This is a genomic window from Janthinobacterium sp. LS2A (genome assembly GCF_036543145.1).
GTDB classification, from domain to species: domain Bacteria; phylum Pseudomonadota; class Gammaproteobacteria; order Burkholderiales; family Burkholderiaceae_D; genus Janthinobacterium; species Janthinobacterium aestuarii.
This window is the reverse complement of sequence record NZ_JAZHPB010000006.1, coordinates 168,945-225,372: the sequence shown is the minus strand read 5'-3', so window position 1 is coordinate 225,372 and position 56,428 is coordinate 168,945. Positions and strand designations below refer to the sequence as shown.

Sequence of the window (56,428 nt, the reverse complement as noted above, 5' to 3'; positions counted from 1 at the left end):
CCCGTGCTCGACGACATCCGCAAGAAACTCTACGCGTCCGGCAAGGGCAACCTGTCCGACCAGTCGCGCATCGGCTCCGTCTACCACATGCGCGGCGTGACGGCCGGCATCCTGTGGGTGGAAGCGATCCGCGTGGCGCAGGAAAAATTCGGCAAGGGCAAACCGATCACGGGCGAGCAGATGCGCTGGGGCCTGGAAAACCTGAACGTCGACGATGCGCGCCAGAAGGCCGTCGGTGCGCTGGGCATGTTCCCGACCGTGAAAACCAGCTGCGACGACCATGAAGGTTCGGGCGCCGTCAAAGTGCAGCAGTGGGATGGCAAGAAGTGGACCGCCATCACGCCGAAATGGATCGTCGGCGACAAGGCCCTGGTGCGCAAGCTGGTCGAGGAATCGTCGGGCAAGTACGCCGAAGAGAAAAAGATCACGCCGGCGTGCATGAAGTAAGCGGCTTTCGGGGTGGTGTCGGATTACGGCCTGCGGCCTAATCCGACCTACGCCGCATCCACGTAGGTCGGATTAGCGTAGCGTAATCCGACAAGCACCAACATCACATGAAAACGAAGCAGCCATGACACCCACTGCCACGCAAACACCAGACACCGCGCCGCCCTACCTGTCGGTGAACAACATCGAAGTCATCTACGACCACGTGATCCTGGTCCTGAAGGGCGTGTCGCTGCAAGTCCCGCAGGGCAAGATCGTGGCGCTGCTGGGCGCCAACGGCGCCGGCAAGTCGACCACCCTGAAAACCATCTCGACCCTGCTGCGCGGCGAACGCGGCGACGTCACCAAGGGCGAAGTCCAGTTCAAGGGCGAGCGCGTGGACCAATTGACGCCGAATGAACTGGTCAAGCGGGGCCTGTCGCAAGTGATGGAAGGGCGCCACTGTTTCGGCCACCTGACTATCGAGGAAAACCTCTTGACCGGCGCCTACACGCGCAGCCTGTCGCGCGGCGAACTGAAAGACGCGCTGGACAAGGTCTACCACTACTTCCCGCGCCTGAAAACGCGGCGCAGCAGCCAGGCCGGCTACACCTCGGGTGGCGAGCAGCAGATGTGCGCCATCGGCCGCGCGCTGATGGCCAAGCCGTCGATGATTTTATTGGACGAGCCCTCGATGGGCATCGCACCGCAGATCGTCGAAGAGATCTTCGGCATCGTCAAGGATTTGAACCACAAGGAAAACGTCTCTTTCCTGCTGGCCGAACAGAACACCAACGTGGCGCTGCGCTACGCCGACTTCGGCTACATCCTGGAAAACGGCAGAGTCGTGATGGAAGGGCAAGCGCAGGAACTGGCCAGCAACGAAGACGTCAAGGAGTTTTACCTGGGCGTGTCCAGCGCCGGGCGCAAGAGCTTCCGCGACATGAAGTTCTACCGCCGCCGCAAGCGCTGGCTGGCCTGATATCGGAGCTGCCGTCATGGACTTGGAACGGGCGAAGCAAGTGTGCCGCGGCTTTCCCGGCGCGACAGAAGACATCAAATGGAGCAACGTGCTGGCGTTTTCTGTCGGTGGCCGCCTGTTCGCGCTATGCGGCGCGGAAGCGCACAGCACGCGCGGCATGAGCTTCAAGGTCGATGCGGAGCGCTTCCTGGAATTGACGGACCGTCCCGGTTTTCGCCCGGCGCCCTATCTGGCGCGGGCCAAATGGGTGCTCGTCGCCAGCCCCGACGCCCTCAATGACGACGAAATGGCCGCCCTGCTGCACCGCTCATACAGCCTGATTTTTGCGGGGCTGACGAAAAAAATGCAACGTGACATTGGAGAATCCGCAACATGACCGATACGCTCGACAGTCTGGAAGCACGCGCCCCCGAAGCGCGCGAACGCGAATTGATGGCCGGCCTGCCGCAGTTGATCGCGCGCGCGCAACAGGCGCCGGGCTGGGCCCGCATCCTCGATGGCGTCAACGCGGCCGACATCACCAGCCGCGCCGCGCTGGCGCAGCTGCCCGTCACGCGCAAGTCCGATCTCAAGCAATTGCAGCACGGCGCGCTGCCGTTCGGCGGCTTGAACACGACGCCGAAGAACGCCCTGTCGCGCGTCTTCGTCTCGCCCGGTCCCATCTTCGATCCGGAAGGCCGCGGCCCCGACTGGTGGCGCTTTGCGCGGCCCATGTATGCGGCCGGCGTGCGCGCCGGCGGCTTGTTGCAGAACTGCTTTTCGTATCACTTCACGCCGGCCGCCTTCATGGTCGAAGGCGGCGCCGCGCGCATCGGCTGCACCGTCATCCCGGCCGGCATCGGCCAGACGGAAATGCAGGTGCAGGCGATGGTCGACCTGAAACCGGATACGTATATCGGCACGCCGTCGTTCCTGAAACTGATCATCGAGAAGGCGCGCGAAATGGGCGCCGACATCAGCAGCGTCACCAAGGCCGTGATGGGCGCCGAAGCCTTGCCCGAATCCCTGCGCAGCTGGTTTGCCGCGAACGGCGTGCCGCACGTATTCCAGACCTATGCCTCGGCCGATATCGGCAGCATCGCCTATGAGACGGCCAGCAATGGCAAACTCAATCCGGGCATGGTCGTTGATGAAAACATACTGCTGGAAATCGTCCATCCGGGCAGCGGCATTCCCGTGGCGCCGGGTGAAGTGGGCGAAGTCGTCGTCACCGTCTTCAATGCCGACTACCCGCTGATCCGCTTTGCCACGGGCGATCTGTCGGCCGTGCTGGTCGATACGCCGGAGTCGCCGTGCGGACGCACGAATACGCGCATCAAGGGTTGGATGGGGCGCGCCGATCAAACCACCAAGGTGCGCGCCATGTTCGTGCATCCGTCGCAAGTGCATGAAATCGCGCGCCGCCACCCGCAAATCAAGAAGGCGCGGCTGGTGGTATCGGGACGCATGGCCAACGACGAGATGGCTTTGCATTGCGAAGTCGACAATCCCCATGACGCCAGCGGCACCGAGGCCATCATCGGCTCGATCCGCGAACTGACCAAGCTGCGCGGCGACGTGGTGCTGGTGGCCGTGGGCAGCCTGGCGCAGGATGGGAAAATAATCGACGACGTGCGCGATTACAGCTAGGCGTAGCGCACGGATGGCGTTTGCGGGATAATACCCGCATTCATCATCAGCCCCATTCATCGCCATGCAAGAGTCCATGCAAGAATTTCATCACAATCGTGCCCGTGACCTGATCAAGAACGCGGAACTGCTGTTCGACCAAGACGCCGTGCAGGCGTCGATCACGCGCATGGCCGATGTGCTCAACACGCGCTTCAACGCCGAGGACTCGAAAGAGTTCCCGCTGGTGCTGGGCGTGATGGGCGGCGCCGTCGTATTTACGGGCAACCTGCTGCCGCAACTGAGCTTTCCGCTCGAATTCGACTACATCCACGTGAGCCGCTACGGCGACGACGACAAAGGCGGCGAAGTGGTGTGGAAAGTCATCCCTCGCTCGAACGTGGCGGGCCGCACCGTCATCGTGCTCGACGATATTCTCGACGAAGGCGAAACCCTGGCGCACGTCAAGCAGCGCTTGCTGGACATGGGTGCTTCGGAAGTGATCCTGGCCGTGTTCGCCGACAAGGCCATCGGCAAGAAAAAGCCCGTGCAAGCCGACATCGTCGGCCTGGTGATACCGAACCGCTTCGTCGTCGGCTTCGGCATGGATGCGTATGGCTACTGGCGCAACCTGCCGGGCCTGTGGGCCATCAAGCCTGAGGATTTGAAGCAGGAGTGATGGAGGTGTTGTCGGATTACGCGCTGCGCGCTAATCCGACCTACCACTGCCCGGTGGCGTAATCCGACACCGCCATCATAGGTCGTAGGTCGGATTAGCGGCGGCACGCCGCGTAATCCGACACCACCACCATCGCAACAACGATTACAGCTTCAACCGCGCGCGCGCCGCATCGTATTCGGCTTTCAGGCGCGCCACCATCTCTTCCACGCTCGGCACGTCATCCATCAAGCCCACGCCCTGGCCCGCGCCCCAGATGTCGCGCCAGGCCTTGGCGCTGCCCGAGCCGAAATTCATCGCGCTCTTGTCCGCTTCGGGCAGGGCTTCCGGATCGAGTCCGGCCGCTTCGATCGATTTTTTCAGGTAATTGCCGTGCACGCCAGTAAACAGGTTCGTGTAGACGATGTCGGCCGCGCTGGAATCGACGATGGCGTCGCGGTAGCCATCGCTGACGTTCGATTCCTTGGTTGCCAGCCAGCGCGAGCCGATGTAGGCAAAGTCCGCGCCCATCGCTTGCGCGGCCAGCACGGCGTCGCCCGTGGCGATGGAGCCGGACAGCGCCAGCGGACCGTCGAAGAATTTGCGCACTTCGCCCACCAGCGCGAATGGCGACAGGGTGCCCGCGTGGCCGCCGGCGCCACTGGCCACCAGGATCAAGCCATCGACACCGGCTTCCAGCGCCTTTTTCGCGTGACGGATCGAGATCACGTCATGCAGCACGATGCCGCCATAGCTGTGGATGGCGTCGAGCATTTCCTTGGGCGGCGCGCGCAGCGAGGAAATGATGATGGGGATCTGGTGTTTGACGCACACTTCCACGTCATGCGCGAGGCGGTCGTTCGACTGGTGCACGATCTGGTTGACGGCGATCGGCCCGACTTTCTTGTCCGGATTGGCGGCCTGGAAGGCGGCCAATTCGGCCTGCAGCTCCGTGAGCCAGGTGTCGAGCAATTCAGCGGGACGCGCGTTCAGGGCCGGGAAGGAACCGACGATGCCGGCCTTGCACTGCGCCGCGACGAGGGCCGGGCCGCTGGCGATGAACATCGGCGAAGCGATAACGGGTAAGGAGAGGTTTTGCAACGCAACAGGCAATGCCATGGCGGACTCGCTGGAAAGTTGATCGGGATGAGAAACACACTGAGCTTGATTATAGTGCAGAAAAAGTACGATCGTGCTGAATTTATCGCACTTACGCCTCAACCCTCATTAAGCAAGTACTCACCCTCGACGCGCGCCGCCGTGGCCCGCATCAACTGGGAAACGGCCCACTCGGCCAGCGCGGCCGCCTCCTGGCGCAGGAAGCGCCGGTTCGCCTCTTCGAAGACGGGCATGCCGCGCAGCAGGGCCGGTATCTCGGCGAGGGCGATGCGCTGGCGTTCCAGCAGCAGGAATTTGAGCAGCACTTTCACGGCGTTCTGCGCATTGCGCACGGGGTCGGACACCAGGTAATCGAGGCGCGAATAGGCGCGCTGCAGGGCGCCGGCCGTATCCTGGAACGGCCGCCCGTGGCCGGGGATCACCACGCGCACGTCCAGGCCGGCGATCAGATCCAGGGTGGCGCGCGCTTCCAGAAAGCCGGAGCCGCCATCGAGTTCGGGGAAGATCACGCCAAAGCCGTTTTCCCACAGCGCGTCGGCGGAGATCAGGATGCCCTCGTCGGCGCAGTAAAAAATCAGCGAGTGCGGATCATGGCCCGGCGCGCCCAGCGCTTGCCAGTGCATGTCGGCCAAGGTCAACGTGTCGCCGGGCGAGACGGTGGCGTCAAAGCCGAAGCGCGGGCATTGCTGGCCCGTGGCCTGAAAACTCAGGGCGTCGACATCCCACGCGCGCACCTTGTCCGCTTCCGACACGGGAATGGCCGTATGGCAGCCGTATTCCTCTTGCAGCAGCGCGTTGCCGCCGCAATGGTCGGAATGCAGATGGGTGTTGAACAGGCGGTCCAGCGGACGGCCGGCAAGGCTATGGCGCAGCAGGGCCAGGGTTTGCGGCGCATGTGTGACATAGCCGCTGTCGATCAGGGCCGTGTCGTCCCGGCCCAGTAACAGGATGTTGTTCGACGAGAGCCAGCCGCGTTCGAACACCTGCATGGCATCGGGGAACAGCGCTGGCGATCGCGGCATGGCTTCCTCAGTAGTCGGGCTCGAAATCGAGCAGTGATTCGCGTCCTGGCAATTCGGCCCACACGGCGCGCTTGAAGTCGTCGTCGGCCTTGCTCCAGGCAATGATCTCGTCGAGCGTGCGCAAACAGCCTTCGCACAAGCCGCTGTTGCGGTTCATCTTGCACAGGCTGACGCAGGGCGACGGTACCGGCGACGGCAAGGGAAGCGGAACGGCTGGCGGAGGTGGGGTAGCGACCATCATGGAGCGGCATCGGTAAACGTGGAGGCTTCATTATGCCGCGAAACGGCGCCGGCGAGTCGGCGGCGTCGGCATGCAATATTTCTGTGGATATATTTTCTAGAGTAAAAATGATCAAAAACGCATCTTCGGGAAATTTATTTTGCGGTGCATTCTCACTCTGCGGGTACCCGTCCTACAACACGAGCAGGCCAGATCCTGCTTGACTTGAGATATTACACAACTATACTACCATCCATACAGATGGCAATTGGATGCCACGTGGAGTTTTTGGAGAGATATGGCCAAGCAAGACAGCAAGCCCAAAATTGGGGAATCCGAGAAAATCACGATCAACCTCGGCTTGATCGACCTGGGGCAGATCGATCTGCTGGTCCAGGAGGGATTTTATTCCAACCGTACGGATCTGATCCGTACGGCCATACGCAACCAGCTGGGTACGCACGCCGACGTGGTGAAACAAACCGTCGCCCGTAAAAGCCTGGTATTGGGCATGCAGCATTACTCGCGCGCCGACCTGGAGGCGATCCAGGCAGCCGGCCAGCGCCTGCAGATACAGGTGCTGGGACTGGCCAGCATCGCCAGCGACGTCTCCGTGGAACTGGCACTGGCCACCATCGAGTCGATTTTCGTATTAGGTGCCCTGCACGCCAGCACCGTCGTCAAGACGGCGCTCGCAGGGCGAATTCACTAGCGTATTGGTTCGCGGCGATGACCCGGCCGATGCGCTGCACCGTTAAGGATGGTCATGAAACTACCTCTCAACATGCTGGCGCAGATGCGCGCCGCAACCCGCAACCTGATGGGCAGCGGTCCCGCCGCCGCCACCGAGGCGATCCAGCAGGCGCTGTCCGCCGCCGGCCTGGCGCCGCAAGCGGCAGCCACGCAAACGCCGCCACCACAGCCGATGCGCGACATTAATCCACCACCTGCGCCGCCACCTGCGCAAGCCCGAGCCGAGCAGCCGCAAGCCGCCGCCGCACCAGAAACGCCTGCCGCCCCTCCCACGCCCGCACAGGCGGCGCAGGACTTCGCGCAGGATTTCATGTCGCGCCTGGGCGTGCCCGCCGGCCTGGGCCAGCACAGCTTCGACATGCCCAGCTTCGAGCTGCCGAACTTCCACCCGCCCGGTTTCAATGCGCCAGCCGCCACGCCGGTGGAGATCCCCGCTGGCGCGCAATTCATCGACGGCGTGTACCGCAACCATGCTGGCACGCGCTCGTACAAACTGTATATCCCCAGCAGCTATCACGGCCAGGCCATGCCGCTGATCGTGATGCTGCACGGCTGTACGCAAAATCCCGACGACTTCGCCGCCGGCACGCAGATGAATGCGCTGGCCGAAGAGAAGGAGTGCTTTGTCGTCTACCCAGCACAGACGCAGGGCGCCAACAGTTCGCGCTGCTGGAACTGGTTCAACGCCATCGACCAGCAGCGCGACCAGGGCGAACCGTCGCTGATCGCCGGCATCGCGCAGCAAGTGATCGACGAATACCCGGTCAATGAACGTGAAGTGTTCGTTGCCGGCCTGTCGGCGGGCGGCGCCATGGCCGTCATCGTCGGCACCTTGTACCCGGATTTGTTTGCCGCCGTCGGCGTGCATTCGGGCTTGCCCTTCGCTTCGGCGCAGGACTTGCCGTCGGCGCTGGCAGCCATGAAGGGCGGCGCCATGCCCAATGCCCAGCGCAAGGCGCCTGCCGGCGGCGTGCCCATCATCGTCTTCCACGGCGACCGCGACACCACCGTCAACCCGCGCAATGGCGATGAACTGATTGCCCAGGGCGTGCGCAGCCAGGCGGGCGGCAAGGCGGCGAAAGCCGCTTCCATCGACGGCAGCGTGCCCAATGGCCACCGCTACACGCGCACCACGCACAGCCAGGCCGATGGCTCGCCGCTGGGCGAGCACTGGGTCATCCACGGCGCCGGCCATGCCTGGTCCGGCGGCAGCGATAACGGCAGCTATACGGATGGAAAAGGGCCGGACGCCAGCCGCGAGATGCTGCGCTTCTTCAAGACCGTCAGCTGATGTTGTCGGTGTAGGGCGCGATCTGCCGCTGCTTGTCGGCGATCTCGCATACACCGTCGGCATAGCGGTGGGAGATGGCGATGAACTGGTCCTGGATCTGCAAAAAGGCATCGACGATCTCGGCGTCGAAATGCGAACCGCGTCCCTCGACGATGATACGCACGGCCTGCGCATGGTCCATGCCCTGCTTGTAGATGCGCCGGCTGATCAGGGCATCGTACACATCGGCCAGCGCCATCAGGCGCGCTGAAATCGGGATGTCTTCGCCAGCCAGCCCTTGCGGGTAGCCGCTGCCATCCCATTTTTCATGGTGGCTGTAGGCGATCTCTTTCGCGTACTTGAGAAAATCGACTTCGATGCCCAGCTCGTGCTCGGCCGCCAGGATGGCGTCGCGCCCCAGGGTGGTGTGCGTCTTCATGATGGCCATTTCGTGCGGCTCGAAACGTCCCGGCTTGAGCAGGATATGGTCGGGGATGCCCACCTTGCCGATGTCGTGCAGCGGCGCCGTCTTGAACAGCAGTTCGATATTCTTGTCCGTCAAAAAATCGCGGAAACGCGGCAAGCCGCGCACCTTCTCGGCCAGCGCCTTCAGGTAGTGCGAGGTGCGGCGGATATGGTTGCCCGTCTCGCTGTCGCGCGTCTCGGCCAGCGAGGCCATGGCGTGGATGGTGACGTCCTGCAGCGCCGCCACTTCCTGCACGCGGCGCTCCACTTCCGTTTCCAGGTACTGGTTCTGGTCGCGCAGGAAATCCTGCATCTGCTTCATCGCCAGCTGCGTCCTGATGCGCGCCAGCACGATGGGCGCCGAGATCGGCTTGGTGATGTAGTCGACGGCGCCCAGGGCCAGGCCCAGCTGCTCGTCCGCCACTTCGCTCATGGCCGTGACGAAAATCACGGGGATGCCGGCCGTGGCGGGATCGGCCTTCAGCGCGCGGCACACGTCGTAGCCGCTCATGCCCGGCATCATGATGTCGAGCAGGATCAGGTCGGGCTGGTCGCTGCCGGCGGCGATCTTCAGGGCGCGCTCGCCATTGACGGCGATCTTGGTGCGGTAGTCGTCTTCCAGCACCGCGCGCAGCAGGTCGATATTGTCTGGCGTGTCGTCGACCACCAGGATGGTTGGCTTGCTTGCCGGCACTCTCATGCCCGTCCTTCGTTCTGCATCATTATCCTTCTCACAGTGTCAGCTCCAGCGCATCGGCCACTTCGCCCAGCTGCGCCAGCGCACCTTCGAAATCGTATTGTCCCAGCATGCGCTTCAACTGGCGCGCGTGTTCCGCCTGCCCCGCCGCGACCAGCGCGGGGCCGATGCCGTCGAGGTGCTTGACGGCCTGCGCATCGTCCTGCTGCAGCAGCTGCGACAGTTCGCGCAAGCCCGCTTCCAGGCGCGCCCGGTCCACCGGCGCCACGTGCGCCAGCGCCGCGCCGCCCGGCTCGGCCGCATGGCCGCGCGACTGCATGGCCAGCACGATCTTCGGCACCAGCTCGTCGAGCGCCAGGGTGCAGGCGGCCAGCGCCTGCGGCAAGCCGTCGTGCGAGCCCAGGCTGAGCAAGTGCTCGACCCGCGCGGCGCTGTCGGCCAGGCCGCCGGCGCCGATATTGCCGGCCAGGCCTTTCAGGGTATGCGCTTCGCGGATGGCCGTTTCCAGCTGGTTGTTCTCGATGGCGGCAACGATGCGCTGCATGGCGTCGAACTGGGTTTCCACGAAGCGGTCCAGCAATTTTCGCATCAAAGCGGCATTGCCGCCCACGCGGCGCATGGCTTCCGCCATTTTCAGGCCCGCGATCACGGGCAGCTCCGCTTCCGGCTGCGCCACTACCGCCGCCATTTCCTGCGGCGTGGCCGGCGCAATCCAGCGTGCCAGGGTGCCGAACAGCTGCGCCACGTCGATCGGCTTGGCGATGAAATCGTTCATGCCGGCGTCCAGGCATTTTTCCTTGTCGCCCACCATGGCGTTGGCCGTCATGGCGATCACGGGCAAATTCGAATAGCGGGGATCCTGGCGCAGCTTGCGCGTCGCCTGGTAGCCATCCATCACCGGCATCTGGCAATCCATCAGCACGCCGTCATAGGCGTTTTCCGCGATCTTCGCCAGCGCGATGGCGCCATTGCCCGCGATGTCGACGCGGATGCCGGCATCGTTCAGGATATGCTGCGCCACTTCCTGGTTCACTTCATTATCCTCGACCAGCAGCAGCCAGGCGCCGCGCAGGGCGCGCTCGTCGTCGCGGTAGCTGCTCTGGCGCTGCGTCTTGCGGCTCTGCCCAGTCACGCCGCCAAACACGAACGCAATCTGGTCGAGCAGGGTCGAGGCGCTGATCGGCTTGTTCAATACGCCGTCGAGCGGCAAGTCGCGCTGGCGCGCCGCCTCCAGCAGCGCTTCGCGATGGAAGGCCGTGACCATGATGCAGGCCGGCGTCGCATCGATGCCGGCGGCATCGGCGCGGATACCGGCCAGGGTATCGAGGCCGTTCATGCCCGGCATTTTCCAGTCCATCAGCACCAGCCCGTACGGCCGCCCCTCGGCGCGCGCCTGCGCCACGGCGCCGATGGCCAGCGCGCCGCCAAGCACGGCACGCGCCTCAAAGCCCAGCGCCGTGAGCATGCTGACGAAGATTTCACGCGCGCTGGGGTTGTCGTCGACCACCAGCACGCGCAGGCCATGGAATTGCTGTGGCAATAGCAAATTATCGCGCGGCACGGCGGCCAGGCCGAAGCGGGCCGTGAAGAAAAAGGTGCTGCCCACACCCGCTTCGCTGACCAGGTCGATCTCACCTTCCATCATTTCCACCAGCCGCTTGCTGATGGTCAGCCCCAGGCCCGTGCCGCCATGGTGGCGCGTGGTGGACGTGTCGGCCTGCGTAAAAGCCTGGAACAATTTGCTGCGCTGGGGCGGCGTGAGGCCGATGCCCGTGTCGCGCACGTCCACGCGCAAGACAGCCGCATGTTCCTCCAGCTGCTGCAGGCGGATAGTGACGACGATCTCGCCCTTGTCCGTAAATTTGATGGCGTTGTTGGTCAGGTTGATCAGCACCTGGCCCAGGCGCAGCGGATCGCCCTGCAGGGCGTTCGGCACGTCGGGGGCGACGTCGAACAGCAGTTCGAGTCCCTTGTCCTGCGCGCGCATCACGGACAGGTCGGCGATCTGCGCCAGCACGTCCTCGAGGAAGAAATCGACTTTTTCAAAGGCCATCTTGCCCGCCTCGATCTTCGAGAAATCAAGGATATCGTCGATGATGGCCAGCAGGTTCTTCGAAGCCGATTCCACCTTTTCCAGGTAGTTGCGCTGGGTCGACGTCAGTTCCGTCTGCAGCGCCAAATGGGTCATGCCGATGATGCCGTTCATCGGCGTACGGATTTCGTGCGACATATTGGCGAGGAAATCCGACTTCATCTTGGTCGCATCCTCGGCCACTTCGACGGCGTGGCGCAGGTCCTGCTCGACGGCCAGGCTGGTGCTCATGTCCTTGAGCGCCTGCAGCAATTCGCCCGTCTCGTCGCGCGACGTCACTTCGATGACGGAACTGAGGTCGCCATTGGCCACGCGCGTGGCGATCGCCACCGCCTCGCCCAGCGGACGCGTGATCGAGCGCGCCGACCAGGCAAAGGCAAGACCCGTCAGCAAGGCCGCCAGGCCGATGCCGCCCATCAGCAGCAGCGAGGTGTCGATGTCGTTGCGTATCCTGGCGGCGCTGTCGCGGATCAGCTGCTGCTGCAGGTCGTCGAGCTGGCCCACGTACAGCAGCACTTTTTCCAGCACCGGCAAGGTCTGCGTCTGCATGGCCTGCTCGGCGCGGGCATGCTCGCCGCGCTCGACCAGCTCGAACATCGCCTTGAGCGACACATAGTAGTCGGCGCGTGCCAGGTGCATCTGTTCCAGCAGACGCCGTTCCTCGGGCCGCGCATCGAGGCCGTCGAGAATGCGCACCTGCTCGTCGATGCCTTGCTTGATCGCTTCCAGGCGCGCCTGGTTCGCCTGGCGCAGCGCCAGCTCGTGCTGGTTCGGCAGGTTGCCGATGCGCGTGGCCGCCTCGCGCGCCAGCCCGTGGATCTTGCTGGTGGCCTTGGCGGCGACCCAGTCGCGCTGCAGGATATCGTCGGTCTCGGCGCGGATGGCATAGATGCGGCTGCCGGAAAGGACGATGACGACCAGCATCAGCACGATCAACATGGCATAACCGGCATTGATGCGCACGCCGATACTGATATCCCTGAAGCGCATAACTTTCCTATAAGAAATTCTTGAAAGTCGAAGTCTGAGCGTATTCCCCTACAAAATGCAAGGTCTTTTGCAAAGGAAAAAGTATGCCGATGCGCTTATTTGGCCGCTGTCAGGACTTTTGCAGGCGGCGTCAGGGTGGCGATATGGGCTTGCAGGCACGCGGGGCACCAGCATCCCGCAGCGCCACCGGGCACGGGAACGGCCGGCGGCAGGGCCACGCACCAGCAGGGCTCGTTGGCGTCCGGGTCAAGCTGGCCGCACTGGAAGGCGGCGCCGCACAGGCTGCACTGGCTCATGGCTGTGTGTGAATTGGCAAGTGTGTGTCATGCCGCGCCGGGATGGGACGCAGATGTAACGGGCAGTAAAAGGGCTGGCTGGGGGACATATCGGGCCAGACTATAGGATCATCAGGGAAAATACAACAAGATCGCCCTATAATGCCTCCAAGATTTTCTTCTTCCCTGTAAAATCGCACAAATCTATTTTCCGGACTCGCCATGAATCAACTAGCTAACTTGAACCTGGACATGAATGACGACTTGACGGCGGTGTCGCCGCAAATCAAGGCGCAGATTCTGGCCGAGGCCCTCCCCTACATCCGCAATTTCCACGGCAAGACCATCGTCATCAAATACGGTGGCAATGCCATGACGGACGAACGCCTGAAGCACGGCTTCGCGCGCGACGTCATCCTGCTCAAGCTGGTCGGCATGAACCCGGTCGTGGTGCACGGCGGCGGACCGCAGATCGACAACGCGCTGAAAAAAATCGGCAAGCAAGGCACCTTCGTGCAAGGCATGCGCATCACCGATGAAGAAACCATGGAAGTGGTGGAGTGGGTGCTGGGCGGCGAAGTGCAGCAGGATATCGTCATGCTGATCAACCATTACGGCGGCCAGGCCGTGGGCCTGACGGGCAAGGATGGCGGCTTGATCCGCGCACGCAAGATGCAGATGCCGGACCGCGAACATCCGGGCGAATTCCTCGACATCGGTTTTGTGGGCGAGATCGACGCGATCAACCCGGCCGTCGTCAAGGCGCTGCAGGACGACGCCTTCATTCCCATCATTTCGCCGATCGGTTTCGGCCAGGACGGCCAGGCCTACAACATCAACGCCGATGTCGTGGCGGGCAAGATCGCGGAAATCCTGAAAGCGGAAAAGCTGATCATGATGACCAACATCGCCGGCGTCCAGGACAAGCAGGGCAACCTGGTGACCGACCTGTCGGCGCGTGAAATCGACGAGATGTTCGCCGACGGCACGATCTCGGGCGGCATGCTGCCGAAGATCTCGTCCGCGCTCGACGCCGCCAAGTCCGGCGTGAACACGGTGCACATCATCGACGGCCGCATCGAACACTCATTATTGCTGGAAGTGTTGACCGAGCAGGCTTTTGGTACTATGATCCGTTCGCACTAAAAAAAATCGCAATGCATCACAGCGAGTAGTTTGGCGGCGCAGATCACCTGGCGCCGCTTTTAATTTGCCCTTGTAGCTCAGTGGTAGAGCACTCCCTTGGTAAGGGAGAGGCCACGTGTTCGATCCACGTCAAGGGCACCATCGACTTATCCCCGTATCTGAAAAATGTCCATGGCTGCGTTGCCTCGCCTCGCCGTACATGCGTACTGTCTTCGTCTCGGCGCCTTGCCCTGAACACTTTTCATCTACTCTGCCGTCATCTCCCCATAGTAAAAATGTCCATGGCGGCGTTGTCCTTCCTCGCCGTACATTCGTACTGTCTTCGGCAGTCCGCCTTGCCCTGAACACTTTTCCATCTGCTCTGCCGCGTGTCTTGCGCGGCTGAGCTAGCGCTATCTCTTCTGCCTTCTGTCGTCAAAACTCAATACACCCGCTCGACCTTCAATCCGCGTTTACGCAGTAAATCCGGCACGCTCTTGTCGCCCACCAGGTGCAGCACGCCGATGGCGGCCAGGCTGGACTTTTCGCGCGCAAGCAAGTTGGCAATGCCGTCGGCCAGGGCCGGGTTGCGGCCGTCCAGCAGCACCTTTTGCACGAACTGCGCGGCGAACGAGGGGTCTGTTGCGGCCTTTGCCGCCAGCTTGTCGAACGCTGCCGCGTCGGCGTTGCGCCACGCATCGGCGATCTCGCGCGCTTCCTGGCTTTGTTCCTGGTCCTCGATCGACGCCACGCCGTCTTCGAGGAAGCGGCACTGGTCGAGCGGCGACATGGCGCCGAACAGCGCCATCTGGCCTTCCATCGATTCGAGTTCCACCACGGGGATCTTGCGCGCCTTGGCTTGCTGCGACAGATAACTGTCGACGGCCAGGTCGGAGCGGTAGCCAAGCGTGGAAAATTCGCCGATGGCCAGCACGCTGGCCAGCATCCACGGCTTCATGGGCGCCACCGCTGCGGGCGCGATGCCGTATTTTTGCAACAGCGGCGCCAGACGCGGCGCCAGGGTCTGGCGGCAGTCAGCAGGCACTTTGCTGCCTGGCGCCTCCATGCCGTATTTCAGCACGGCGCTGACGGCCTTGCGCGGATCGGCGCCGGGATCGATCTCCAGCGCCAGCGCGCCGGCGCCGTTCAATGCCTGCGTCACGGTCGGCTCGAGCGGATAAAAGTCGGGCGCGCCGACGTGGATGGTACCAAACAAAAACAGAGTGTGGCTGGCGTCCTGCACCTTGAACAGCGCGCCCCGTTTTTGCGCCACGGAAGGCGCTTCGGCCAAGGCCGACTGCAACGGCAGCAAGAATAATCCGCAAAACATCACTATAATCTGGCGTCGCATGGTTTTCCTGATTGTTGAATTTTTCATCTTCTCTCGCTAGCAAAGACTCCTGTGCCTGTGTCCCATCTTAACCGCTCGTCGCCGGTCTGGCTGTTTGACCTCGACAACACGCTGCACAATGCCTCGCACGCCATCTTCCCCACCATCACGGCCAATATGAACACGTATATTGCCCGCGTACTGGGCGACGGCGTGACGCCGGCCGACGACGCCATCGTCAATGCGGCGCGCGCGGCCTACTGGCGCCGCTATGGCGCCACCTTGCTGGGCATGGTCAAGCACCACCAGGTGCAGGCCGCGCATTTTCTGCACGAGACGCATGCGTTCGACGATTTGCGCGCGATGATACGCGCCGAGCGGGGCCTGGGGGCTTTACTCAAACGCCTGCCTGGCCGTAAAATTTTACTCACCAACGCGCCGCTGCGCTATTCGAGCGACGTGATGCGCCACCTGGGCTTGCGCCGGCACTTTTCACACCACGTCGCCATCGAGGCGATGCATGTGCACCGCCAGTTGCGGCCCAAGCCATCGACCCTGATGCTGCGCAAACTGATGCGCAAGCACCACATCCGCCCCGGCCGCTGCATTCTGGTGGAAGACACCCTGGCCAACCTCAAGGGTGCGAAAAAACTGGGCCTGCGCACGGCCTGGATCACGCAATACCTGAAAATGGCCGATCCGATCGGCGTGGCGAAGCTGCCCATGGCGTTAAATCGCCCCGCTTACGTCGATGTCAAAGTAAAATCTGTCCGGCATTTGGCACGCCGCCTTCACCGTCTGCGTTGAAGGGGATTCCTGGGCTTCCGGTTGACACTGGAAGCCGCACCGCTAGCGGCGGTGACGGACCTCCCCATCAAGGCAGCATTTTTTTTAACGACAAGAGAAAATATGGCAAGCACACCGCCGGGCCAACGCAGGCTACAAATTCTTCAGGCCCTCGCCGCAATGCTGGAGCAGCCGAAAGGCGAAAAGATCACCACCGCCGCACTGGCGGCCAGACTGACCGTATCGGAAGCGGCCCTGTACCGCCATTTCGCCAGCAAGGCGCAAATGTTCGAAGGGCTGATCGAATTCATCGAGTCGAGCGTCTTCGGCCTGATCAACCAGATCGCGGAAAAACACAGCGATGGCATGACGCAGACGCGCGACATCATCGGCATGCTGCTCAATTTCGCCATCAGCAATCCGGGCATGACGCGCGTGCTGATCGGCGATGCGCTGGTCAATGAGGACGAGCGTCTGCAAGTGCGCATGAACCAGTTCTACGACCGCGTGGAACTGGCGCTCAAGCAGGCCTTGCGCGTGGCCGCCGCCGAAGGCCATGGCAAGGAAAGCGAAGTGGCGGCGCGCGCCACCCTGATCGTCAGCTTCGTCATCGGACGCTGGCACCGCTACGCCAAGAGCGGCTTCAAGATCAATCCATCCCAGGAAGCGGCGCTGCAAATCGCCATGCTGCTGGGGTAAGTCACCGCCGCAGCTGTCCCCATGCATACCGACTGCTTCGCCCTGCTCGACGACGCCAGCACACCCGGCGCCGGTTCGCGCCTGTACACGGGCCTGGCGGCGGTCTTGCAGTGCACCGAGGGACAACAGTGGCCGGCCCTGCTCGAAGGGCTGCAAGAGGCCTTGCAACACGGCCAGTACGCCGTCAGCGTGTGCAGCTACGAACTGGGCGCGCACTTGCTGGCCATGCCGCCGCGCGCGGCCGGCCTTGACGCGCCGCCGCTGGCGCAAGTGCTCGTCTTCGAGCACTGCACGCAGCTGTCGCAGGACGAGGTGGCGCAGTGGCTGGACTCTCGCGTCGACGCGGACGCCGCGCCGGCCGGCGTGGCCGGTATCCGCGCGAACGTGGATCAAGCCGAATTCACGCGCGCGCTGCACCGCATCCACGACTACATCGTGGCCGGCGACACCTATCAGGTCAACTACACGTACCGTTTGCGCTTCGACGCCTTCGGCTCGCCCCTGGCCTTGTATGCGCGGCTGCGCGCGCGCCAGCCCGTGCCCTACGGCGCGCTGGTGATGCTGCCCGATGGCGGCGCCCTGCTGTCGCTGTCGCCGGAGCTGTTCGTGCGCCATGCACAAGGCGAGCTGACGGCGCGTCCCATGAAAGGCACGGCGCCAGCCGCCCCGCCTGAGCAAATGGCAGAAAACGCGCGCCGCGCCGCCGCCCTGGCCAGCGACCCAAAAAACCGCGCGGAAAACCTGATGATCGTCGACCTGCTGCGCAACGACATCGGCCGCATCGCCGTCACGGGCTCCGTCAAGGTGCCGGCCCTGTTCGAGGTGACGCGCTACAGCAGCGTGCTGCAGATGACCTCCACCGTGCAGGCGCGCCTGCGCGCCGACGCAACGCTAAGCGACATCTTCCAGGCCTTGTACCCGTGCGGCTCGATCACGGGCGCGCCGAAACGCCGCACCATGGAAATCATCGCCGAACTGGAACCCGCGCCGCGCGGCATCTACACGGGCGCCATCGGCTGGTTCGATCCGCCAGCCGCCGGTGCTGCCCACGCGGTGAGCGACTTCTGCATGTCCGTGCCGATCCGCACCCTGGCCTTGCAGCCGGCGGGCACTGACGGCATCCGGCGCGGCGAAATGGGCGTGGGCGCCGGCATCGTCCTGGATAGCGACCCGCACGAGGAATTTGCGGAATGCCAGCTCAAGGCCCGCTTCCTGACGGGCCTTAGCAACGACTTCGAACTGTTCGAGACCTTGCACGCGAGCCGCGACCATGGCTGCCGCCTTCAGGAGCGCCACTTGGCGCGCCTGGCCGCCTCCAGCGCCTACTTCGGTTTTGCCTGGGATGCCAACGCTGCCCGCGCCGCGCTGCAGGCGGCTTGCGCGGCGCGCCCCGACAATGCCCCTTTCCGCCTGCGCCTGGCGCTGCGCCAGGATGGGCAGTTCACGGCGCAAAGCGGCGCGCTCAGCGCCTTGCCGGAAACGGTCAACGTCATGCTGGCACTCGATACAACGACTGCCGGCGACCTGTTCCTGCGCCACAAGAGCAGCGTGCGCGCGCGCTATGACGCGGCCTGGCGCGCAGCCGAGGCGCAAGGCGGCTTCGACATGCTGTTCTTTAACGAGCGTGGCGAACTGACGGAGGGCGGGCGCAGCAACGTCTTCGTGCAGCTGGACGGCCGCTGGCACACGCCGCCCCTGTCCTGCGGCCTGCTGCCCGGCGTGCAGCGCGCGGCCATGCTGGCTGATCCTGCCTGGAACGCGCAGGAAACCATCATCACGCGCGCCATGCTGGCGCGGGCCGAAGCGATCGTCGTGTGCAATGCGCTGCGCGGGGCGATCCCCGCAAAGCTGGTTATTTGATATCCACCTGCATTTCATAGCCGCCGTAGATCATCCGCTTGCCATCGAACGGCAATTTTTCCGGGTCCATCATCTCGGCCAGGCGCGAGTCTTTCATGACCTTGTCGTTGATTTCATCGCGCTTGGCGCGCGATTCATACACGATCCAGGAAAACACCACCACTTCGCCATCCTGCAAGTCCACCGCCTGCGGGAACGAGGTCAGCTTGCCCGGCTTGACATCGTCGCCCACGCATTCGCGAAATTCCAGCGCGCCGTACTCGCGCCAAACGGCGCCGCAACTGCGCGACATGGCCAGGTAGGCATCGAGCTTGGCTTTCGGTACGGGCACGACAAATCCATCGACATACGCCATGATGTTCTCCTTTGTTGTGACAAACGCGAACAACCAGCTTAGGACAATGATGGCAAGACGACAAGCGCGGCATTAAAAAAAAGCAGGCGTTCAAGCCTGCTTGGGTATCAGCAACTTACAGCGCCAGCGCTTTTTCCACCGCGCCAACGAGTTTCTTGTCGTCCGGCGTCACCTTGCTGGGGAAGCTTTCCACCACTTTGCCGTGGCGGTCGATCAGGTATTTGTGGAAATTCCAGGCCGGGGTCTTGCCCGTCTGCTTGATCAGGTCCACGTACAGCGGATTCGGCGCAGGGCCGGAGACGACCGACTTCGAAAACATGGGGAACTTCACGCCATAGGTGTTGTAGCAGAAATCGGCGATTTCCTTGCTGTTACCGGGCTCCTGCTTGCCAAAATCGTTCGACGGGAAGCCCAGCACCACCAGGCCCTTGCTGCCGTACTTGGCGTACAGCGCCTCGAGCCCTTCATATTGATTGGTAAAACCGCAATAACTGGCCGTATTGACCACCAGCACGACCTTGCCCGCGTACTGGCACAGGTTTTGCGGCGCTTCATCCTGCAGGCGGTTGAAAGTCTGCTTGAGGATGGCCGGGCAGGCGGCTGGCGCGGCAGCAGCTGGCGCGGTGTCGGCCGCATGGGCCGGCATGGCCAGGCTGGCGCCGGCGGCAAGGGTGGTCAATGCAAACAGCTGGGCAAGGGTCTTGGACATGAAGGGCACCATGGTTGAACGGAAAAAAACCATTCTATGTCAAACGCCGCGCGCGCGTACAAGACGGACAACAACAGCGATGACTTGAGCGACATCAACGACCGTGCAGTACTTGCCCAGCGCACAGTTTTTTTACCTATGCTCGGCCTTCCTGTCCCTTTCCCTGCCTTGTGGAGTCGCCATGCCCTTCCCGCACCTGACCGCGCACCTGACCACACTAACCACCGCCCTGCTGGCCGCCAGCCTGCTCATCCTGGCGCCAGCCAGCGCGCACGCCGCCACGACGGCCAAGCCCGCCAAGCCCGCCGCGACCAAGGACGCGCCCGCCCTGCCCGCCTACCAGGCTGACCTGAGCCAGACCACGGTGTCCGGCCTGTCCTCGGGCGGCTTCATGGCGGCGCAGTTTGCCGTCGCCTACTCGGCCACGGTGGCGGGCGCCGGCATCATCGCGGGCGGCCCGTATTTCTGCTCGGGCCAGCCGGGCCGCTTCCCCTACATTCCCTACCTGACGAATGCCTTGAGCACCTGCATGAATCCGGGCAGCGCGCAGGTGGCACCGCCCGTCGCCAGCGAATTGCTGCGCGCGGCGAACGATTTTGCGCGCGAGCGTCTCATCGACGACACGGCCAACCTGAAACGCCAGCGCGTATATCTGTTCAGCGGAACGAAAGACCAGACCGTGACGCGGCCGGTGGTGGAGCAGGTGGGGAAATTCTATCAACTGGCCGGTACGCCGGCGGCGCAGATCCGCTTCATCGACACGCTAGGCGCGGGCCACGCCATCCTCACCGACAGCAACGCCGACAAGCCTTGCGCCGTGACGGAGTCGCCGTTCATCAACGACTGCGATTACGTGCAGGCGCGCGACATCCTGCAGCACCTGTACCCGAATCTGCAGCCGTCGTCGACTACCCTGACGGGCAAGCTGATCGCCTTCAACCAGCGCAGCTTCATCCAGAACGCCTACTCGAGCATGAACAATACGGGCTACGCCTACATCCCGAAAGCCTGCAACAGCGAGAGCTGCCGCGTGCACGTGGTATTCCACGGCTGCCTGCAAACGACGCAGGCCATCGGCGACCGTTTCTATACGAGCACCGGCTACAACCAAGTGGCGGACGCCAACAAGATCATCGTGCTGTATCCGCAGGCAGAACCGAGCCCCGTCTACCCGTACAACCCGAAGGGCTGCTGGGATTTCTGGGGCTACACCAGCATCAATCCGATCGACCCAGATTTCTACCGCAAGAGCGGCACGCAGATGGAAGCGGTCAAGGGCATGCTGGACCGCCTCGCCGCGCGCCGCAGCTCGCGTTAAGCGGCTTTAGATACCGCCCATGCAGATGTATTTGATTACCAAGTAATCTTCGATACCGTAGGTCGACCCTTCACGGCCCAGGCCCGACTGCTTGACGCCGCCGAAGGGCGCGATCTCGTTCGAGATCAGGCCCGTGTTGACGCCGACCATGCCCGTTTCCAGGCCTTCGGCCACACGCCAGATGCGGCCGATGTCGCGCGAATAGAAGTAGGCGGCCAGGCCGAATTCCGTGTTGTTCGCCAGGGCGATCACTTCATCGTCCGTCTTGAAACGGAACAAAGGCGCCAGCGGGCCGAAGGTTTCCTCGGTGGCCACGCGCATGTCGTTTGTCACGTCGGCGATGATGGTCGGTTCGAAGAAGCCATTGCCCAGCGCATGACGCTTGCCGCCAGCGAGCAGGCGCCCACCCTTGCCCAGCGCGTCGGCCACGTGTTCTTCCACCTTGGCCACGGCCTTGGCGTCGATCAGCGGGCCTTGCGTGACACCGGCCTCGATGCCATTGCCCACCTTCAGCTTGGCCACTGCCGCCACCAGCTTTTCGGCAAACGCTTCATACACGCTGTCCTGCACGTACAGGCGGTTGGCGCAGACGCAGGTCTGGCCCGCGTTGCGGTATTTCGAGGCGATGGCGCCTTCCACTGCCGCATCCAGGTCGGCGTCGTCGAAGACGATGAACGGCGCATTGCCGCCCAGTTCCAGCGACAGTTTCTTGATCGTCGGCGCGCACTGCTCGGCCAGCAAGCGGCCCACCTGGGTCGAGCCCGTAAACGTCAGCTTGCGCACGATGGGGTTCGACGTCATTTCGCCGCCGATGTCTTTCGGCGCACCCGTGACGATGCTGAACACGCCGGCAGGCACGCCCGCGCGCTCGGCCAGCACGGCCAGCGCCAGCGCGGAAAACGGCGTCGCTTCCGCCGGTTTCAATACCATCGGGCAGCCTGCGGCCAGGGCCGGGCCGACCTTGCGCGTGATCATGGCGGCGGGGAAATTCCACGGCGTGATGGCAGCGCACACGCCGATCGGCTCCTTGGTGACGACCAGGCGGCGGTCCGGCCATGGCGATTGCAGGGTGTCGCCCGCAACGCGCTTGCCTTCTTCGGCAAACCACTCGATGAACGAGGCGCCGAACTGCACTTCGCCCTTCGCTTCCGGCAGTGGCTTGCCCTGCTCGGTGGTCATGATCAGCGCCAGGTCATCGGCGTTTTCCAGGATCAGGTCATGCCAGCGGCGCAGCACGGCCGCGCGTTCCTTGGCCGTCTTCTTGCGCCAGGCGGGCCAGGCGGCATTGGCCGCCTCGATGGCGCGGCGCGTCTCGGCTGCGCCCATCAGAGGCACCGTACCGATATGCTCGCCCGTGGCGGGATTGTTCACGTTAATCGTCTGGCCACCATCGGCATCGACCCAGGCTCCATTCACGTAAGCCTGGTGACACAACAAGGTAGGATCTTTCAACTGCAGCATATGGATCTCCGGTCTGGTTTGAATTATCGACGAGGGATACTATGCCACAGCGCGGCCGATTCCGCAGGCGCATGCGCGGAACTGGCTCAAGCTCTACTCGACCTTGAAAGACGACAGTTTCGGGTCCGGCGCCGGGTATTCCAGCTTCATGCCCTGCAGGGTTTCCAGCAACAGGGACGCGACCACGAGGTTGCGCTGCGTCTTGGAGTTCGATGGCACCACATACCACGGCGCGTGATCGGCATCCGTCTCGCGGATCGCCGTTTCATAGGCGCGCTGGTAGCTATCCCACTTCTTGCGCTGGGCGATATCGTTGGGGTCGAACTTCCACTGGCGGTCGGGATCATCGAGCCGCTCCTGCAGCCGTCCCCGTTGCTCATCCTTCGAGATGTGCAGGAAGATTTTCAGGATGACGGTGCCCGTTTCGCTCAGCATGCGCTCGAAATCGCGGATCTGCGCGTAGCGGCGCTGGCATTCGGCCTTGTCGATCATGTCCTGCACGCGCGTGATCAGCACATCTTCGTAATGGCTGCGGTTGAAGATGGCGATCTCACCCTTCACGGGCACGTGCTGGTGCACGCGCCACAGGTAATCGTGCGCCAGTTCGATATCGGTGGGGCCCTTGAACGCGACGGCGCGGATGCCCATCGGGTTGATGTTGCTGAAAATGGCCTTGACCGTGCCATCCTTGCCCGACGTATCCATGCCCTGCAGGACCAGCAGCACCTTCTTTTTGTGCTGCGCATACAGCATGCTCTGGCATTCGGCGATCTGCGCCGTCAGGGCCACGGTTTCCTCGCGGTCCATGGCCTTGCACTGGGCCGGCGTCAGCTTCTTGTTCGCCGCCTTGGTGGCGGCGCCCAGCAGGCGCTTGCCGGCGAAGTCCTCGTCCAGCTCGAAGCCCTTGCCGGCGCGAAATTGCGTACGCGCCTTCATGCCGCCACCGCCAGCTTGCGGTGCTCGATTTTTGTGCAGTGATCCATCACCACGTCCAGGCCCGCCGCCCGCGCCAGCTGCGCCGCCTGCTCGTTGACGATGTCGAGCTGCAGCCACAGGCAGCCGGCCTTGACGGCGATGGCTTCCTCGGCGATGGGCAGGATATCTTCTGACTTGCGGAAGCAGTCGACGATGTCGATGCGCGCCGGTGCGACGGCAGCGGCCGCCTCCGTCAGATTGGCGTAGGCGCGCTGTCCCAGCACGTCGCGCCCGGCGAGGGTCGGATTGACGGGCAGCACGCGGTAGCCATGGCGCAGCAGGTAGTCGGCCACTTCATGGCTGGCGCGTTCGGGCTTGTCGGACATGCCGACGATGGCGATGATGCGGCTGTCTTGCAGGATACGGGCGATGTTGGACATGGTTTCTATAGTCAGGCGTGCGACATTGCCCGCCTAGCGTAGCAGATTCCCGTCTTGCCGGGAGCTAGCCAGAAGACTTAGCCTTGCGCACGGCCGCCATCTTCGCCACGAAAGCCTGCGCGCGCGCCGTCACGGCCGCGTAATCGCCCGTGGCGCCCGGGCCACTGAGGCTGCTGCCGATGCCCACGGCCACGGCGCCGCTGGCAAACCATTCATTGAGGTTCTCTACCGTCACGCCGCCCGTCGGCATCAATGGCGCTTGTGGCAGGGGCGCGCGCAGGGCCTTGATGTAGGCGGGGCCGAACATCTCGGCGGGGAAGACCTTGACGATGTCGGCACCCGCCTGCAGGGCCGTGACGATTTCCGTCGGCGTCATCGCGCCCGGCATGGACAGCACCTGGTAGCGCTGGCACAGCGCGATGGTGTCCACGTTGACGCTGGGCGAAATGATGAACTGGGCGCCGGCCAGGATGGCGGCGCGCGCCGTCTCCGTATCGAGCACCGTACCGGCGCCCAGCAGCACGTCAGGGCCATGGCGTTCGCGCAGCGTACGCAGCACGCCCAGGGTATCGGGCGTGGTGAACGCCACTTCCAGCGCCGTGATGCCGCCGGCGATGCACGCCTCGGCGATCCGCAGCGCCGCATCGGGCGTATCGGCGCGCACGATGCCGACCATGCCCCGTTCGAGGATGCCATTGAAAACCGTGTGTTTTTGCATATGCTCTCTCTCCTGTCAGGCCGGCAGGGCGCCAAAGCGCACTTCCGGCAAACCGCGCACGCCCACCTGGCGCGCATGAAACAATCCGCCGGCCAGCGGTTCGCCCGCCAGCTGGGCCGGGGTCAAGTTCTCCTGCGCCGTCGTGACGAACAATTCGTCGTAGCGCGGGCCGCCCAGGCTCACGCAGCTGGGCTGCGAGACGGGCAGGCTGACCTTGCGCTCGACGCTGCCGTCCGGTGCGAAGCGCAAGACCCTGCCGGCGCCCCACTGCGCGCTCCACAGGTAGTCATCCGCATCGATGGTGGCGCCATCGGCGGCGCCCGGTCCCGGGTCGAGCACGGCAAACACGCGCACCCGGCTCGCGTCGCCGCCCAGGTAATCGTCCCAGCGGTAGATCGCCCTCTTCATCGAATCGCAGAAATACATGGCCGTGCCATCGACGCTGAAGCAGATGCTGTTCGAGATGGCGATCTGCGGCAGCGGCAAGCGCTCCAGGGTCAAGTCCAGGTTGAGGCGGTAAAAGCTGCCGATCGCATCGCGGCACGGGCGCTCATCGAGCGTGCCGAAGACAAAGCGTCCCTGGCGGTCGCAGCGGCCATCGTTCAGGCGCGTCATGGGCAAGTCGCCCTCCACCGTGTGCAAGCGCGTGACGGCCCCGCTGCGCGCGTCAAACCAGGCCAGTCCGGAGGCCAGGCCCAGCAGCAGCACGTCGTCGCTGTCCGTCAGCGCGAAACACGCCAGGCGCTCGGGCATGTCCCAGCTCTGGCGCTCGCCCGTGGCCAGCACCAGCGCATGCAGCTGGCAGCCTTCGATATTCGTCCAGATAACGCGGCCGCTGCGTTCGCACCAGCGCACGCCCTCGCCCAGGAAGTTTTGCGCATCGACCAGTAATTGCGCCTGTGTCCCCATCATTTTTATTCCTTCCCTTCAGTGTGACTCGCGCGGAACGGCCGAACCGCGGCAACCGACGAGGAAGTCCAGATCCGCGCCTTCGTCGGCCTGCGTCACGTGCTTGATATACATCGACTGATAACCGCCCTTCATGGCCGGCGGCGGGGCGCTCCACTCGGCGCGCCGGCGCGCCAGCTCCGCTTCGTCGACGTCCAGGTGCAAACGGCGTCCCGCCACGTCCAGTTCGATCATGTCGCCATCGCGCACCAGGGCCAGCGGCCCGCCCACGGCCGCTTCCGGCGCCACGTGCAGCACCACCGTGCCGTAGGCCGTGCCGCTCATGCGCGCGTCCGAGATGCGCACCATGTCGCGCACGCCCTGCTCCAGCAGTTTTTTCGGCAGTCCCATATTGCCCACTTCGGCCATGCCCGGATAGCCCTGCGGGCCGCAATTTTGCAGCACCATCACGCAGCTGGCATCGATATCGAGCGCGGGATCGTCGACGCGCTTTTTGTAGTGCTCGATGCTGTTGAAGACGACGGCGCGGCCCCGGTGCTGCATCAGCTCGGGCGAGGCCGCCGATGGCTTGATGACGGCGCCGCGCGGGGCCAGGTTGCCATGCAGGACGGCGATGCCGCCTTCGTCCTTGAATGGCTGCGCCAGCGGCGTGATCACCTCGGGATTGAAATTTTCCGCTTCGGCCACGTTGACGGCCATGGTCGCGCCCGTGACGGTGAGCGCCTCGCCATGCAATTTGCCCAGCAGGTCGCGGATGATCACGGGCAGGCCGCCCGCGTAGTAAAAATCTTCCATCAGGTACTGGCCCGACGGCATCAGGTTCAGCAGGCAGGGAATGTCGCGGCCCAGGCGATCCCAGTCGCCCAGGCGCATATCCACGCCGATGCGCCCGGCGATGGCCAGCAAATGGATCACGGCATTGGTCGAGCCGCCGATGGCGCCGTTGACCATGATGGCGTTTTCAAACGCTTCGCGCGTGAGGATCTGCGACAGTTTCAGGTCTTCATGCACCATGTCGACGATACGCCGGCCCGTCAGCTGCGCCTGCAGCTTGCGGCGCGCATCGACGGCGGGAATGGCCGCGTTGCCAGGCAAGGTCACGCCCAGCGCTTCGACCATGCTGGCCATGGTCGAGGCCGTGCCCATGGTCATGCAGTGGCCGGCGGAACGCGACATGCACGATTCGGCCTGCTTGAATTCGGCTGACGTCATGCGCCCGGCGCGCACATCCTCGGAAAACTTCCACACGTCCGTGCCCGAACCGATCGGCTTGCCGCGGTAATTCCCGTTCAACATGGGGCCGCCCGACAGCACGATGGTGGGCAAGTCCACGCTGGCCGCGCCCATCAGCAGGGCCGGAGTGGTCTTGTCGCAGCCCGTCAGCAGCACCACGCCGTCGATCGGGTTGGCGCGGATCGATTCCTCGACATCCATGCTGGCCAGGTTACGGAACAGCATGGCCGTCGGGCGCAGATTCGTCTCGCCCAGCGACATGACGGGAAATTCGACGGGGAAGCCGCCCGCCTCGAGCACGCCGCGCTTGACCATCTCGGCCAGGTCGCGGAAATGGCCATTGCAGGGCGTCAGCTCGGACCAGGTATTGCAGATGCCGATGACGGGACGGCCATCGAAGGCGTCGCTGGGATAGCCCTGGTTCTTCATCCAGCTGCGGTGAATAAAACTGTCCTTGTCGTCGCCACCAAACCACGATTGCGAACGCAAGGGACGCTTGTTCTTGTTGCTGCTCATACTGTCTCCTGCGGGGAAATCAAGCCGCGCGCGGCGGCGATCAGCAGCGCACCGTGACCGGCCAGATTAGCTTGCTGCTGGTCGTCGACGATGATGCGCTTGCCATAAAAAAATCCGTGTTCTTCGATCAGCAAGCCAAGCGCCTGGCGCAGCATGGGCTTGCCGGTAATGACGAGCGGGGTATCGGGCCGCATCTGGATGGCGGTGCTGTTGCGCAGCGCCAGCAGGTCGCCGCTGAGGACGGCGCCCATCAGGAAATTGGCCCGCTCATTGCATTCGATGGCGCTGAACTGGCCCAGGGTGCGCACGCTGAAGCAGGCGCGCGCCAGCCCCGTTTTTTGCGCCGCGGCCGCGCCGGCCAGCAGCATCTTCGGCACCAGGGTCTGCGCAAAACCGCCATCGACCGATTGCTTGATCAGGGTGTGCTGCGTGATCGCCTGCAGCAGCTCGCCCGCAATGGTGGTGCTGCAGCCGAGGATGCGACGCTGCTCGTCCACGCTGATCAATTTGGTATGCGAACCGGGCATGATCAGGGTCGCCGCGCCCCGCAATTGCAGGCGCTCGAGCAGCGCGACGACTTCCGTCTCTTCGCCGCGCATCATGTCCATCGCTTCGACGTTATGCAGGCCGACGGCGCCATGCTGGTTGCGCACGCCGGGAATCAGCCACAGGGGCTGGGGCAGCACGTCGGGCAAGTCCACCGCCTGCATGCCTTGCGCCAGCTGGGCCAGGCCCGCGGGCGCCGGCAGATGCGGCACTTCCCGCACGCCCATGGGCGAGGTGATCATGCCCGAGGCCAGCGCCAGGTCCACGTCGGACGGCGCGATGCCGGCGCTGGCCAGCACGCTGGCGATGGTGTCGCGCAGCGCCTGTTTCAGCGCGCCGTTATGGCCATCGATGGCGGTATTGCGCACGCCCGTTTCCAGCTGCGCCTGGGCGACGACGGCGCCTGCGCGCCACAGCAAGGTACGCGTATTGGTGGTGCCGGCATCGATGGTGAGTATGTTCATGGACAGGTTCGCAGCGTCGGTCAGGACAAAAATGAATGAGGGAAAAACTACCCCATGGTAGAACTGCCCCGCATATCTGACCAATCACTTATTTGACATCATTGATACCGGTTCGGATATGTCAAACGTATCGATATCCTGCACGCCCAAACGGTAGGCAAGATTGAAGCGCCTCACTTGTCCCGGTTGCAATTGCACACCCTGCGCCAGCAGGGAAAAACAGCGCGCATCGGAATATAAATGGCAACTGTCCTGGGTGCTGTAAAAACGCAGGACCCGTCCCGAAGCGGGGTCGGCAACCCGCGCCGCCTCGCGCAGCTGGCCGCTGCCCGTCCAGTAAAAGTCATGCCGGAATCCCGGCAAGTGCACGAGCGCGGGCCAGGCCAGGCGTGTAGCGAGCGGCGCCGGCTGGCGGAAGTCGAACGCGCTGCCCGCCACGTCGAGCGGAGCGCTGCACGCATGCCCGCCGGGCCAGTAGCGGTCGGCGGCCAGGCGCAGCACATGGTCACCCACGGCCGCGCGGCCGCCCTGCAGATTGAACAGGGGCGCGGCCAGCGCAAAACGGGAAACCGTCTCGGCCGTGGCGGCGCAGTCGAGGTGCAAACAGCCATCCTCGTCGAGCCGGTAGGCCAGGCGCACCGACAGGCCGTCATGCGCCAGGTGTAGCAGCAAGTGGCCGTCGTCCGGCGGCGCGCACTGCCAGACGGTGGACGAGCGTGCCGCAGGGGGCGCGGCGCCCAGCACGTCGGCCAGGCGGCCATAGCGGTCGGGCGCCCACCAGGCCCGCACGCTGGCATCGTGCGCATCGATGGCCACGCGCATGCCGCGCGCGTTGCGCAGCAGATGCATCATGGCGCCTGCCCGGGGGCTGGCGGCGGCCGGCTGCGCTGCTGGAATTCGCGCGGCGTGCAACCGAGTTCGCGCTTGAAGACGGCATGCATGTACTGCACCGTGGTAAAGCCGCAACGCACGGCCACCTCGGCCACCTGCCCCGGTCCGCGCGCCAGCAGGGTCTTGGCCGCATCGAGCTTGAAATGCAGGATCTCGTCGTGCACGCTGCGCCCCAGCTCATGGCGGAAGTGCGCTTCGAGCGAGGAGCGCGACACGCCCACGTAATCGGCCACCTGCTCCGTCTTGATGCCTTGGCAAGCGTACTGGCGAATAAAATGGCGCGCCTGCATCACCTGCGGATGCTGGAAAGGCTGGTGGCGCGTGGAAGCGAGCACGTTCAGGCCGGCCGGCGGCACGAGGATGCGCGTGCCGGACAGGCGCGCGCCATTCAACATCTGATGCAGCAGATGCGCGGCCGTGCGGCCCATTTCCTCCGTGCCCTGGATCACGGAACTCAAGGGAATGCGCGTGAGCATGCGCGCCAGCGGATCGTTGTCGATGCCGATCAAAGCCACCTGCTCCGGCACGGCGATCCCCGCGTGCATGCACGCTTGCAGCAGCTGGCGCGCGCGCGCGTCGCTGACGGCGATGATGCCGACGGGTTTTTCCAGGCTGTTGAGCCAGGCGATCTGCTGCTCCACCGCCTCGTCCCACGACGGTGCGCTGGTGGCGACACCCCGGTACACGTCGGCGCGCATGTGGTCGCGCTCCATCAAGGCGCAAAACGCCGTTTCGCGCTCCTGCGCCCAGCGGTTGACATCGGCCTCGGGCAGGCTGAAACAGGCGAAACGCGTCAGGCCCGCTTCCACCAGGTGTTCATAGGCCAGCTTGACGATCTTGAAATTATCGGTCGCCACGTACGGGATGCCGGCCGGGTAATCCTCGGCGCGCGCATACGAGCCGCCCACGGCCACCACGGGCAGGCGGCTGTGCGCCAGCGCCTCGCAGACGGCGGGATCGTCGAAATCGGCGATGATGCCGTCGCCCTGCCAGCGCTCGATGCCGGGCAGGCGGCAGCGAAAGTCCTCTTCCAGGAACAGGTCCCACGACACGCGCGTCGTGTTCAGGTAGGCGGCGATACCCGCGATGATGTCGCGGTCGTAGATTTTATTCCCGTTAAACAGCAGCGCGATCCGGTGCGCGGTCGGCATCTTCATGGTGTCTCCTCCCGTGCCAGATCGTTTCACGGCTATCTACGCCCCGCTCGCGTGCTGACATCGACCCACACGGCGAGGGTGAGGATACTGCCTTTCACGATCATCTGCCAGTAGGTGTCCACGTCCAGCATGGACATGCCGTTATCGAGGCTGGCCATGACCAGCGCGCCGATCAGGGCGCCGTACACGGTGCCCGAGCCGCCGCGCATCGAGGTGCCGCCGATGAAGCAGGCGGCGATCGCGTCGAGTTCGCTGAAGGTACCGGCCGATGGCGAACCGGCCGCCAGTCGGCCCGTATTGATCAGGCCCGCCAGCGCGCACATCAGGCCCATGATGCCGAAGATCCACAGCTTGACGGCTTTCACGTTGATGCCGGACAGGCGCGTCGCCTCCATATTGCTGCCGACGGCATAGATGCGCCGGCCGAACACGGTCTGGCTCGTGATGTAGCTGAACAGTCCCAGCAAGGCCAGCAGCAACAGCACGGGCAGCGGGATGCCTTCATAGCCGTTCAGGGTTTGCACGAAGGCATACAGCACGGCGCCGATGACGGCCAGGCGCAAGCCGTCGGCCCAGGGCGCCGTCTGCGGCAAGCCATGCTGGGCACGGCTGGCGCGCGCGCGCCACGTCAGGAAGGCGGCCAGCAGGAACAGGCCGATGCCCAGCACGATGCCGGGCACCGCGGGCAGGTAGCCCTGCCCCAGGTAGACCATCGGCTCGGAGACGGGCGCGATCGTGATGCCGCCCGTGATGCCCAGCAGGATGCCGCGGTACGCCAGCATGCCGCCCAGCCCGACGATGAAGGACGGGATGCCCCGGTACGCCGTCAGATAGCCATTCAAGAGGCCGATCACCAGGCCGCAGCCGAGTACGGCCGCCAGGTTCAGCGCCAGCGGCCAGTGCTGCGTGACGTCCAGCACGGCGGCGATGCCGCCGAGCAGCCCCAGCAGGGAGCCGATCGACAGGTCGATCTCGCCGGCGATAATCACCAGCACCATGCCGCAGGCGAGGATGCCGGTAACGGACATCTGGCGCAGCAGGTTAGACAGGTTGCGCGGCGTGAGGAAACTGCCCTCCGTCTTCCACGAAAAGAAGGCCCAGATCAGCGCCACGGCGATCAGGAGGGCCAGCATTTTGTATTGGGTGAACAGCTGTTTGATACTGTGCGGTTTCATGCTGCGGTTTCCTTGTTTGCGGTGTTGGCGGCGGGCGCCGGGCGCTGGTCGAGCGCTGCCGCCAGCACGGTTTCCTGGCTCAGGCCATCGTTGATAAAGTCGCCGCGCAGGCGGCCTTCGCCCATCACCAGCACGCGGTCGGACACGCCCAGCACTTCGGCCAGTTCCGACGAGACCATGATGATGGCCACGCCCTGGTCGGCCAGCGCCAGCATCAGTTTGTAGATTTCATATTTGGCGCCCACGTCGACACCGCGCGTGGGCTCGTCGAGGATCAGCACGCGCGGGCGCGTCAGCAGCATCTTGGCCAGCACGGCCTTTTGCTGGTTGCCGCCCGACAGGCTCGTAATGGACAGCGACGGGCTGGCCGCCTTCAGTTCCAGCTTCGCGATCTCGCCGCGCACGGCCGTCAATTCCGCCTCGCCGTCGATGCGCGTGGCGCGCGTGAATTCCTCCAGCACGGCCAGGGTGATGTTCTGCCCCACGTCGAGATCCGGTACGATGCCGTGATGCTTGCGGTCTTCCGGCACCATGGCCAGGCCCATGGCGATGGCCTTTTGCGGCGAGCGGGTATCGATCTTGCGGCCATCGAGCCACACTTCGGCCTGGCACGGCCCCTGGTAGGCGCCGAACAGGGCCGAGACGAGCTCCGTGCGCCCCGCCCCCACCAGGCCGGCGATGCCGAGGATCTCGCCCTTGCGCAGGGTGAACGACACATCGTCGACCCGCTTGCGCTGCGGGTTGTCGACGTCGATGCAGGTCACGTGGCGTGCCTCGAACAGCACTTCGCCGATAGGTGCCGGCTGCGCACGCTGCGGGTACAGCTGGCTCATTTCACGGCCCACCATTTGCGCGATGATGCTCTCGACGTTCATCTGCGCCATCGGCGTGGTGGCGATATGCTTGCCGTCCCGGATGACGACGATGGTGTCGCAGATGGCCGCCACTTCATCGAGCTTGTGCGAAATGTAGATGCAGGTGACGCCCTTGGCCTTCAACGCGCGCAGGATATCGAGCAGCACGGCGATTTCCGACGCCGTCAGCGACGACGACGGCTCGTCGAGGATCAGCAGGCGCGCATTCTTGTTGAGCGCCTTGGCGATTTCCACCAGCTGCTGGTGGCCGCCGCCGTAATTCATCACGGGCTGCGCCACGTTCAGTTCGGGAATTTTCAGTTCGCGCAGCAGCTCGTCGGCGCGCTTGTACATGGCCGCGTAGTGCATGCGCCCGCCGGGCAGGGTCAGCTCGCGGCCCATGAAGATATTCTCGGCCACGGACAGCTGCGGCACCAGCATCAGTTCCTGGTGGATGATGATGATGCCCGCGTCTTCCGTGTCGCGGATCGATTGCGCGCGCAGGGGCTGGCCATCCCACAGGATCTCGCCATCCCAGGTGCCGTGCGGGTACACCCCGGACAACACCTTCATCAGGGTCGACTTGCCGGCGCCATTCTCGCCGCACAAGCCGATGCACTCGCCGGCCCGCACCTGCAGGTCGATGCCGTCAAGCGCGCGGACACCGCCAAACTGTTTGACGATGCCTTTCATTTCAAGCAGATAGTCGGACATGCTCACTCTCGTTGCGGATACGGGGGAAATGTCGGATTACGCGGCGCCCATGGCGCCGCTCATCCGACCTACGGCCGGTGCGGACGGCCGACACCACCACCGGCGTTTCCGGAGCCGGCGATTGTCGGATAACGGCCGATGCGGGCAATCGTAGGTCGGCTTAGCGCGCAGCGCGTAAGCCGACATCAAGCGGGTAATCAATTACCCAGCTGCGCCTTGGTATAGAAACCGTCATCGACGAGAATGTTCACATTCGCCTTGGTCAGCGGCGTTGGTTTCAGCAGCACCGTGCTGACCTTTTTCAGGCCGTTGTCATAGCTGGAGTTGTAAGCCGGCTTTTCATTGCGCGCCAGTTGCACGGCCAGCTTGGCCGCTTCCGCAGCGATGGTTTTCAACGGTTTGTAGACGGTCATCGACTGCGTGCCGGCGATGACGCGTTTCACGGCCGCCAGATCGGCGTCCTGGCCCGAGACCGGCACCTTGCCGGCCAGTTTTTGCGCAGCCAGGGCCTGGATGGCGCCGCCTGCCGTGCCGTCGTTCGAGGCGACGATGGCGTCGATCTTGTTGCCGTTGGCCGTCAGCGCGTTTTCCACGATGGACAACGCTTCGGTGGCGCTCCAGTCCTTCACCCACTGCTGGCCGACGATCTTGATGTCGCCCTTGTCGATGAACGGTTTCAATACCTTCATCTGGCCTTCGCGCAGCATCTTGGCGTTGTTGTCGGTCGGCGAGCCGCCCAGCAGGTAGTAATTGCCCTTCGGCTGCAGCTTGGTCACGCCTTCGGCCTGCATCTCGCCCACTTTCTCGTTGTCGAACGAGATGTACGCGTCGATATCGGCGTTCAGGATCAGGCGGTCATACGACAGCACCTTGATGCCGGCCTTTTTCGCTTCCTTGACGGTGTTGTTGAGGACAGTGGCGTTGAACGGCACGATCACCAGCACGTCCACGCCGCGCGAGATCAGGTTTTCGATCTGCGAAATCTGGCGCTGCTCGCTGGCGTCGGCCGATTGCACGAAGACCTTGGCGCCCTGCTTCTCGGCGGCGGCGATGAAGAAATCGCGGTCGCGCGTCCAGCGTTCCACGCGCAAATCGTCGATGGAAAAGCCGATTTTCGGGTTTTTCGCATCGGCCAGGGCGGCGCTGCTGCTCAATGCCAGCATGGCGGTCATGATGGCTGCACTGATGATCTTGTTCATTGTGTGTCTCCTTGTGGATTTTATTAACAACGTTTTTTAACTGCGGGTACTGCTGAAAAATTTTATGTCTGTGGTGGTGTCGGCTTACGCGCGGAGCGCTAAGCCGACCTACCCCGACCTGCCTGCTAATGGTTGTGACGTGGCAGGGTCTGGCCCACGGCGCGGTATTTCAGGGCCAGCTCCATGCAGGCGCCCGTTTCCAGCTGGCCCACGCTGGCGCGGTAGATTTCCTGCCACGGCGTGGCGCTGTCGTTGACGGGCGGCGGCAGCTCCTGCGCGCGGCGCGCCAATTCAGCCGCATCGACCAGCATGTCGCACTGGCCCCCGTTCAAGTCCACGCGGATGATGTCGCCTGTACGCAGCAGCGCCAGGCCGCCGCCCACGGCGCTTTCCGGCGACGCGTTCAGGATCGACGGGCTGTCCGACGTGCCGGACTGGCGCCCGTCGCCCAGGGTCGGCAAGTTCAAAATGCCTGCCTTGAGCAAGGCGTCGGGCGGTTGCATGTTGACCACTTCGGCCGAACCGGGCCAGCCCACGGGACCGGCACCGCGCATGACCAGCATGCAGCTGTCGTCGATGTTGAGCGCCGGGTCGTTGATGCGCGCGTGATAGTCGCTTGAACCATCGAAGACGATGGCGCGCGCCTCGAACACGCCCTCGCTGCCGGGACGCGACAGGTAGCGCTCGCGGAAAGCGGGCGAGATCACGCTGGTCTTCATGATGGCGAAGTCGAACAGGTTGCCCTGCAAGGCCATGAAACCGGCCTTTTCCTTCAGCGGCGCGGCAAACGGGCGGATCATCTCGCGATCAGTACTTTCGCGCCCCGCCAGGTTCGCCGCCATGCTCTGGCCCGTGACCGTCAACCGGTCCGCATGCAGCAAGCCCGCCTGCTGCAGCTCCCACATCACGGCCGGCACGCCGCCGGCGCGGTGGAAGCGCTCGCCCAGATACTTCCCGGCCGGCTGCATGTTCAACAGCAGCGGCACGTCGTAGCCGTGTTCCATCCAGTCGCTCGAGTGCAATTCCACGCCCGCATGGCGCGCCATGGCCATCAGGTGCGGCTGGGCGTTGGTGGAGCCGCCGATGGCCGCGTTGACAATGATGGCGTCCAGGAACGCCTCGCGCGTGAGAATGCTCGACGGGCGCACGTCGTCATGCGCCATGGCGACGATGCGGCGCCCCGTTTCATAGGCGATCTGGCCCCGTTCGCGGTATGGCGCGGGGATGGCCGAGCAGCCCGTCAGCGACATGCCCAGCGCCTCGGCCAGCGCGTTCATGGTCGATGCCGTGCCCATGGTGTTGCAATGGCCGGCCGACGGCGCGGAAGCGGCGGCGATCTGCAGGAATTTGTCGTTGTCGATCAAGCCGGCGGACAGCTGGCGGCGGCCCTTCCAGATGGCGGCGCCGGAACCCACCAGTTCACCGTCCATCCAGCCGTCGAGCATGGGGCCGCCCGACAGCACGATGGCGGGAATGTCGACCGTGGCGGCGGCCATCAGCTGGGCCGGCGTCGTCTTGTCGCAGCCCGTCGTCAGCACCACGGCGTCGATCGGGTAGCCATGCAAAATCTCCACCAGGCCCAGATACGCAAGGTTGCGGTCCAGCGCGGCCGTGGGACGGCGGCAGTTCTCGAAGATCGGGTGCAGCGGGAATTCCATCGGGATGCCGCCCGCGTCGCGGATGCCGTCGCGCACGCGCTGCGCCAGCTCCAGATGGATGCGGTTGCAGGGACTGATATCGCTGCCGCTTTGCGCGATGCCGATAATGGGCCGGCCCGAACGCAATTCCTCGGCCGTGATGCCGTAGTTCATGAAGCGCTCGAGGTACAGCGCCGTCATGTCGATGTGGTCGGGATTGTCGAACCAGTCCTGCGAACGGAAGCGCCGCGCCGGGTGTTTGCCTGCGGTGCTCATGCGCCGTACCAGCCTGCGTCGACGTAGTATTCGCGTCCCGCGCACTTGGCCGCGTTGTCCGACGCGAGGAACAGCGCCAGCGCCGCCACGTCTTCCGGCTCCACGCGCAACTGCAGGCATTGGCCCTGCAGGATGACGGCTTCCGCTTCCGGCGTATGCCACAGCTTTTCCTGGCGCGGCGTGCGCACGGCGCCGGGAATGATGCAGTTGACGCGGATGCCGTCGACGCCCAGGTCGCGCGCCAGGCCTCTCGTCAAGCCCTCGATGCCGGCCTTGGCCGTCATGTAGATCGACAACCTAGCTTGCGCCAAATGCCAGGAAATCGACCCCAGGTTGAGAATCACGCCGCTGCCCTTGGCGCGCATGGCCGGCGCCACTGCCTGGGCGCAGAAATACTGGTGGCGCAGGTTGACGGCCACGCGCTCGTCCCAGTAGGCGGGCGTGACGTCCTGCAGTTCGTGGCGGTCGTCATTGGCCGCATTGTTGATGAGGATATCCGTGGCGCCGGCGCTGTGTGCGATCTCGGCGAAGGTGGCGGCCAGGGCGCCCAGGTCCGTCAGGTCGCAATAGCGGAAAACGGGCGGCTGCGGCAGGTGGGCCAGCTTTTCCTGCAGCGCCAGCGACGCCTCGCGGGCGATGTCGAGAAAGGTGACGTGGGCGCCCTGGCGCGCGAACGCCTCGACGATGGCCACGCCGATACCGGTGCCGCCGCCCGTGATGACGACGCGCTTGCCGGCCAGGCTGGAATAAATTGCATGTTGCATGGTATCTCTCTTTTTAGAAACGCATAACCAAACCTACTGCGCGTCGAGATTTGCGGCCTCCGATGCTCACTGTGCATGCGCACAGCTCCGCTTCTCAGCCACAACTCTCATCCGCTCGCTACGGTTTTGTTAAGCGTTCCAAGTTAATAAATAATCAAAGCAAGCCGCGCTGGGCCAGGTTCTGGTACAGCGCGCGCACGCCAAACGTCCAGGGGGCAATCGCGTCGCAGCGCTGCACTTCGTTGACCAGCGCGCCCAGCGCAGCGCTGGCAATCGTCACGCGGTCGCCCAGGTGGTGCGTAAAGCCGCCGCCCTGCGCGCCGCGGTCCTTTACGGGCGAGAACATGGTCCCGAGGAACAGCATGAAGCCGTCCGGATACTGGTGGTACTGGCCTGCCGTCTGGCGCACCAGGTCGAGCGGGTCGCGGCTGATTTCGCGCATGAAGCTGGCGCCTTCGAGCACAAAGCCGTCGTCAGTGCCTTCGATCAGCAGCGACACTTCCGCCTCGCGCACGGTGTCGAGCGTGAAGTGCTCGTCGAACAGGCGGATGAAGGGGCCGATGGCGCAGGAGCCGTTGTTATCCTTGGCCTTGCCCAGCAAGAGGGCGCTGCGCCCTTCGATGTCGCGCAGGTTGACGTCGTTGCCCAGGGTCGCCCCCAGCACCTCGCCACGGCTGTTGACGGCCAGGACGATCTCGGGCTCCGGGTTGTTCCAGGCGGACGATGGCAGCAAGCCCACCTGCGCGCCGCAGCCGACCGACGACATCGGCTGCGCCTTGGTAAACACTTCCGCATCGGGGCCGATGCCCACTTCCATGTATTGCGACCAGGCGCCGCGCTGCTGCAGCTGCTGTTTCAAACGCTGCGCCGCGTCCGAGCCAGGCTTCAATGCCGACAGGTCGCCGCCCAATGTCATTTGCAGGGCGGTGCGCAGGCTCGCCGCGCGCGCCGCGTCGCCGCCCGCCTGTTCCTCGATGACCCGTTCGAGCAGGCTGACGGCGAAAGTCACGCCGCATGCCTTGACGGCCTGCAGATCGCACGGCGCCAGCAGCAGCGGCTCGCCGGCCGGCGCGGCCAGCGCCTGCTTCAGCAGCGACTGCACGGGTCCGAGCGCGATGCCGGGCGCATGGCGGACGATATCGAGCGCATCGCTGCGTTCGAACAGCTCGGCCACCGTCGCCACCGTCTGCGTGATGTCGACCACTTCGCCGCCGCGCACGGCGACGACGCAGGGGCCGTCACGCCAGATGCGGCCGACAAGGAGGGCCTGCGCCAGGTCGGCGGGCAACAAAGAGGCGGGGGAAATCGGCTGCATGGCAAGCTTTCAAAAGGTCGTGACGGGATGGCCGGTGTTCAAGTTCGGACCGATTCTGCGCGCCGCCCTGTGTCGCCGCAATTACGAAAATCACCAAATTGAATGATGATTATTGGTATTGCAGTGCACCAAAAAAAGCCGCCGCGCGGCCCCGGTTTCCGCCCTGTGCGCAGGCGGGAAGGCGCGCCATGGCGCATTGCATCAATTGACCCATCGATATCGTTTTGGATATCACCAATGCGAAAAAAGTGATTGGTGAGGGATGGATGGACAAACTAGTATCAGCCGTGGCCTGCAATCGGCCATTCGCACGGAGCCCGCCCACTGGACGACGGCCCTGGCACATTCAACTATCGAAGACGGTGGAGACCTGAAATGAAAACAACAATGAAAATGCTGACCGCGAGCCTGGCGCTGGCCATCTCCGGCATGGCGGTAATGCCCGTGGCAAGCGCCGCAGACAAGGGCGCAATCGGCATCTCGATGCCAACCAAATCGTCCATGCGCTGGATCGCCGACGGCGACAACATGGTCAAGGTATTCAAGGAGCGCGGCTACAAGACGGACTTGCAGTTTGCCGACGACGATATCCCGAACCAGCTGGCGCAGGTGGAAAACATGATCACCAAGGGCGCCAAGGTGCTGGTGATCGCCGCCATCGACGGCACCACCCTGTCGAACGTGCTGCAAAAAGCGGCCGACAAGGGCATCAAGGTCATCTCGTATGACCGTTTGATCCGCGGCACGAAAAACATCGATTACTACGCCACCTTCGACAACTTCCAGGTCGGCGTGCTGCAAGCGGGCTACATCGAATCGGCGCTGAAACTCAAGGAAGGCAAGGGCCCGTTCAATATCGAACTGTTCGGCGGCTCGGCCGACGACAACAACGCGCACTTCTTCTACAACGGAGCACTGTCGGTGCTCAAACCCTACATCGACAGCGGCAAGCTGGTGGTGCGCTCGAAGCAGATGGGCATGGAAAAGGTCGCCACCCTGCGCTGGGATGGCGCCGTGGCGCAAGCCCGCATGGACAACCTGCTCAGCGCCTACTACGGCAATGCGCGCGTCGACGCCGTGCTGTCGCCATATGACGGCTTGAGCATCGGCATCCTGTCCTCGCTCAAGGGCGTCGGCTACGGCACGCCGAAGCAGCCGTTCCCCGTCGTGACGGGCCAGGATGCGGAAATCCCGTCGGTGAAATCGATCATCCGCGGCGAACAGGCATCGACCGTGTTCAAGGACACGCGCGAACTGGCCAAGGTCACGGCCAACATGGTCGACGCGATGATGAGCGGCAAGACGCCGACCGTCAATGATACGAAGACCTATAACAACGGCGTGAAAGTCGTGCCGTCCTACCTGTTGAAACCGGTCACCGTCGACAAGGCGAACTGGAAGCAGGTGCTCGTCACCGGCAGCGGCTACTACACGGAAGCGCAAGTGAAATAAGCATCCAAGGTACTGAAGGCCCGGCCCTGCCGGGCCTTTCGCTTCACGCACTATCAAGAACAAGACTGCAGCACGACCGATGCCGACCAGCGCGGCCGTGCCAGAGAGGTTATATGACGAACACTATCCTGGAAATGCGCGGGATACGCAAAACATTCCCGGGCGTCGTTGCGCTCGACAATGTCAACCTGCGGGTACGCAGCGGCGAGATCCACGCCATCGTCGGCGAAAACGGCGCCGGCAAATCGACCCTGATGAAAGTGCTCAGTGGCGTCTACGGCCATGGCAGCTATACGGGCGACATCGATTACCTGGGCCAGACGCGGCACTTTCGCGGCATCAAGGACAGCGAAGAAATCGGCATCATCATCATCCACCAGGAACTGGCGCTGGTGCCCCAGTTGTCGATCGCCGAGAATATCTTCCTCGGCAACGAACCGTCCAGCATGGGCGTCATCGACTGGGAATACGCGCAAAGCAAGACGCGCGAACTGCTGCACAAAGTCGGCTTGAAAGAGTCCCCGGACACCCTGATCACCAACCTGGGCGTGGGCAAGCAGCAGCTGATCGAGATCGCCAAGGCGCTGTGCAAGGACGTCAAGCTGCTGATCCTCGACGAGCCGACGGCCAGCCTGAACGAAAGCGACAGCGCGGCCCTGCTCGACCTGCTGCTGGGCCTGAAAGCCCAGGGCATCGCCTCGATCCTGATCTCGCACAAGCTCAATGAAATTTCAAGGGTCGCCGATGCCATCACGGTGCTGCGCGACGGGAACACGGTCGACAGTTTCGACTGCCGCATCGAACCCGTCAGCGAAGACCGCATCATCGAAAAAATGGTCGGACGCGAAATGGCCGACCGCTATCCGCCGCGCACGCCGACGATAGGCGAGACCATTTTCGAAGTGCGCGACTGGCGCGTCTTCCACCCCGAGCATGCCGACCGCCCCGTCATCAAGGGCATCAACATGCATGCGAAAAAGGGAGAGATCATCGGCATCGCCGGCCTGATGGGCTCCGGGCGCACGGAACTGGCGATGAGCATCTTCGGCCGCGCCTACGGCCAGCGCATCAGCGGCACGGTGCTCAAGAATGGCCAGGAAATCGATGTCAGCACCATCGGCAAGGCGATCGCGCACGGCCTCGCGTATGTGACGGAAGACCGCAAGGGCCTGGGCCTGATCCTCGAGGAAGACATCCAGAAGAACACCAGCCTGGCCAACCTCGATGCGATTTCGCAGCACATGGTGATCGACGAGCAGCGTGAATTCAGCGTGGCCGAGGAGTTCCGCCGCAAGCTCAAGACCCGCTGCTCGAGCGTGGCGCAGAAGGTGGTCAATCTGTCCGGCGGCAACCAGCAGAAAGTGGTGCTGGCGAAGTGGCTGTTTTCGCGCCCCGACGTGCTGATCCTCGATGAACCGAGCCGCGGCATCGACGTGGGCGCCAAGTACGAGATCTACAGCATCATCAGCGACCTGGCCGCGGAAGGCAAATGCATCATCATGATCTCGTCGGAAATGCCGGAATTGCTGGGCATGTGCGACCGGATCTATGTCATGAACGAAGGCCGCTTTGCGGCGGAATTGAGCGCGGCAGAAGCATCGCAGGAGCGAATCATGCGCGCGATCGTTACACACGGAGAAAACAATGGACAATAAATTGACAGCAGGCGCGTCGGCAGCAGCAGCGCCAGCGGCCGCGCCGCAAGCGAAAAGCTATGCCGGCTTTTTGAAGAACAATATGCGCGACTACGGCATGCTGCTCTCGCTGATCGTCATCATGGGCTTTTTCCAGTACATGACCGACGGCACCCTGATGCAGCCGCTGAACCTGACCAACCTGGTGCTGCAAAACAGCTACATCGTCATCATGGCGCTGGGCATGCTGATGGTCATCGTGGCTGGCCATATCGATTTGTCCGTCGGCTCGGTGGTCGGCTTCGTCGGCGCGCTGGCGGCCGTCCTGATCGTCAACTACAACATGAATTTTGTCGCCGCCAGCATCCTCTGCCTGCTGGCCGGCGCCGTCATCGGCGGCGCGCAAGGCTATTTTGTCGCCTTCTTCAAGATTCCTTCCTTCATCGTCACCCTGGCCGGCATGCTGGTGTTCAAGGGCCTGACCCTGGCGCTGCTCGCTGGCCAGTCGGTCGGCCCCTTCCCGGAAGGCTTCCAGATGCTCAGCTCCGGCTTTCTGCCCGACCCGTTCGGCGGCGAAAACCTGCGCGGCTTTTCGCTGCTGCTGGGCGTGATCGCCGCCGCGGCGCTGATCATCACCTCGCTGCGCAGCCGCGCCAAGCAACTGAAACACGGCATGGAAAACGAGCCGCGCGCTTTCTTCCTGCTGAAAAATGCGGTCTTCGCCGCCGTGATGGTGTATTTCAGCTATCTGCTGGCGTCGTACCGCGGCTTCCCCAACGTGCTGGCCGTGATGTCGCTGCTCATCGTCGCCTACACCTTCATTACCAACCGCACCGTGCTGGGCCGCCGCGTGTATGCCGTGGGCGGCAACGAAAAGGCGGCGCGACTGTCCGGCATCAAGACGGAACGGGTCAGCTTCTACACCTTCGTCAACATGGGCATGCTGGCCGCGCTGGCCGGTCTGATCTTCGCGGCGCGCCTGAATACGGCCACACCGAAGGCCGGTACGGGTTTCGAGCTGGACGTGATCGCCGCCTGCTTCATCGGCGGCGCCTCGGCCTCGGGCGGCGTAGGCAAGGTGATGGGCGCCGTCATCGGCGCCTTCATCATGGGTGTGATGAACAACGGCATGTCCATCATGGGCATCGGCATCGATTACCAGCAAGTAATCAAGGGCCTGGTGCTGCTGGCGGCCGTCTTCATCGACGTCATTAATAAAAATAAATGAGAAGAACAAGGAAGTACAGGTTCGAGCCTTAGGGGGCTCTGGCCGGCGCTTGCGCCGGCCTTTTTCATTTATGTGATCGCCAGCCGCGCCGCACGGTCGCCCCACCACGCCGCTTCCTCGAACACGGAAAAGCCCGACAGATCGGCATGCGCGAACAGGATGGCGCCATCGTGTTCGCGCAGCGCTTTCAGCCCCGCATTGCTGCGAAAACCGGGCAACGGTGCGGCCATGGCGTGGCCGCGCACGGTGATGTCGACGCGTTCGACGCAATTGGCAAAATCGCGTCCATACGCCGTCTTCAAATCGACGCTGGCCAGCGCCAGCAATTCTTCGGGCGTGGCCGTATCGAGCCATTTGCGCGCTTGCTGCGGCGTGCGGTCAGATAAGGCCACGTAGGCGCTGAAGACGGTTTTCTCGGGCGGGCGCACGCGGATGTCCTGGTGCGTGGAGACGACATAGCCGAGGCCCGGCTCCTGGTACACCACGTTGTCCCAGCACAGCGGTGCATGCGGCAGTTCGTCGGGAAAGCGTTTAAGTAAAAAATTCGCCACCATCCACGGCGCATACGCGGGCGTGTGGCGCTTCGCGTCGAAGCCATAGGCGGCGATGTTCTCCACCACGCGCGCCGCGACATACAGCGGCATGGCGCAGATGGCCTTGCGCGCCTTGACCAGGTAGGTGCGCGGCTGGCCATCGACCAGCTCCAGGCACAGCGCCTCCACGCCGCTGGCCGTCGTCGTGAGGGAAACCACCGTACCCGCATGGCGTTGAACACCCGAGGCCTGCTCCATGGCCGTGGCGACCGGCTGCATGCCGCCCGGCCAGGTCAGCCAGGCGCCATTGCCCGCGTTGGCCGCCTGGCCCCAGCGGCTGCAGTAGTAATGCAGGCCGGCCCAGGCCGAGACCTGGTCGTAGCGCGTGCCATAGTCGTCGCGGCAGCAGTAATTCAAATACCAGTGCAAGGTGGGCGAGGTATAGCCTTCGCGTTCCATCCACTGTTTCAAGGTGATGGTATCGAGCGCCTGCCAGGCCGGGTCTTGCGACGATTCCACGGTAGGGAAAACGAAGACGCGCTTGCCATCGTTGCCATGCGCCTGGCGCAAACGCCGCACCTCGGCAAAGAAGCGCTCGTGCTGCGCCAGTTCATCGGCGGAGATACCTTCGGTGGGAATGAAGCCATCCTGCCACTGGCCGTTGAACAGCAAGCGCTCTTCCGGCGCATGCAGGATGTAGCGCTCGTCGTAAGTGGGCTTTTCCGCCTGCGGATCGCGCTCGATGATGCCCAGGTCGAACAATATCTCTCGCACATGCGTCGATTCGGGCGAAGGCAGCGGCAGGTAGTGGCCACCCGTGGGATAAGCGAGGTCGCCGAAATGGCCGCCGGCCGCGTTGCCGTAGGGCTGCGGGCCATCGACCATGAGGAAATCCTTGTGCCCCAGTTTATTCAGCCGCCAGGCGGCCGTCAGGCCGGCGATGCCCGAGCCGAGGATGGCCACGTCGGTGCGCAAGGTGCGTGACGGTGGCGGCAGCGCCTTGCGCTCGCGCAGCAGCTCACGCAAATAGTGACCCTCGCTGCGGCCCGGGTACAGCACCCTGGGCGTGATTTCCTGCCAGCGCAGATAGGCGGCGATGCTGCCGATGCCGGCGGCGGCCGCCGCTGCCGTGCCGCCGGCGGCCCACAGCATGAAGGAACGGCGCTGCATCAGCGGATCACCCGGTTCCAGTCCTGCTCGAATTCATGCACGAGCGACTGGGTATTCAGGCGATTCGGTGCCATCGGCAGCGGCTGCATGTCGGGCGGGAAGATGAACATTTCGCGCGTGGTGTCCGCATTCAGGTAGCGCATGGGCAGGCGGTATTTCGTCGGCGGTGTGTAGTCGAGCTGGGGCGAGGCGAGGATAAAACCCCATTCGCCGAACGAGGGCACGTAGGTGTGGTAGGGCCAGGTGCGCATGCCCACTTCGCGCAGGGTCGAATTGATGGTCCAGTAGGCGTGCGGGGCAAAGAACGGCGACGTCGATTGCACCACCATCAAGCCCTTGGCCGCCAGGTGCTTTTTCACCAGGTCGTAGAACGGCACCGAATACAGTTTGCCGAGCGCGAAGCTGGACGGATCGGGGAAATCGACGATGGCCGCGTCGAACATGTCGCCGTTGTTGCGCAGCCAGACGGCGGCATCGGCATTGACGACGGTGACGCGCTTGTCCGAGAACGAGCCGTTATTCAGCTTGGCCAGTTCCGGGCGCGTGGTAAACGCGGCCGTCATGGCAGGGTCGAGGTCGACCACGGTGACGTGTTCGATGTGGGGATAACGGAGGATTTCGCGCAGGGCCAGACCATCGCCGCCGCCCAGCACCAGCACGCGGCGCGCCCACGGCAGCGCTTCCAGCACGGGATGCACGAGCGCCTCGTGGTAGCGGTACTCGTCGCGCGAGGAAAACTGCAAATTGCCGTTGATGTACAGCCGCGTATCGTCCTTCCAGCGCGTGATCACCAGGCGCTGGTAGGGCGTGGTGGTGGAATACACGATCTGGTCGCCGAACAGGCCATGTTCTCCCCAGGCCACCATGCGGTCGGACATGGCAAAGCCGGCGATCAGCAGCAGCATCACGGCGCAGGCGCGCAGCAAACGCCCCGTGAGGTTCTTCAACTCCGCGCGGAACACATAAATGCTCCACAGGCCCACGCCCACGTTGAGCATGCCGAACAAAAAGCCCGTGCGCACGAGGCCCAGATACGGCGACAGCACCAGCGGGAACAGCAGGGAAACGGCCAGCGCACCCAGGTAATCGAAGGTGAGCACGCGGCTGACCAGCTCGGAAAATTCCGTCTGGCGCGTGTTCAGGGCGCGCATCACCAGCGGCACTTCCATGCCGACCAGTGCGCCGATCAGGAACACCATCACATACAATAAGGTGCGAAATGGCGCCGCCATCCACGAAAACGTCATGAACAGGATGGCGGCCGACAGGCCACCGATCAGGCCCACGGCCAGTTCGATGTCGACGAAGCGCGAGAGCACGTCGTCGTCCTTTACGTACTTTGAAAAGTGAGCACCTACGCCCATGGCAAACAGGTAGCAGCCGATGATGGTGGAAAACTGCAGGATGGAGTCGCCAAGCAGGTAGCTGGACATGGCGCCAGCGATCAGTTCATACGCGAGGCCGCAGGAGGCGACCACGAAGACGGACAAAATCAGAATCTTTTTGTTCATTGGACTTTTTTTTGTTCTAATATGCGTTGACGTTATCAAATGCTCATTGCGAGGAAAGCCGTGCCCGCCATCCTAAACTATCTGATCCATCTTATACTGGCCGCCGCGCTGCTGATTGCCTTTTTTATCATCTACACGCGCGTCACGCCGTATAACGAGGTGCTGCTGATCCGCCAGGGCAACCAGGCGGCGGCCCTGTCGCTGGGCGGCGCGCTGCTGGGCTTTTCCGCCACCATCGCCTCGTCCCTGATGCACACGGCCGACTACCAGCAATTCTTCGCCTGGGCCTTCGGCGCCATGGTGGTGCAATTGCTCGCCTATGTGGTGACCACGCGTTTGCTGCGCATGTCGAAGGACCAGATCGAATCGAACAACAGCGCTTTCGGCGGCCTGCTGGGCGCCATTGCCGTGTCGATCGGCGCCATCAACGCCGCCTGCATTTCCTGACCCCGCTTTATCTTTTCAAGGACATTCATCATGAGCCTCGGCAGCTTTATCAAGAAGCAGTTTATCGACGTACTGCAGTGGAACGAAGAGACGGAAGGCGTGCTGGCCTGGCGCTTCCCCATGCAGGATTTCGAGATCCAGAACGGCGCCATCCTGAATGTGCGTGAATCGCAGGTCGCCGTCTTCGTCAATGAAGGCAAGATCGCCGACGTCTTCGGTCCCGGCACGCACAAGCTGACGACGCAAACCTTGCCGCTGCTGACCAACCTGAAAAACTGGGACAAGCTGTTCGATTCACCGTTCAAGTCGGACGTGTATTACTTCAGCACGCGCGTGCAGACTGGCCGCAAGTGGGGCACGCCGCAGCCGATCACCATCCGCGACAAGGATTTCGACATGATCCGCGTGCGCGCGTTCGGCATGTACTCGTACCGCATTGCCGACGCCCGCACCTTCTTCACCGAGATCAGCGGCACGCGCGAAGTCTATACGCGCGACGAGGTGGAAGATCAATTGCGCGGCATTCTGATGTCGAGCATGGCCAGCTCGCTGGGCGGCGCGAACGTCCCCTTCCTCGACATGGCGGCCAACCAGGCGTTGATGGCGCAGGAAGTCAAGGATGGCCTGGCGCAGGCGTTTGCCCGCTATGGCGTGGGCCTCGATGAATTCAACGTGGCCAGCATCAGCCTGCCCGAGGAATTGCAGGCGGCGCTCGACGAACGCATCTCGGCCGGCATGAAGGGCGGCCTGGGTGCCGACAAGATGAGCGGCTACACGAAATTCCAAGTGGCCAATGCGATCCCGCTGGCGGCGCAGAACGAAGGCGGCATGGCCGGCATCGGCGCGGGACTGGGCGCCGGGCTGTCGATCGGCCAGGTGATGGCGCAAAGCATGGGCGGTGCGCTGCAGCAGCCGGCACCGGCGCCGGCGGCGCCGCCTGCCCCCGCGGAAGAACCGATCGAGGCGCGCCTGGAAAAACTCAAGGGCCTGCTCGACAAGGGTCTCATTTCGCCGGCCGACTACGATGGCGCCAAGGCTGAACTGCTGAAAAAACTGATCGGCTAAGCGCGACTGCATGCAAACTGTTTCCTGTCCCAGCTGCGGCGCGGAAGTCCGCTTCCGCTCGCACGCTTCCGTGCTCGCCGTGTGCGAGTACTGCCACAGCACCATCCTCAAGGACGCCGATTCCGTCAGGGACATGGGCAAGATGTCGGCCGTCCTGGAAGACTATACGCCGATCCAGATCGGCACGGCCGGCGTGCACGATGGCGTGCACTTCACCGTTGTCGGCCGCATCCAGCAGCGCTACAGCGCCGGCACGTGGAACGAGTGGTATCTGCTGTTCGATGACGCCAGCACGGCGTGGCTGGGCGACTCGTCCGGCCTGTACACCCTGACACGCGAGCGCAGTACGCAAGATACCTTACCCGTGTTTGGCGAGCTGGCGCCGGGCAAGCGCTACACGATCTGCGGCGAGCCGTACACGGCGGCCGAGATCCGCAACGCCGAATGCATCGCCGGCCAGGGCGAATTGCCGTTCAAGGTGGGCGCAGGCTGGCGCATCCAGGTGGCGGACTTCCGCAACTACGCCAGCTTTGTCACGCTCGACTACACGGATGGCCCGCAACCGGTCGTCTACCAGGGCGTCGCCGTCACCCTGGATGGCTTGCAGTGCCAGTTGCTGCGCGACGACGACGCCATCGCAAAAAGCGCCGGCAAGTACCGCGGCAAGCTCGATGCGCTCGACTGCCCTTCCTGCGGCAACGGCATCCACTATGTGCCCGGCGCGGCGGCGCAACTCGTGTGCCCCGCCTGCCACGCGCAGCTCGACGCCAGCGGTCCGGAAGCGCAGGTGCTGGCCATCGGCAAGCAGGTGCACGACAACGCCGACATCTCCCTGGAACTGGGCGCCAGCGCGAAGATCAGCAATGTGGACTTCACGGTCATCGGCATGATGCGCCGCGCCGACGACGAAGGCAGCGAGTGGAACGAATATCTGCTGTACAACGCGCGCGCCGGCTTCTTCTGGCTGGTGGAGACGGACGATGGCTGGTCGCGCTCGAACGTGCTGCCGAACTGGCCCAACTGGGCGTCGCTGGACGCCGATACCTGCACGCTCGATGGCGCCACCTACCGCAAACTGTATGACTACGGCTCGCAGGTCGTGTATGCGGCGGGCGCCTTCAACTGGAAGGTGGCCGTCGGCGACAGCACGCATGTGCATGAATTCGAACAGGGACAGACCAAGCTGGCGGCCGAGATCACCGGCGAGGAAATGACCTGGTCGCGCTCCGTGCCCGTCGCCTATGACCAGATGGCCGCCTGGTTCGGCGCCGCCTTCCATGGCGGCGACCAGGTGCACAATATCGAGCTGAGCCACCGCGGCATCGCCAAGGTCTTCATCGTCATCGTGCTCGTATTGAACGCGATCCCGATGTTCGTCTCGTTCTCCAGCACCTTGATGTGGAGTTTGCTGGGCTGCCTGGCGCTATTCCTGCCCGCCGCTTTTCTCGACAAGAATGCAAAGAATCCCCCATGAGTAAATATGTGATCTATGCCCTGATGGTGACCTTCAGTGTCACGGCCGCCAACTGGGTGCGCATGTTCAAGGTGGCCGGCAGCAGCAGCGGCAGCAGCTGGAGTTCGCGCACGGGCAGCGGCGGCGGCAGCTATGGCGGCGGTTCCAGCGGCGGGAGCCACAAATAAGCATGGCGTCCACCCCGCATCTGCCCCTGGGCACCCATCTGCTGGCTGACCTGTCGGGCATCATGCCGGAACGCCTGCGCGACTGCGCCGCGCTCGAGCGCCTGCTGCGCAACGCCGCCATCGCGGCCGGCGCGCAAGTGCTGCACGGCCATTTCCACAGCTTTGGCCCGGGCCAGGGCGTCACGGGCGTGCTGCTGCTGGCCGAGTCGCATATCTCGCTGCATACCTGGCCCGAGGTCGGCTTTGCCGCCGTCGATATCTTCATGTGCGGCGCGGCCCGGCCGCAGCTGGCGCTCGATATCATCAAGGAGGCGCTGCAGGCCGCGCATTGCCAGCTGCAATCCGTACGCCGCGCGCCACCCGGGCATTCCTAGCGCCGCTGGTGGATCGCGTGGGGATCGCTTACACTGTCGGCTCATTCCCCCAACCGTGACTCCCATGCGCCGTTCCGTCCTCCTTGCCCTGCCCCTGCTGCTGCTGGTTTCCGCCTGCGATGACTACACGGCGCCCAGCCTGTACCAGGCCACCACGCCCGAGTGCAAGACGTGGACGGAGGGCTCGCGTTTCGAGCTGCCGCGCGGTATCAGCATCTACGCCACGCCGCCTGTCACCCTGAAGGAAGGCGGCACGGAGCTGGCGCTGATTTTTACTTTGCCCGTCGGTACGCAAGCCAGTTTTACGCGCCTGTCCTTCCTGCTGGAAGAACCGAAACAGCCGCCCTTCGCGCAAGCCAAGATACTCACCATTTACCAGCGCGGCATGAACCAGAAGGCGGAGATCGTCGACGTCATCGAGCAGCTGCCCATCATGTTTTCCGCCGTCGGCAACAGCAAGGAAACGCAATGGCGCCTGCGGTTGCAACTGCCGCGCCAGCTGCCGCAGCGCTTCGATCTGTCGATGCCCGACATGCTCGTCGGTGGCAAGCGCTATCCAGTGCGCACGTTTACGTACCGCTATTTCCCCGAACGCCAGGCTTACGGCATGTGCAGCTAAGCCACACCCTCTGTTGACGGCGGCGCAGGCCGCTGGCACACTGGTGTTTTCCATCACACAACAGGAGTAGACAACATGCGCCATTCGGATACTGCCGTGCTGTCGGCTGCCTGATCACCGTTTTTCCCCGCTAAGTTTTTTAGCCCGCACTTCCCCATACGCTGATCGCGTAGCCGACTTCCCCTTCTTTCGTGCCAGTCATCGCGACTGGCGGTGCCTGCACGCGCAGGCTACACGTCCGCACGCGGACGACAGAATCTGGAATCACGCTACCATGATCGCATTCGATTTTGCACAACTACGCCTTATCGGGCTGCAGCAGGCCATCGCCAGCGCAGCCACCCAGCTCGACATCTCTTCCCCCGCCGCGCAGCTGATGCGCGTTTGCGCCGTGCACCGCGACAGCATCGGCGTGCACGACGGCATCCTGGAACAGCCAGCGCAGATCCTGCCGCGCCTGCTGCACGAACTGCAGGCACAGGACACCATCCTTGCCATCGGCGACTGGGTCGCCGCCGAAGCCGACGGTCACGGCGCGCTGTGGATAACGGCGCACTTATCCCCAGTCACGCAGATCGCGCGGCGCGGCAATGACGGCCGGCGCCAACTGCTTGCCAGCAATGTCGATACGGCACTGCTGGTGATGGGACTGGACGAAGATTTCAATCCGCGCCGCCTGGAGCGCTATCTGGCCATCGTGCTGGCGGCCCAGGTCAGCCTCGTGGTCGTGCTGAGCAAGGCCGACGTGGCCGACGACGTGCCGGGCAAGCTGGCGCAGCTCAGACAGCGCCTGCCGCCCCACGTGCCCCTGTTTGCCATCGATACGCGCCATGCGTATGACGTGGCCATCCTGGAACCCTGGTTGAGCGCCGGCCAGACCTTGGTGCTGCTCGGTTCATCGGGTGCCGGCAAGTCCAGCCTGACCAATACCTTGTGCGCGGCGGAGCAGGCAACCAACGGCGTGCGCCATGGCGACGGGCGCGGGCGCCACACGACAACGGCCCGCTCGCTGCACCTGTGCACCAGCGGCGCGTGCATCATCGACACGCCGGGGCTGCGCAGCTGGCGCGCCGATGCCGATGTGGAAACCTTGGCAGCCACCTTTGACGACATCGCGGCGCTGGCGGCGGCGTGCCAGTTCCGCGATTGCCGGCATGCCAGCGAACCCGGTTGTGCCGTGCGTGGCGCCGTCGATGGGGACCGCCTGCGCAATTATCACAAGCTGCTGCGCGACGCGCGCCGCAGCGAGGAAACGCCGCTCGAGCGCATCGCCGCGCGCGCCAGGTGGAAGACGGTATTGAAAGCGGGACTGGAAAGGGGCAAGGACAAGCGCCGCTAATTTTTACTGAAATTCGTTTGCTGAAAAAAAAGGCAGCCCGAAGGCTGCCTTTCTTGCGCGGCGCAGTGATTACATCTTGCGCAGCTTCTGGATCGCTGCCAGTTGCGCAATTGCGCTGGCCAGCTCGGCTTGCGCTTGCGCGTAGTCGATGCCCGAATCCTTGTTGTGGATATTTTCTTCCGCCAACTTCTTCGCTTCCAGCGCTTTCGCTTCGTCGAGGTCGTGACCGCGGATCGCGGTATCGGCCAGAACGGTCACGGTATCCGGTTGCACTTCCAGCAGGCCGCCGGCAACGAAGACGAACTCTTCTTCAGCCTGGCCGACTACCTTGATGCGGACCGCGCCCGGACGGATGCGGGTAATCAAAGGCGTGTGGCGTGGGTAGATACCCAGCTCGCCCTGTTCACCCGGCAACGCGACGAATTCTGCTTCGCCTGAAAAAATCAGTTCTTCAGCGGAAACCACGTCAACGTGAATTGTGTGTGCCATGTGTGTCCTATCGGGTTGAAGAACCCCGCCTTCTGAGGGGCGGGGTTAGGCCCAGACTTAACTTAGTTAAGTTTCTTGGCTTTTTCGATTGCTTCTTCGATCGTGCCGACCATGTAGAACGCTTGTTCCGGCAGGTGATCGAGTTCGCCCGAAGCGATCATTTTGAAGCCCTTGATCGTGTCTTTGAGCGAAACGTATTTACCAGGCGCGCCGGTAAAGACTTCAGCGACGTGGAAAGGCTGCGACAGGAAACGCTGCATCTTACGTGCGCGGGCGACCAGCAGTTTGTCTTCCGGTGCCAGCTCGTCCATACCCAGAATCGCGATAATGTCGCGCAATTCCTTGTAGCGTTGCAGGGTCGTTTGCACGGCACGCGCGGTGTCATAGTGCTCTTGACCAACGATCAACGGATCCAGCTGACGCGAGGTCGAATCCAGTGGGTCCACGGCTGGGTAGATACCCAGGGAAGCGATGTCACGCGACAGCGCAACGGTCGAATCCAAGTGAGCAAACGTGGTAGCAGGCGACGGATCGGTGTAATCATCGGCTGGAACGTAGACGGCCTGGATCGAGGTGATCGAACCGGTCTTGGTCGACGTAATACGCTCTTGCAGACGGCCCATTTCTTCAGCCAGGGTCGGTTGGTAACCCACAGCCGACGGCATACGGCCCAGCAGTGCCGATACTTCGGTACCAGCCAGCGTAAAGCGGTAGATGTTGTCGACGAAGAACAGAACGTCCTTGCCTTCATCACGGAACGATTCAGCGATCGTCAGGCCGGTCAGCGCAACGCGCAGACGGTTACCTGGCGGTTCATTCATCTGACCGTAGACCATCGCGACTTTGGAGTTCTCCGGGTTTTCCAGATCGACCACTTTCGCGTCAGCCATCTCGTGGTAGAAGTCGTTACCTTCACGAGTACGCTCACCAACACCGGCGAACACGGACACGCCGCTGTGCGCTTTGGCGATGTTGTTAATCAGTTCCATCATGTTCACGGTCTTGCCTACGCCAGCGCCGCCGAACAGACCGACTTTACCGCCTTTTGCAAACGGGCAAACCAGGTCGATCACCTTGATGCCGGTTTCCAGCAGTTCTTGCGATGGCGACAGTTCGTCGTATGCGGGAGCCGTGCGGTGGATCGACGCGATCTGCTCGTGCGACACGGGGCCGCATTCGTCGATCGGGTTGCCCAGCACGTCCATGATGCGACCCAGGGTTGCTTTACCGACTGGCACCATGATTGGTTTGCCGGTGTTCTGGATCATCATGCCGCGACGCAGGCCATCGGACGAGCCGAGTGCAATGGTACGGACAATGCCGTCGCCCAACTGCTGTTGTACTTCCAGGGTCAGTTCCGAGCCTGCCATCTTCAAGGCATCAAATACCTTAGGCATCGCGTTGCGGGGAAACTCAACGTCCACCACAGCGCCGATACACTGAACGATTTTGCCATCAGCCATGTTCGTTCCTTCAATATAGTTAAATTCGTTTAAACCGCAGCCGCACCGGCGACGATTTCGGAGAGTTCTTTGGTAATCGCAGCTTGGCGGGTCTTGTTGTAGATCAGCTTCAATTCGCCGATCACACTACCCGCGTTGTCGCTTGCAGCTTTCATCGCGACCATCCGTGCCGATTGCTCGGACGCCAGATTCTCCGCGACTGCCTGGTACACCAGCGCTTCTACATAGCGCTCCAGCAATTCGTCGATGATGCTTTGTGCATCCGGCTCGTAGATGTAATCCCACGAGTGTGCGCTCTTGTCGGCGACCATCTTGTCGGCCGTCAGGGGCAGCAATTGCTCCACGACTGGTTCCTGTTTCATCGTGTTGATGAATTTGGTGTAGCACAGGTACACTGCATCGATCTTGCCTGCCTGGAACTCTTCGAGCATGACCTTGACGGGTCCGATCAGTTTGTCCAGGTGGGGCGTATCACCGGTCTGAATGGCAGAGGCGACGATCTTGACGCCGATGCGATTCAAAAAACCCAAACCCTTGTTACCGATGGCAACTGCTTCAACCCGGTTGCCAGCTGCTTCCAGCTCGCGCGACTTCGACGTCACCTGGCGCAGGATGTTGGTGTTCATGCCGCCGCACAGACCTTTGTCGGTCGTGACAACGATGAAACCCACTGCCTTCGCTTGCGTACCCTGGGCAGCTGCCAGGAACGGGTGCGTGTATTCCGGATTGGCGGTCGCCAGATTGGCGGCGATATTCCGAATCTTGTCACTGTAGGGACGAGCGGCCCGCATCCGGTCTTGCGCCTTGCGCATTTTGGACGCGGCGACCATTTCCATCGCCTTGGTGATCTTCTTCGTATTCTCTACGCTCTTGATCTTGCCTCGTATCTCTTTGCTTGATGCCATGAGTCCTTACTCCTTCTGCGCGTAGGGCGGCGCCTCACTCGAGGTGGGCGCCGCCTGGCCGCTTAATATGCGCCGGATTTCTTGAAATCAGCAATGGCCGCCGACAGAGTTGCTTCGCTGTCTTTGTCGAGTTGCTTGGTTTCTTCGATCTTGGCCAGCAGAGCAGCTTGCTTGGTCTTCATGTAAGCGTGGACACCAGCTTCGAACGACAGCACTTGCTTGACTGGCACGTCGTCCATGAAGCCTTTGTTCACCGAGAACAGCGATACGGCCATCAGCGAGATCGACAGTGGCGAGTATTGGGCTTGCTTGAGCAATTCCGTTACGCGGGCACCACGGTCCAGCTGCTTGCGGGTCGATTCATCGAGGTCCGAAGCGAACTGCGCAAACGCGGCCAGTTCACGGTACTGCGCCAAGTCGGTACGGATACCGCCGGACAGGTTTTTGATGACCTTGGTCTGGGCGGCGCCACCGACGCGCGATACGGAAATACCGGCGTTAATTGCAGGACGGATACCGGCGTTGAACAGCGAGGTTTCCAGGAAGATCTGACCGTCGGTAATCGAAATCACGTTGGTTGGAACGAATGCGGACACGTCGCCAGCTTGCGTTTCAATGATCGGCAGTGCCGTCAGGGAACCGGTCTTGCCTTTGACAGCGCCGTCGGTGAACTTCTCGACGTAGTCGGCGTTCACGCGTGCTGCGCGTTCCAGCAGGCGGCTATGCAGGTAGAACACGTCGCCTGGGTACGCTTCGCGACCTGGTGGACGGCGCAGCAGCAGCGAGATTTGACGGTATGCAACAGCTTGTTTGGACAGATCATCGTAGACGATCAGTGCATCTTCACCGCGGTCACGGAAGTATTCGCCCATGGCGCAACCGGAGTACGGCGAGATGTATTGCATGGCGGCCGATTCCGAAGCGGAAGCGGCGACAACGATGGTGTATTCCATCGCGCCGTGCTGTTCCAGCGAGCGCACGATGTTCTTGATCGACGAGGCTTTTTGGCCAATCGCGACGTAGATACATTTCATGCCCTGGCCTTTTTGATTGATGATCGCATCAATCGCCACAGCCGACTTGCCGGTTTGACGGTCGCCGATGATCAGTTCGCGCTGGCCGCGGCCAACTGGAACCATCGCATCGATCGACTTCAGGCCGGTTTGCATCGGTTGCGAAACGGATTCACGGGCGATCACGCCCGGTGCGATTTTTTCAATCGCGGCCGTCAATTTGGTTTCGATGGCGCCTTTGCCGTCGATCGGCTGACCCAGCGCGTTGACAACGCGGCCGAGCAGCTCAGGACCGACTGGCACTTCCAGAATGCGGCCGGTGCATTTCACCGTGTCGCCTTCGGAGATGTGCTCGTAGGCACCCAGAATCACGGAACCGACGGAGTCGCGTTCCAGATTCATTGCCAGGCCAAACGTGTTGCCTGGGAATTCCAGCATCTCGCCTTGCATCACGTCCGACAAACCGTGGATGCGGCAGATACCGTCGGCGACGGAAATAACCGTGCCTTGATTACGCACTTCAGCGCCGCCGTCAAGACCTTGGATCCGGCTCTTGATCAACTCGCTGATTTCAGATGGGTTGAGTTGCATACTAACTCCTAAAAGTGTTTCTCTCAGCTTGCGCGAGGGGTAAGGGTCTGTCTAAGCTGGCCTGCCGAAGCGCGTGTCTTACGACACCAGTGCAGCGTGCAGTTGCTGCAACTTGGCGCGCACCGAGGTATCGAGCACCTGGTCGCCAACGACCACGCGCACGCCGCCGAGCAGCGATGGATCTACTGTGACGGCAGGGTTGAGCTTACGACTGAATTTCTTTTCCAGCGTTGCGACCAGCTCGGCCGTTTGGCCTTCGCTCAGATCGAAAGCGCTCGTGATCTCGGCGTCAGCCGCACCTTCCAGGCCATTTTTCAAGGCATGGAATTGCGCGCCGATTTCCGGCAGCAGGCTGATGCGGCCATTTTCGATCAACATCGTGACGAAGTTTTTCACTTCCTCATTGAGCGGCGATTTCAACAACGACAGGATGGTGGCGGCGACGTCGCTTTCCGAAACTTTCGGATTGCGCGCGTACGCCTGTACCTCGGGGTGGCTACCGATCTGTGCCAGTTCGGACACCAGCTCGGACCACGCCGCGAGGTTGCTTGACTCCTTACCAGCTTGGGCTACGCGGAACAAAGCTTCCGCGTAGGGACGGGCGACGGTTGCGAGTTCTGCCATGATTACAGCTCGACAGCAAGACGCTGCAACATTTCGGCGTGAGCCGTAGCGTTAACTTCACGCTTCAAGATCTGCTCGGCACCCTTGACAGCCAGGTCAGCCACCTGAGCGCGCAATTGTTCGCGTGCTTTCGACAGTTGCTGTTCGGCGTCCGACTGGGCTTGCGCAATGATACGCGCAGCTTCAGCTTGTGCATTTTGCTTGATCTCTTCAGCAACCAGCTGCGCGCGCTTTTCAGCGTCCGCAACGCGTTGCGACGCTTCTTCACGTGCACTGTTCAATGCCTCTTGCGCACGCTTTTCAGCGACTGCCATCGAAGCTTGACCTTGATCGGCCGCAGCCAATCCATCCGCGATTCGTTTGGCACGCTCATCCAGCGCATTGTTC

General features: G+C 63.1%; 54 protein-coding genes and 1 tRNA gene (2 of these 55 only partly in view). 23 read left to right on the top strand and 32 right to left on the bottom strand.

All coding sequences use genetic code 11. The annotated features are described in order from the left end of the window. From V3C40_RS18545 to V3C40_RS18525, 5 genes are all read left to right on the top strand, one after another. Positions 1-447 carry the 3' portion of an ABC transporter substrate-binding protein gene (locus tag V3C40_RS18545; RefSeq protein WP_331778224.1) on the top strand. It extends 873 nt beyond the left edge of the window, so the window shows 447 of its 1,320 coding nt (coding positions 874-1,320); its start codon lies off the left edge, out of view; it ends in the stop codon at positions 445-447. Between the two features lie 124 nt (positions 448-571). Then, the gene (locus V3C40_RS18540; RefSeq protein ID WP_058049338.1) at positions 572-1,408 is read left to right on the top strand and encodes an ABC transporter ATP-binding protein; all 837 of its coding nucleotides are present in this window, start codon (positions 572-574) and stop codon (positions 1,406-1,408) included. A 16-nt stretch (positions 1,409-1,424) separates the two neighbouring features. Continuing rightward, positions 1,425-1,784, top strand: coding sequence for an MmcQ/YjbR family DNA-binding protein (locus V3C40_RS18535; protein ID WP_331778223.1), 360 nt, complete (start codon positions 1,425-1,427; stop codon positions 1,782-1,784). After that, positions 1,781-3,037: a phenylacetate--CoA ligase family protein gene (locus V3C40_RS18530; RefSeq protein WP_331778222.1), complete on the top strand. Its 1,257-nt coding sequence runs from the start codon at positions 1,781-1,783 to the stop codon at positions 3,035-3,037. Before V3C40_RS18535 ends, V3C40_RS18530 begins: the two co-directional genes overlap by 4 nt. Positions 3,038-3,113: 76 nt before the next feature. Beyond that, positions 3,114-3,695 carry a hypoxanthine-guanine phosphoribosyltransferase gene (locus tag V3C40_RS18525; protein WP_099377742.1) on the top strand — a complete coding sequence of 194 codons (582 nt, stop codon included), beginning with the start codon at positions 3,114-3,116 and terminating at the stop codon, positions 3,693-3,695. A 144-nt stretch (positions 3,696-3,839) separates the two neighbouring features. Here V3C40_RS18525 and V3C40_RS18520 read toward each other — a convergent pair whose 3' ends face one another. The 3 genes from V3C40_RS18520 to V3C40_RS18510 all read right to left on the bottom strand — a co-directional run bounded on the left by V3C40_RS18520 (position 3,840) and on the right by V3C40_RS18510 (position 6,056). Next, the gene (locus V3C40_RS18520) at positions 3,840-4,793 is read right to left on the bottom strand and encodes an NAD(P)H-dependent flavin oxidoreductase (protein WP_034752807.1); all 954 of its coding nucleotides are present in this window, start codon (positions 4,791-4,793) and stop codon (positions 3,840-3,842) included. A gap of 98 nt (positions 4,794-4,891) precedes the next feature. Then, a complete protein-coding gene (locus V3C40_RS18515; RefSeq protein ID WP_331778221.1) occupies positions 4,892-5,815 on the bottom strand; it encodes an MBL fold metallo-hydrolase in 924 nt (307 codons plus the stop codon). Positions 5,816-5,822: 7 nt separating this feature from the next. Beyond that, positions 5,823-6,056 (bottom strand): DUF1289 domain-containing protein, encoded by a 234-nt coding sequence (locus V3C40_RS18510; protein WP_070304433.1) that lies wholly within the window; start codon positions 6,054-6,056, stop codon positions 5,823-5,825. Between the two features lie 277 nt (positions 6,057-6,333). Here V3C40_RS18510 and V3C40_RS18505 point away from each other — a divergent pair, with 277 nt between their 5' ends. Continuing rightward, a complete protein-coding gene (locus tag V3C40_RS18505; RefSeq protein WP_034752801.1) occupies positions 6,334-6,747 on the top strand; it encodes a CopG family transcriptional regulator in 414 nt (137 codons plus the stop codon). Between the two features lie 54 nt (positions 6,748-6,801). Beyond that, positions 6,802-8,079 carry an extracellular catalytic domain type 1 short-chain-length polyhydroxyalkanoate depolymerase gene (locus V3C40_RS18500; protein WP_331778220.1) on the top strand — a complete coding sequence of 426 codons (1,278 nt, stop codon included), beginning with the start codon at positions 6,802-6,804 and terminating at the stop codon, positions 8,077-8,079. Here the strand turns inward: V3C40_RS18500 and V3C40_RS18495 are convergent. From V3C40_RS18495 to V3C40_RS18485, 3 genes are all read right to left on the bottom strand, one after another. Then, entirely contained in the window at positions 8,072-9,223 is a 1,152-nt protein-coding gene (locus V3C40_RS18495) for a response regulator (protein ID WP_331778219.1), read from the bottom strand. The genes V3C40_RS18500 and V3C40_RS18495 overlap by 8 nt on opposite strands. Before the next feature lie 31 nt (positions 9,224-9,254). Next, the gene (locus V3C40_RS18490; protein WP_331778218.1) at positions 9,255-12,302 is read right to left on the bottom strand and encodes a response regulator; all 3,048 of its coding nucleotides are present in this window, start codon (positions 12,300-12,302) and stop codon (positions 9,255-9,257) included. A gap of 95 nt (positions 12,303-12,397) precedes the next feature. Next, the gene (locus tag V3C40_RS18485) at positions 12,398-12,598 is read right to left on the bottom strand and encodes a cysteine-rich CWC family protein (protein ID WP_331778217.1); all 201 of its coding nucleotides are present in this window, start codon (positions 12,596-12,598) and stop codon (positions 12,398-12,400) included. Positions 12,599-12,829: 231 nt separating this feature from the next. Here V3C40_RS18485 and argB point away from each other — a divergent pair, with 231 nt between their 5' ends. Together argB and V3C40_RS18475 are read left to right on the top strand one after the other, a co-directional pair. Next, positions 12,830-13,723 carry an acetylglutamate kinase gene (argB, locus tag V3C40_RS18480; RefSeq protein WP_010393729.1) on the top strand — a complete coding sequence of 298 codons (894 nt, stop codon included), beginning with the start codon at positions 12,830-12,832 and terminating at the stop codon, positions 13,721-13,723. A gap of 66 nt (positions 13,724-13,789) precedes the next feature. Continuing rightward, positions 13,790-13,864: transfer RNA gene (locus V3C40_RS18475), tRNA-Thr, on the top strand. A gap of 280 nt (positions 13,865-14,144) precedes the next feature. Here V3C40_RS18475 and V3C40_RS18470 read toward each other — a convergent pair. Continuing rightward, positions 14,145-15,014, bottom strand: a complete 870-nt coding sequence (locus V3C40_RS18470) for a TraB/GumN family protein (RefSeq protein ID WP_331778216.1) — start codon at positions 15,012-15,014, stop codon at positions 14,145-14,147. A 90-nt stretch (positions 15,015-15,104) separates the two neighbouring features. On the opposite strand from V3C40_RS18470, the gene V3C40_RS18465 reads away from it, so the two are divergent. From V3C40_RS18465 to pabB, 3 genes are all read left to right on the top strand, one after another. Continuing rightward, positions 15,105-15,839 carry a pyrimidine 5'-nucleotidase gene (locus V3C40_RS18465; protein WP_080698605.1) on the top strand — a complete coding sequence of 245 codons (735 nt, stop codon included), beginning with the start codon at positions 15,105-15,107 and terminating at the stop codon, positions 15,837-15,839. A gap of 102 nt (positions 15,840-15,941) precedes the next feature. Continuing rightward, positions 15,942-16,517, top strand: coding sequence for a nucleoid occlusion factor SlmA (slmA, locus tag V3C40_RS18460; RefSeq protein WP_034752791.1), 576 nt, complete (start codon positions 15,942-15,944; stop codon positions 16,515-16,517). 21 nt (positions 16,518-16,538) lie between these two features. Further along, positions 16,539-18,377 (top strand): aminodeoxychorismate synthase component I, encoded by a 1,839-nt coding sequence (pabB, locus tag V3C40_RS18455; protein ID WP_331778215.1) that lies wholly within the window; start codon positions 16,539-16,541, stop codon positions 18,375-18,377. Here the strand turns inward: pabB and V3C40_RS18450 are convergent. Continuing rightward, the gene (locus tag V3C40_RS18450; protein WP_331778214.1) at positions 18,370-18,732 is read right to left on the bottom strand and encodes a DUF1428 domain-containing protein; all 363 of its coding nucleotides are present in this window, start codon (positions 18,730-18,732) and stop codon (positions 18,370-18,372) included. The two genes, pabB and V3C40_RS18450, sit on opposite strands and share 8 nt — an antisense overlap. A gap of 115 nt (positions 18,733-18,847) precedes the next feature. Continuing rightward, entirely contained in the window at positions 18,848-19,441 is a 594-nt protein-coding gene (locus V3C40_RS18445) for a glutathione peroxidase (RefSeq protein WP_035828486.1), read from the bottom strand. A gap of 181 nt (positions 19,442-19,622) precedes the next feature. On the opposite strand from V3C40_RS18445, the gene V3C40_RS18440 reads away from it, so the two are divergent. After that, complete coding sequence (locus V3C40_RS18440) at positions 19,623-20,759, top strand: extracellular catalytic domain type 2 short-chain-length polyhydroxyalkanoate depolymerase (RefSeq protein WP_331778213.1); 1,137 nt, start codon at positions 19,623-19,625, stop codon at positions 20,757-20,759. Positions 20,760-20,765: 6 nt separating this feature from the next. On the opposite strand, the gene gabD is transcribed toward V3C40_RS18440, so the two are convergent. The 15 genes from gabD to V3C40_RS18365 form a co-directional block, all read right to left on the bottom strand. After that, the gene (gabD, locus tag V3C40_RS18435) at positions 20,766-22,220 is read right to left on the bottom strand and encodes an NADP-dependent succinate-semialdehyde dehydrogenase (RefSeq protein ID WP_331778212.1); all 1,455 of its coding nucleotides are present in this window, start codon (positions 22,218-22,220) and stop codon (positions 20,766-20,768) included. Positions 22,221-22,313: 93 nt separating this feature from the next. Next, positions 22,314-23,156 (bottom strand): PPK2 family polyphosphate kinase, encoded by an 843-nt coding sequence (locus tag V3C40_RS18430; protein ID WP_331778211.1) that lies wholly within the window; start codon positions 23,154-23,156, stop codon positions 22,314-22,316. Next, positions 23,153-23,575: a CoA-binding protein gene (locus tag V3C40_RS18425; RefSeq protein ID WP_331778210.1), complete on the bottom strand. Its 423-nt coding sequence runs from the start codon at positions 23,573-23,575 to the stop codon at positions 23,153-23,155. Before V3C40_RS18425 ends, V3C40_RS18430 begins: the two co-directional genes overlap by 4 nt. A 64-nt stretch (positions 23,576-23,639) precedes the next feature. Next, positions 23,640-24,293: a bifunctional 2-keto-4-hydroxyglutarate aldolase/2-keto-3-deoxy-6-phosphogluconate aldolase gene (locus V3C40_RS18420; RefSeq protein WP_331778209.1), complete on the bottom strand. Its 654-nt coding sequence runs from the start codon at positions 24,291-24,293 to the stop codon at positions 23,640-23,642. Between the two features lie 15 nt (positions 24,294-24,308). Further along, a complete protein-coding gene (locus tag V3C40_RS18415; RefSeq protein ID WP_442907295.1) occupies positions 24,309-25,205 on the bottom strand; it encodes an SMP-30/gluconolactonase/LRE family protein in 897 nt (298 codons plus the stop codon). Between the two features lie 15 nt (positions 25,206-25,220). Continuing rightward, positions 25,221-26,951: an L-arabinonate dehydratase gene (araD, locus tag V3C40_RS18410; protein WP_058049351.1), complete on the bottom strand. Its 1,731-nt coding sequence runs from the start codon at positions 26,949-26,951 to the stop codon at positions 25,221-25,223. Then, a complete protein-coding gene (locus V3C40_RS18405; protein WP_072455984.1) occupies positions 26,948-27,961 on the bottom strand; it encodes a 2-dehydro-3-deoxygalactonokinase in 1,014 nt (337 codons plus the stop codon). Before V3C40_RS18405 ends, araD begins: the two co-directional genes overlap by 4 nt. A gap of 84 nt (positions 27,962-28,045) precedes the next feature. Continuing rightward, a complete protein-coding gene (locus tag V3C40_RS18400) occupies positions 28,046-28,813 on the bottom strand; it encodes an aldose epimerase family protein (protein ID WP_331778208.1) in 768 nt (255 codons plus the stop codon). Then, the gene (locus tag V3C40_RS18395; protein WP_046681867.1) at positions 28,810-30,009 is read right to left on the bottom strand and encodes a XylR family transcriptional regulator; all 1,200 of its coding nucleotides are present in this window, start codon (positions 30,007-30,009) and stop codon (positions 28,810-28,812) included. The genes V3C40_RS18400 and V3C40_RS18395 overlap by 4 nt, the downstream gene beginning before the upstream one ends. Positions 30,010-30,041: 32 nt before the next feature. Next, positions 30,042-31,184: a sugar ABC transporter permease gene (locus tag V3C40_RS18390; protein WP_034783811.1), complete on the bottom strand. Its 1,143-nt coding sequence runs from the start codon at positions 31,182-31,184 to the stop codon at positions 30,042-30,044. Then, entirely contained in the window at positions 31,181-32,752 is a 1,572-nt protein-coding gene (gene xylG, locus V3C40_RS18385; protein WP_331778207.1) for a D-xylose ABC transporter ATP-binding protein, read from the bottom strand. The genes V3C40_RS18390 and xylG overlap by 4 nt, the downstream gene beginning before the upstream one ends. A 197-nt stretch (positions 32,753-32,949) precedes the next feature. Next, on the bottom strand, positions 32,950-33,924 hold the full coding sequence (xylF, locus tag V3C40_RS18380; RefSeq protein WP_099377905.1) for a D-xylose ABC transporter substrate-binding protein: 975 nt from the start codon (positions 33,922-33,924) through the stop codon (positions 32,950-32,952). A gap of 152 nt (positions 33,925-34,076) precedes the next feature. Then, on the bottom strand, positions 34,077-35,864 hold the full coding sequence (locus V3C40_RS18375) for an IlvD/Edd family dehydratase (protein WP_331778206.1): 1,788 nt from the start codon (positions 35,862-35,864) through the stop codon (positions 34,077-34,079). Next, positions 35,861-36,628, bottom strand: a complete 768-nt coding sequence (locus V3C40_RS18370) for an SDR family NAD(P)-dependent oxidoreductase (protein ID WP_331778205.1) — start codon at positions 36,626-36,628, stop codon at positions 35,861-35,863. Before V3C40_RS18370 ends, V3C40_RS18375 begins: the two co-directional genes overlap by 4 nt. Before the next feature lie 154 nt (positions 36,629-36,782). After that, positions 36,783-37,943: a fumarylacetoacetate hydrolase family protein gene (locus tag V3C40_RS18365; RefSeq protein WP_331778204.1), complete on the bottom strand. Its 1,161-nt coding sequence runs from the start codon at positions 37,941-37,943 to the stop codon at positions 36,783-36,785. A 429-nt stretch (positions 37,944-38,372) separates the two neighbouring features. Here V3C40_RS18365 and chvE point away from each other — a divergent pair, with 429 nt between their 5' ends. The 3 genes from chvE (at position 38,373) to mmsB (ending at position 42,257) form a co-directional block, all read left to right on the top strand. Continuing rightward, positions 38,373-39,395, top strand: coding sequence for a multiple monosaccharide ABC transporter substrate-binding protein (chvE, locus tag V3C40_RS18360; protein WP_223278970.1), 1,023 nt, complete (start codon positions 38,373-38,375; stop codon positions 39,393-39,395). Positions 39,396-39,508: 113 nt separating this feature from the next. Further along, positions 39,509-41,050 (top strand): multiple monosaccharide ABC transporter ATP-binding protein, encoded by a 1,542-nt coding sequence (gene mmsA, locus V3C40_RS18355; RefSeq protein WP_331778203.1) that lies wholly within the window; start codon positions 39,509-39,511, stop codon positions 41,048-41,050. Further along, on the top strand, positions 41,040-42,257 hold the full coding sequence (gene mmsB, locus V3C40_RS18350; protein ID WP_331778202.1) for a multiple monosaccharide ABC transporter permease: 1,218 nt from the start codon (positions 41,040-41,042) through the stop codon (positions 42,255-42,257). The genes mmsA and mmsB overlap by 11 nt, the downstream gene beginning before the upstream one ends. Positions 42,258-42,325: 68 nt before the next feature. On the opposite strand, the gene V3C40_RS18345 is transcribed toward mmsB, so the two are convergent. Beyond that, entirely contained in the window at positions 42,326-43,960 is a 1,635-nt protein-coding gene (locus V3C40_RS18345) for an NAD(P)-binding protein (RefSeq protein WP_331778201.1), read from the bottom strand. Then, positions 43,960-45,471 (bottom strand): polyamine aminopropyltransferase, encoded by a 1,512-nt coding sequence (locus tag V3C40_RS18340; RefSeq protein ID WP_442907293.1) that lies wholly within the window; start codon positions 45,469-45,471, stop codon positions 43,960-43,962. The genes V3C40_RS18345 and V3C40_RS18340 overlap by 1 nt, the downstream gene beginning before the upstream one ends. Before the next feature lie 60 nt (positions 45,472-45,531). Between V3C40_RS18340 and V3C40_RS18335 the strand changes: the two genes are divergently transcribed. The 7 genes from V3C40_RS18335 to rsgA all read left to right on the top strand — a co-directional run bounded on the left by V3C40_RS18335 (position 45,532) and on the right by rsgA (position 50,956). Beyond that, positions 45,532-45,918, top strand: coding sequence for a DUF350 domain-containing protein (locus tag V3C40_RS18335; RefSeq protein WP_331778200.1), 387 nt, complete (start codon positions 45,532-45,534; stop codon positions 45,916-45,918). A 30-nt stretch (positions 45,919-45,948) separates the two neighbouring features. Continuing rightward, positions 45,949-46,983, top strand: coding sequence for an SPFH domain-containing protein (locus tag V3C40_RS18330; protein WP_152251544.1), 1,035 nt, complete (start codon positions 45,949-45,951; stop codon positions 46,981-46,983). Between the two features lie 10 nt (positions 46,984-46,993). Further along, positions 46,994-48,457 carry a DUF4178 domain-containing protein gene (locus V3C40_RS18325; protein WP_331778199.1) on the top strand — a complete coding sequence of 488 codons (1,464 nt, stop codon included), beginning with the start codon at positions 46,994-46,996 and terminating at the stop codon, positions 48,455-48,457. Further along, positions 48,454-48,624, top strand: a complete 171-nt coding sequence (locus V3C40_RS18320; protein ID WP_157814714.1) for a hypothetical protein — start codon at positions 48,454-48,456, stop codon at positions 48,622-48,624. The genes V3C40_RS18325 and V3C40_RS18320 overlap by 4 nt, the downstream gene beginning before the upstream one ends. A 2-nt stretch (positions 48,625-48,626) precedes the next feature. Next, positions 48,627-48,998 (top strand): adenosylmethionine decarboxylase, encoded by a 372-nt coding sequence (speD, locus tag V3C40_RS18315; RefSeq protein ID WP_072456001.1) that lies wholly within the window; start codon positions 48,627-48,629, stop codon positions 48,996-48,998. Positions 48,999-49,062: 64 nt separating this feature from the next. Then, the gene (locus V3C40_RS18310) at positions 49,063-49,617 is read left to right on the top strand and encodes a hypothetical protein (RefSeq protein ID WP_331778198.1); all 555 of its coding nucleotides are present in this window, start codon (positions 49,063-49,065) and stop codon (positions 49,615-49,617) included. 274 nt (positions 49,618-49,891) lie between these two features. Further along, entirely contained in the window at positions 49,892-50,956 is a 1,065-nt protein-coding gene (gene rsgA, locus V3C40_RS18305) for a ribosome small subunit-dependent GTPase A (RefSeq protein WP_331778197.1), read from the top strand. 69 nt (positions 50,957-51,025) lie between these two features. Here rsgA and V3C40_RS18300 read toward each other — a convergent pair whose 3' ends face one another. From V3C40_RS18300 to V3C40_RS18275, 6 genes are all read right to left on the bottom strand, one after another. Next, on the bottom strand, positions 51,026-51,445 hold the full coding sequence (locus tag V3C40_RS18300; RefSeq protein ID WP_034752707.1) for a F0F1 ATP synthase subunit epsilon: 420 nt from the start codon (positions 51,443-51,445) through the stop codon (positions 51,026-51,028). A 62-nt stretch (positions 51,446-51,507) separates the two neighbouring features. Then, positions 51,508-52,908 carry a F0F1 ATP synthase subunit beta gene (gene atpD, locus V3C40_RS18295; protein WP_034752705.1) on the bottom strand — a complete coding sequence of 467 codons (1,401 nt, stop codon included), beginning with the start codon at positions 52,906-52,908 and terminating at the stop codon, positions 51,508-51,510. A gap of 29 nt (positions 52,909-52,937) precedes the next feature. After that, positions 52,938-53,813, bottom strand: a complete 876-nt coding sequence (gene atpG, locus V3C40_RS18290; protein ID WP_072456005.1) for a F0F1 ATP synthase subunit gamma — start codon at positions 53,811-53,813, stop codon at positions 52,938-52,940. A gap of 62 nt (positions 53,814-53,875) precedes the next feature. Continuing rightward, complete coding sequence (atpA, locus tag V3C40_RS18285) at positions 53,876-55,417, bottom strand: F0F1 ATP synthase subunit alpha (RefSeq protein WP_034752701.1); 1,542 nt, start codon at positions 55,415-55,417, stop codon at positions 53,876-53,878. A 78-nt stretch (positions 55,418-55,495) separates the two neighbouring features. Continuing rightward, a complete protein-coding gene (locus V3C40_RS18280) occupies positions 55,496-56,041 on the bottom strand; it encodes a F0F1 ATP synthase subunit delta (protein WP_034752699.1) in 546 nt (181 codons plus the stop codon). A 2-nt stretch (positions 56,042-56,043) separates the two neighbouring features. Continuing rightward, on the bottom strand, positions 56,044-56,428 hold the 3' portion of the coding sequence (locus V3C40_RS18275) for a F0F1 ATP synthase subunit B (protein WP_034752697.1). 86 nt of this gene lie beyond the right edge of the window; 385 of the gene's 471 nt are visible here — the last part of the coding sequence; the start codon falls outside the window, past its right edge — the gene reads right to left on this strand; it ends in the stop codon at positions 56,044-56,046.

Coding starts and splice junctions, on each gene's coding strand:
- V3C40_RS18530 (WP_331778222.1), top strand. CDS start 1,781: ATGACCGATACGCTCGACAGTCTGGAAGCACGCGCCCCCGAAGCGCGC.
- mmsA (WP_331778203.1), top strand. CDS start 39,509: ATGACGAACACTATCCTGGAAATGCGCGGGATACGCAAAACATTCCCG.
- xylG (WP_331778207.1), bottom strand. CDS start 32,752: ATGTCCGACTATCTGCTTGAAATGAAAGGCATCGTCAAACAGTTTGGC.
- V3C40_RS18330 (WP_152251544.1), top strand. CDS start 45,949: ATGAGCCTCGGCAGCTTTATCAAGAAGCAGTTTATCGACGTACTGCAG.
- rsgA (WP_331778197.1), top strand. CDS start 49,892: ATGATCGCATTCGATTTTGCACAACTACGCCTTATCGGGCTGCAGCAG.
- V3C40_RS18500 (WP_331778220.1), top strand. CDS start 6,802: ATGAAACTACCTCTCAACATGCTGGCGCAGATGCGCGCCGCAACCCGC.
- V3C40_RS18340 (WP_442907293.1), bottom strand. CDS start 45,471: ATGAACAAAAAGATTCTGATTTTGTCCGTCTTCGTGGTCGCCTCCTGC.
- V3C40_RS18445 (WP_035828486.1), bottom strand. CDS start 19,441: ATGTCCAAGACCCTTGCCCAGCTGTTTGCATTGACCACCCTTGCCGCC.
- V3C40_RS18300 (WP_034752707.1), bottom strand. CDS start 51,445: ATGGCACACACAATTCACGTTGACGTGGTTTCCGCTGAAGAACTGATT.
- V3C40_RS18405 (WP_072455984.1), bottom strand. CDS start 27,961: ATGAACATACTCACCATCGATGCCGGCACCACCAATACGCGTACCTTG.
- V3C40_RS18400 (WP_331778208.1), bottom strand. CDS start 28,813: ATGATGCATCTGCTGCGCAACGCGCGCGGCATGCGCGTGGCCATCGAT.
- V3C40_RS18365 (WP_331778204.1), bottom strand. CDS start 37,943: ATGCAGCCGATTTCCCCCGCCTCTTTGTTGCCCGCCGACCTGGCGCAG.
- V3C40_RS18515 (WP_331778221.1), bottom strand. CDS start 5,815: ATGCCGCGATCGCCAGCGCTGTTCCCCGATGCCATGCAGGTGTTCGAA.
- V3C40_RS18540 (WP_058049338.1), top strand. CDS start 572: ATGACACCCACTGCCACGCAAACACCAGACACCGCGCCGCCCTACCTG.
- V3C40_RS18325 (WP_331778199.1), top strand. CDS start 46,994: ATGCAAACTGTTTCCTGTCCCAGCTGCGGCGCGGAAGTCCGCTTCCGC.
- V3C40_RS18485 (WP_331778217.1), bottom strand. CDS start 12,598: ATGAGCCAGTGCAGCCTGTGCGGCGCCGCCTTCCAGTGCGGCCAGCTT.
- slmA (WP_034752791.1), top strand. CDS start 15,942: ATGGCAAGCACACCGCCGGGCCAACGCAGGCTACAAATTCTTCAGGCC.
- gabD (WP_331778212.1), bottom strand. CDS start 22,220: ATGCTGCAGTTGAAAGATCCTACCTTGTTGTGTCACCAGGCTTACGTG.
- mmsB (WP_331778202.1), top strand. CDS start 41,040: ATGGACAATAAATTGACAGCAGGCGCGTCGGCAGCAGCAGCGCCAGCG.
- atpD (WP_034752705.1), bottom strand. CDS start 52,908: ATGGCTGATGGCAAAATCGTTCAGTGTATCGGCGCTGTGGTGGACGTT.
- pabB (WP_331778215.1), top strand. CDS start 16,539: ATGCATACCGACTGCTTCGCCCTGCTCGACGACGCCAGCACACCCGGC.
- V3C40_RS18520 (WP_034752807.1), bottom strand. CDS start 4,793: ATGGCATTGCCTGTTGCGTTGCAAAACCTCTCCTTACCCGTTATCGCT.
- V3C40_RS18450 (WP_331778214.1), bottom strand. CDS start 18,732: ATGGCGTATGTCGATGGATTTGTCGTGCCCGTACCGAAAGCCAAGCTC.
- V3C40_RS18440 (WP_331778213.1), top strand. CDS start 19,623: ATGCCCTTCCCGCACCTGACCGCGCACCTGACCACACTAACCACCGCC.
- V3C40_RS18390 (WP_034783811.1), bottom strand. CDS start 31,184: ATGAAACCGCACAGTATCAAACAGCTGTTCACCCAATACAAAATGCTG.
- V3C40_RS18310 (WP_331778198.1), top strand. CDS start 49,063: ATGCGCCGTTCCGTCCTCCTTGCCCTGCCCCTGCTGCTGCTGGTTTCC.
- V3C40_RS18280 (WP_034752699.1), bottom strand. CDS start 56,041: ATGGCAGAACTCGCAACCGTCGCCCGTCCCTACGCGGAAGCTTTGTTC.
- xylF (WP_099377905.1), bottom strand. CDS start 33,924: ATGACCGCCATGCTGGCATTGAGCAGCAGCGCCGCCCTGGCCGATGCG.
- V3C40_RS18510 (WP_070304433.1), bottom strand. CDS start 6,056: ATGATGGTCGCTACCCCACCTCCGCCAGCCGTTCCGCTTCCCTTGCCG.
- atpA (WP_034752701.1), bottom strand. CDS start 55,417: ATGCAACTCAACCCATCTGAAATCAGCGAGTTGATCAAGAGCCGGATC.
- speD (WP_072456001.1), top strand. CDS start 48,627: ATGGCGTCCACCCCGCATCTGCCCCTGGGCACCCATCTGCTGGCTGAC.
- V3C40_RS18535 (WP_331778223.1), top strand. CDS start 1,425: ATGGACTTGGAACGGGCGAAGCAAGTGTGCCGCGGCTTTCCCGGCGCG.
- V3C40_RS18420 (WP_331778209.1), bottom strand. CDS start 24,293: ATGCAAAAACACACGGTTTTCAATGGCATCCTCGAACGGGGCATGGTC.
- V3C40_RS18415 (WP_442907295.1), bottom strand. CDS start 25,205: ATGATGGGGACACAGGCGCAATTACTGGTCGATGCGCAAAACTTCCTG.
- V3C40_RS18425 (WP_331778210.1), bottom strand. CDS start 23,575: ATGTCCAACATCGCCCGTATCCTGCAAGACAGCCGCATCATCGCCATC.
- V3C40_RS18525 (WP_099377742.1), top strand. CDS start 3,114: ATGCAAGAATTTCATCACAATCGTGCCCGTGACCTGATCAAGAACGCG.
- V3C40_RS18370 (WP_331778205.1), bottom strand. CDS start 36,628: ATGCAACATGCAATTTATTCCAGCCTGGCCGGCAAGCGCGTCGTCATC.
- V3C40_RS18495 (WP_331778219.1), bottom strand. CDS start 9,223: ATGAGAGTGCCGGCAAGCAAGCCAACCATCCTGGTGGTCGACGACACG.
- V3C40_RS18395 (WP_046681867.1), bottom strand. CDS start 30,009: ATGAAGATGCCGACCGCGCACCGGATCGCGCTGCTGTTTAACGGGAAT.
- V3C40_RS18505 (WP_034752801.1), top strand. CDS start 6,334: ATGGCCAAGCAAGACAGCAAGCCCAAAATTGGGGAATCCGAGAAAATC.
- argB (WP_010393729.1), top strand. CDS start 12,830: ATGAATGACGACTTGACGGCGGTGTCGCCGCAAATCAAGGCGCAGATT.
- V3C40_RS18345 (WP_331778201.1), bottom strand. CDS start 43,960: ATGCAGCGCCGTTCCTTCATGCTGTGGGCCGCCGGCGGCACGGCAGCG.
- V3C40_RS18430 (WP_331778211.1), bottom strand. CDS start 23,156: ATGAAGGCGCGTACGCAATTTCGCGCCGGCAAGGGCTTCGAGCTGGAC.
- chvE (WP_223278970.1), top strand. CDS start 38,373: ATGGCGGTAATGCCCGTGGCAAGCGCCGCAGACAAGGGCGCAATCGGC.
- V3C40_RS18375 (WP_331778206.1), bottom strand. CDS start 35,864: ATGAGCACCGCAGGCAAACACCCGGCGCGGCGCTTCCGTTCGCAGGAC.
- V3C40_RS18320 (WP_157814714.1), top strand. CDS start 48,454: ATGAGTAAATATGTGATCTATGCCCTGATGGTGACCTTCAGTGTCACG.
- V3C40_RS18490 (WP_331778218.1), bottom strand. CDS start 12,302: ATGCGCTTCAGGGATATCAGTATCGGCGTGCGCATCAATGCCGGTTAT.
- araD (WP_058049351.1), bottom strand. CDS start 26,951: ATGAGCAGCAACAAGAACAAGCGTCCCTTGCGTTCGCAATCGTGGTTT.
- atpG (WP_072456005.1), bottom strand. CDS start 53,813: ATGGCATCAAGCAAAGAGATACGAGGCAAGATCAAGAGCGTAGAGAAT.